At 60.3% G+C, this 56,262-nt stretch carries 52 protein-coding genes, 1 pseudogene and 1 riboswitch (1 of these 54 running past the window's edge); of the genes and pseudogenes, 23 read left to right on the forward strand and 30 right to left on the reverse strand.

What is annotated here, in order from left to right; all coding sequences use genetic code 11:
• Positions 1 to 132 precede the first annotated feature (132 nt).
• From AAF659_RS02895 to AAF659_RS02940, 10 genes and pseudogenes are all read right to left on the reverse strand, one after another.
• Positions 133 to 856 (reverse strand): annotated as a pseudogene (locus tag AAF659_RS02895) (DUF1989 domain-containing protein).
• On the reverse strand, positions 856 to 1,602 hold the full coding sequence (locus AAF659_RS02900; protein ID WP_349750191.1) for an urea amidolyase associated protein UAAP1: 747 nt from the start codon (positions 1,600 to 1,602) through the stop codon (positions 856 to 858). The pseudogene AAF659_RS02895 and the gene AAF659_RS02900 overlap by 1 nt, the downstream one beginning before the upstream one ends.
• On the reverse strand, positions 1,599 to 2,414 hold the full coding sequence (locus AAF659_RS02905) for an ABC transporter ATP-binding protein (RefSeq protein ID WP_349750192.1): 816 nt from the start codon (positions 2,412 to 2,414) through the stop codon (positions 1,599 to 1,601). Before AAF659_RS02905 ends, AAF659_RS02900 begins: the two co-directional genes overlap by 4 nt.
• Positions 2,415 to 2,425: 11 nt before the next feature.
• Positions 2,426 to 3,244, reverse strand: a complete 819-nt coding sequence (locus tag AAF659_RS02910) for an ABC transporter permease (protein WP_349750193.1) — start codon at positions 3,242 to 3,244, stop codon at positions 2,426 to 2,428.
• Between the two features lie 66 nt (positions 3,245 to 3,310).
• The gene (locus tag AAF659_RS02915) at positions 3,311 to 4,366 is read right to left on the reverse strand and encodes a putative urea ABC transporter substrate-binding protein (RefSeq protein WP_502949182.1); all 1,056 of its coding nucleotides are present in this window, start codon (positions 4,364 to 4,366) and stop codon (positions 3,311 to 3,313) included.
• 52 nt (positions 4,367 to 4,418) lie between these two features.
• Positions 4,419 to 4,517, reverse strand: a riboswitch (guanidine-I (ykkC/yxkD leader).
• A 207-nt stretch (positions 4,518 to 4,724) separates the two neighbouring features.
• Positions 4,725 to 5,438: a GntR family transcriptional regulator gene (locus AAF659_RS02920; protein WP_349750194.1), complete on the reverse strand. Its 714-nt coding sequence runs from the start codon at positions 5,436 to 5,438 to the stop codon at positions 4,725 to 4,727.
• 102 nt (positions 5,439 to 5,540) lie between these two features.
• Complete coding sequence (atzF, locus tag AAF659_RS02925) at positions 5,541 to 7,337, reverse strand: allophanate hydrolase (protein ID WP_349750195.1); 1,797 nt, start codon at positions 7,335 to 7,337, stop codon at positions 5,541 to 5,543.
• A gap of 272 nt (positions 7,338 to 7,609) precedes the next feature.
• A complete protein-coding gene (locus tag AAF659_RS02930; protein WP_349750196.1) occupies positions 7,610 to 8,632 on the reverse strand; it encodes a zinc-dependent alcohol dehydrogenase family protein in 1,023 nt (340 codons plus the stop codon).
• 68 nt (positions 8,633 to 8,700) lie between these two features.
• The gene (locus AAF659_RS02935) at positions 8,701 to 9,003 is read right to left on the reverse strand and encodes a DUF6522 family protein (RefSeq protein WP_349750197.1); all 303 of its coding nucleotides are present in this window, start codon (positions 9,001 to 9,003) and stop codon (positions 8,701 to 8,703) included.
• A 105-nt stretch (positions 9,004 to 9,108) separates the two neighbouring features.
• Positions 9,109 to 9,975: a LysR substrate-binding domain-containing protein gene (locus AAF659_RS02940; protein ID WP_349750198.1), complete on the reverse strand. Its 867-nt coding sequence runs from the start codon at positions 9,973 to 9,975 to the stop codon at positions 9,109 to 9,111.
• 113 nt (positions 9,976 to 10,088) lie between these two features.
• Here AAF659_RS02940 and AAF659_RS02945 point away from each other — a divergent pair, with 113 nt between their 5' ends.
• Complete coding sequence (locus AAF659_RS02945; RefSeq protein ID WP_349750199.1) at positions 10,089 to 10,973, forward strand: DMT family transporter; 885 nt, start codon at positions 10,089 to 10,091, stop codon at positions 10,971 to 10,973.
• Positions 10,974 to 10,995: 22 nt separating this feature from the next.
• Here AAF659_RS02945 and AAF659_RS02950 read toward each other — a convergent pair whose 3' ends face one another.
• From AAF659_RS02950 to galU, 8 genes are all read right to left on the reverse strand, one after another.
• Positions 10,996 to 11,193 carry a hypothetical protein gene (locus AAF659_RS02950; protein ID WP_349750200.1) on the reverse strand — a complete coding sequence of 66 codons (198 nt, stop codon included), beginning with the start codon at positions 11,191 to 11,193 and terminating at the stop codon, positions 10,996 to 10,998.
• Positions 11,190 to 12,338 (reverse strand): PepSY-associated TM helix domain-containing protein, encoded by a 1,149-nt coding sequence (locus tag AAF659_RS02955; protein ID WP_349750201.1) that lies wholly within the window; start codon positions 12,336 to 12,338, stop codon positions 11,190 to 11,192. The genes AAF659_RS02950 and AAF659_RS02955 overlap by 4 nt, the downstream gene beginning before the upstream one ends.
• Before the next feature lie 14 nt (positions 12,339 to 12,352).
• Positions 12,353 to 14,524 (reverse strand): TonB-dependent receptor, encoded by a 2,172-nt coding sequence (locus tag AAF659_RS02960; protein WP_349750202.1) that lies wholly within the window; start codon positions 14,522 to 14,524, stop codon positions 12,353 to 12,355.
• 116 nt (positions 14,525 to 14,640) lie between these two features.
• Positions 14,641 to 14,874: a hypothetical protein gene (locus AAF659_RS02965; RefSeq protein WP_349750203.1), complete on the reverse strand. Its 234-nt coding sequence runs from the start codon at positions 14,872 to 14,874 to the stop codon at positions 14,641 to 14,643.
• A 5-nt stretch (positions 14,875 to 14,879) separates the two neighbouring features.
• Positions 14,880 to 15,206: a hypothetical protein gene (locus AAF659_RS02970; RefSeq protein ID WP_349750204.1), complete on the reverse strand. Its 327-nt coding sequence runs from the start codon at positions 15,204 to 15,206 to the stop codon at positions 14,880 to 14,882.
• Positions 15,206 to 17,695, reverse strand: coding sequence for an efflux RND transporter permease subunit (locus AAF659_RS02975; RefSeq protein WP_349750205.1), 2,490 nt, complete (start codon positions 17,693 to 17,695; stop codon positions 15,206 to 15,208). Before AAF659_RS02975 ends, AAF659_RS02970 begins: the two co-directional genes overlap by 1 nt.
• Positions 17,688 to 18,713, reverse strand: a complete 1,026-nt coding sequence (locus tag AAF659_RS02980; protein WP_349750206.1) for a hypothetical protein — start codon at positions 18,711 to 18,713, stop codon at positions 17,688 to 17,690. The genes AAF659_RS02975 and AAF659_RS02980 overlap by 8 nt, the downstream gene beginning before the upstream one ends.
• A 20-nt stretch (positions 18,714 to 18,733) precedes the next feature.
• The gene (gene galU, locus AAF659_RS02985; protein ID WP_349750207.1) at positions 18,734 to 19,579 is read right to left on the reverse strand and encodes a UTP--glucose-1-phosphate uridylyltransferase GalU; all 846 of its coding nucleotides are present in this window, start codon (positions 19,577 to 19,579) and stop codon (positions 18,734 to 18,736) included.
• 145 nt (positions 19,580 to 19,724) lie between these two features.
• Between galU and zwf the strand changes: the two genes are divergently transcribed.
• The 4 genes from zwf to AAF659_RS03005 are packed head-to-tail and all read left to right on the forward strand — an operon-like array spanning position 19,725 to position 24,588.
• Positions 19,725 to 21,164, forward strand: coding sequence for a glucose-6-phosphate dehydrogenase (gene zwf, locus AAF659_RS02990; RefSeq protein WP_349750208.1), 1,440 nt, complete (start codon positions 19,725 to 19,727; stop codon positions 21,162 to 21,164).
• Positions 21,148 to 22,956 carry a phosphogluconate dehydratase gene (gene edd / locus AAF659_RS02995; protein ID WP_349750209.1) on the forward strand — a complete coding sequence of 603 codons (1,809 nt, stop codon included), beginning with the start codon at positions 21,148 to 21,150 and terminating at the stop codon, positions 22,954 to 22,956. The genes zwf and edd overlap by 17 nt, the downstream gene beginning before the upstream one ends.
• A gap of 10 nt (positions 22,957 to 22,966) precedes the next feature.
• Positions 22,967 to 23,458 carry a GNAT family N-acetyltransferase gene (locus tag AAF659_RS03000; RefSeq protein WP_349750210.1) on the forward strand — a complete coding sequence of 164 codons (492 nt, stop codon included), beginning with the start codon at positions 22,967 to 22,969 and terminating at the stop codon, positions 23,456 to 23,458.
• 23 nt (positions 23,459 to 23,481) lie between these two features.
• A complete protein-coding gene (locus AAF659_RS03005) occupies positions 23,482 to 24,588 on the forward strand; it encodes a glutathione S-transferase family protein (protein WP_349750211.1) in 1,107 nt (368 codons plus the stop codon).
• A 6-nt stretch (positions 24,589 to 24,594) separates the two neighbouring features.
• On the opposite strand, the gene AAF659_RS03010 is transcribed toward AAF659_RS03005, so the two are convergent.
• The gene (locus AAF659_RS03010; RefSeq protein ID WP_349750212.1) at positions 24,595 to 25,893 is read right to left on the reverse strand and encodes an NAD(P)/FAD-dependent oxidoreductase; all 1,299 of its coding nucleotides are present in this window, start codon (positions 25,891 to 25,893) and stop codon (positions 24,595 to 24,597) included.
• Between the two features lie 66 nt (positions 25,894 to 25,959).
• On the reverse strand, positions 25,960 to 26,910 hold the full coding sequence (locus tag AAF659_RS03015; protein ID WP_349750213.1) for a DegV family protein: 951 nt from the start codon (positions 26,908 to 26,910) through the stop codon (positions 25,960 to 25,962).
• Between the two features lie 296 nt (positions 26,911 to 27,206).
• On the opposite strand from AAF659_RS03015, the gene AAF659_RS03020 reads away from it, so the two are divergent.
• Positions 27,207 to 28,214 carry a zinc-dependent alcohol dehydrogenase family protein gene (locus tag AAF659_RS03020; protein WP_349750214.1) on the forward strand — a complete coding sequence of 336 codons (1,008 nt, stop codon included), beginning with the start codon at positions 27,207 to 27,209 and terminating at the stop codon, positions 28,212 to 28,214.
• A gap of 166 nt (positions 28,215 to 28,380) precedes the next feature.
• A complete protein-coding gene (locus tag AAF659_RS03025) occupies positions 28,381 to 28,632 on the forward strand; it encodes a TIGR03643 family protein (RefSeq protein ID WP_349750215.1) in 252 nt (83 codons plus the stop codon).
• Positions 28,633 to 28,663: 31 nt separating this feature from the next.
• On the opposite strand, the gene AAF659_RS03030 is transcribed toward AAF659_RS03025, so the two are convergent.
• On the reverse strand, positions 28,664 to 29,500 hold the full coding sequence (locus AAF659_RS03030; RefSeq protein WP_349750216.1) for a M90 family metallopeptidase: 837 nt from the start codon (positions 29,498 to 29,500) through the stop codon (positions 28,664 to 28,666).
• Positions 29,501 to 29,655: 155 nt separating this feature from the next.
• Here AAF659_RS03030 and AAF659_RS03035 point away from each other — a divergent pair, with 155 nt between their 5' ends.
• From AAF659_RS03035 to AAF659_RS03045, 3 genes are all read left to right on the forward strand, one after another.
• The gene (locus AAF659_RS03035) at positions 29,656 to 30,543 is read left to right on the forward strand and encodes a DMT family transporter (protein WP_349750217.1); all 888 of its coding nucleotides are present in this window, start codon (positions 29,656 to 29,658) and stop codon (positions 30,541 to 30,543) included.
• 298 nt (positions 30,544 to 30,841) lie between these two features.
• The gene (locus AAF659_RS03040; RefSeq protein WP_349750218.1) at positions 30,842 to 31,888 is read left to right on the forward strand and encodes a 3-deoxy-7-phosphoheptulonate synthase; all 1,047 of its coding nucleotides are present in this window, start codon (positions 30,842 to 30,844) and stop codon (positions 31,886 to 31,888) included.
• A 149-nt stretch (positions 31,889 to 32,037) separates the two neighbouring features.
• A complete protein-coding gene (locus tag AAF659_RS03045; protein ID WP_349750219.1) occupies positions 32,038 to 33,603 on the forward strand; it encodes a BCCT family transporter in 1,566 nt (521 codons plus the stop codon).
• A gap of 22 nt (positions 33,604 to 33,625) precedes the next feature.
• On the opposite strand, the gene AAF659_RS03050 is transcribed toward AAF659_RS03045, so the two are convergent.
• Positions 33,626 to 33,811 carry a DUF2897 family protein gene (locus AAF659_RS03050; protein ID WP_349750220.1) on the reverse strand — a complete coding sequence of 62 codons (186 nt, stop codon included), beginning with the start codon at positions 33,809 to 33,811 and terminating at the stop codon, positions 33,626 to 33,628.
• An 82-nt stretch (positions 33,812 to 33,893) separates the two neighbouring features.
• Between AAF659_RS03050 and AAF659_RS03055 the strand changes: the two genes are divergently transcribed.
• Complete coding sequence (locus AAF659_RS03055; RefSeq protein WP_349750221.1) at positions 33,894 to 34,208, forward strand: hypothetical protein; 315 nt, start codon at positions 33,894 to 33,896, stop codon at positions 34,206 to 34,208.
• A 23-nt stretch (positions 34,209 to 34,231) separates the two neighbouring features.
• Positions 34,232 to 34,408: a hypothetical protein gene (locus AAF659_RS03060; RefSeq protein ID WP_349750222.1), complete on the forward strand. Its 177-nt coding sequence runs from the start codon at positions 34,232 to 34,234 to the stop codon at positions 34,406 to 34,408.
• Here the strand turns inward: AAF659_RS03060 and AAF659_RS03065 are convergent.
• On the reverse strand, positions 34,405 to 34,668 hold the full coding sequence (locus AAF659_RS03065; RefSeq protein ID WP_349750223.1) for a hypothetical protein: 264 nt from the start codon (positions 34,666 to 34,668) through the stop codon (positions 34,405 to 34,407). The two genes, AAF659_RS03060 and AAF659_RS03065, sit on opposite strands and share 4 nt — an antisense overlap.
• Positions 34,669 to 34,672: 4 nt before the next feature.
• Positions 34,673 to 36,526: a DNA helicase RecQ gene (recQ, locus tag AAF659_RS03070; protein ID WP_349750224.1), complete on the reverse strand. Its 1,854-nt coding sequence runs from the start codon at positions 36,524 to 36,526 to the stop codon at positions 34,673 to 34,675.
• A 379-nt stretch (positions 36,527 to 36,905) separates the two neighbouring features.
• Between recQ and AAF659_RS03075 the strand changes: the two genes are divergently transcribed.
• From AAF659_RS03075 to AAF659_RS03085, 3 genes are read left to right on the forward strand one after another with little or no spacing between them, the layout of a single operon-like run.
• A complete protein-coding gene (locus AAF659_RS03075) occupies positions 36,906 to 38,024 on the forward strand; it encodes a type III polyketide synthase (RefSeq protein WP_349750225.1) in 1,119 nt (372 codons plus the stop codon).
• 4 nt (positions 38,025 to 38,028) lie between these two features.
• Positions 38,029 to 38,730, forward strand: coding sequence for a methyltransferase domain-containing protein (locus AAF659_RS03080; protein WP_349750226.1), 702 nt, complete (start codon positions 38,029 to 38,031; stop codon positions 38,728 to 38,730).
• A 5-nt stretch (positions 38,731 to 38,735) separates the two neighbouring features.
• Entirely contained in the window at positions 38,736 to 39,908 is a 1,173-nt protein-coding gene (locus tag AAF659_RS03085; RefSeq protein ID WP_349750227.1) for an NAD(P)/FAD-dependent oxidoreductase, read from the forward strand.
• A 40-nt stretch (positions 39,909 to 39,948) separates the two neighbouring features.
• Here the strand turns inward: AAF659_RS03085 and AAF659_RS03090 are convergent, their stop codons facing one another.
• On the reverse strand, positions 39,949 to 41,253 hold the full coding sequence (locus AAF659_RS03090) for a ferredoxin reductase family protein (RefSeq protein ID WP_349750228.1): 1,305 nt from the start codon (positions 41,251 to 41,253) through the stop codon (positions 39,949 to 39,951).
• 101 nt (positions 41,254 to 41,354) lie between these two features.
• On the opposite strand from AAF659_RS03090, the gene AAF659_RS03095 reads away from it, so the two are divergent.
• The 3 genes from AAF659_RS03095 to AAF659_RS03105 are packed head-to-tail and all read left to right on the forward strand — an operon-like array spanning position 41,355 to position 44,709.
• Positions 41,355 to 42,455: a GGDEF domain-containing protein gene (locus AAF659_RS03095; protein WP_349750229.1), complete on the forward strand. Its 1,101-nt coding sequence runs from the start codon at positions 41,355 to 41,357 to the stop codon at positions 42,453 to 42,455.
• A gap of 22 nt (positions 42,456 to 42,477) precedes the next feature.
• Positions 42,478 to 43,515, forward strand: coding sequence for a sodium:calcium antiporter (locus tag AAF659_RS03100; protein WP_349750230.1), 1,038 nt, complete (start codon positions 42,478 to 42,480; stop codon positions 43,513 to 43,515).
• A 48-nt stretch (positions 43,516 to 43,563) separates the two neighbouring features.
• Entirely contained in the window at positions 43,564 to 44,709 is a 1,146-nt protein-coding gene (locus AAF659_RS03105; protein WP_349750231.1) for a site-2 protease family protein, read from the forward strand.
• A 6-nt stretch (positions 44,710 to 44,715) separates the two neighbouring features.
• Here AAF659_RS03105 and AAF659_RS03110 read toward each other — a convergent pair whose 3' ends face one another.
• The 4 genes from AAF659_RS03110 to mltF all read right to left on the reverse strand — a co-directional run bounded on the left by AAF659_RS03110 (position 44,716) and on the right by mltF (position 51,873).
• The gene (locus tag AAF659_RS03110) at positions 44,716 to 47,835 is read right to left on the reverse strand and encodes an efflux RND transporter permease subunit (RefSeq protein WP_349750232.1); all 3,120 of its coding nucleotides are present in this window, start codon (positions 47,833 to 47,835) and stop codon (positions 44,716 to 44,718) included.
• Positions 47,832 to 49,052, reverse strand: coding sequence for an efflux RND transporter periplasmic adaptor subunit (locus AAF659_RS03115; protein WP_349750233.1), 1,221 nt, complete (start codon positions 49,050 to 49,052; stop codon positions 47,832 to 47,834). The genes AAF659_RS03110 and AAF659_RS03115 overlap by 4 nt, the downstream gene beginning before the upstream one ends.
• Complete coding sequence (locus AAF659_RS03120; protein WP_349750234.1) at positions 49,049 to 50,428, reverse strand: efflux transporter outer membrane subunit; 1,380 nt, start codon at positions 50,426 to 50,428, stop codon at positions 49,049 to 49,051. The genes AAF659_RS03115 and AAF659_RS03120 overlap by 4 nt, the downstream gene beginning before the upstream one ends.
• A gap of 92 nt (positions 50,429 to 50,520) precedes the next feature.
• Positions 50,521 to 51,873, reverse strand: a complete 1,353-nt coding sequence (gene mltF / locus AAF659_RS03125) for a membrane-bound lytic murein transglycosylase MltF (RefSeq protein WP_349750235.1) — start codon at positions 51,871 to 51,873, stop codon at positions 50,521 to 50,523.
• 165 nt (positions 51,874 to 52,038) lie between these two features.
• Here mltF and AAF659_RS03130 point away from each other — a divergent pair, with 165 nt between their 5' ends.
• The 4 genes from AAF659_RS03130 (at position 52,039) to AAF659_RS03145 (ending at position 55,230) form a co-directional block, all read left to right on the forward strand.
• Positions 52,039 to 52,545, forward strand: coding sequence for a DUF2244 domain-containing protein (locus AAF659_RS03130; protein WP_349750236.1), 507 nt, complete (start codon positions 52,039 to 52,041; stop codon positions 52,543 to 52,545).
• Between the two features lie 57 nt (positions 52,546 to 52,602).
• Positions 52,603 to 54,348: a 30S ribosomal protein S12 methylthiotransferase accessory factor YcaO gene (gene ycaO / locus AAF659_RS03135; RefSeq protein WP_349750237.1), complete on the forward strand. Its 1,746-nt coding sequence runs from the start codon at positions 52,603 to 52,605 to the stop codon at positions 54,346 to 54,348.
• Positions 54,349 to 54,399: 51 nt separating this feature from the next.
• Positions 54,400 to 54,558: a YqaE/Pmp3 family membrane protein gene (locus tag AAF659_RS03140; RefSeq protein ID WP_349750238.1), complete on the forward strand. Its 159-nt coding sequence runs from the start codon at positions 54,400 to 54,402 to the stop codon at positions 54,556 to 54,558.
• A gap of 99 nt (positions 54,559 to 54,657) precedes the next feature.
• Positions 54,658 to 55,230, forward strand: a complete 573-nt coding sequence (locus AAF659_RS03145) for an NnrU family protein (protein ID WP_349750239.1) — start codon at positions 54,658 to 54,660, stop codon at positions 55,228 to 55,230.
• Between the two features lie 16 nt (positions 55,231 to 55,246).
• On the opposite strand, the gene AAF659_RS03150 is transcribed toward AAF659_RS03145, so the two are convergent.
• Entirely contained in the window at positions 55,247 to 55,645 is a 399-nt protein-coding gene (locus tag AAF659_RS03150; RefSeq protein ID WP_349750240.1) for a glutaredoxin family protein, read from the reverse strand.
• Between the two features lie 128 nt (positions 55,646 to 55,773).
• On the opposite strand from AAF659_RS03150, the gene modA reads away from it, so the two are divergent.
• Positions 55,774 to 56,262 carry the 5' portion of a molybdate ABC transporter substrate-binding protein gene (gene modA, locus AAF659_RS03155; RefSeq protein WP_349750241.1) on the forward strand. It continues 267 nt past the right edge of the window, so only the first 489 of its 756 coding nucleotides appear in the window; the start codon lies at positions 55,774 to 55,776; its stop codon lies off the right edge, out of view.

The following is a 56,262-nucleotide window of genomic DNA, read 5'->3' on the forward strand; positions in this document are numbered from 1 at the left end:
TGTCGGGAGGGTTGAACGGGAATGTCTGGAGCCATGGATGGCGGAAGACAAGCGTACAGGGATGTATTTACAGCGTTTCCCGTTCAACCCTCCCGACACCTCTCCCTTGAACAACCCATCAGTCTCCCAACATCAACTGTCCCAGACAGCAATCTCCAGAGGCGTGGGATCAAAGCCACTGCAGGGGTTGTTGAGCTGCGGGCAGTTGGAGATCAGGACGATCACATCCATCAGTGCCTTCATCTCCACGTACTTGCCCGGCCCCGAAATCCCATCGGCAAAACTCAGGCCGCCTTCCGGCGTGATGGGCACGTTCATGAAGAAGTTGATGTTGTGCGCGATGTCGCGCTTGGTGACACCGAAGTGTTCGTTTTCCTGGATCGCGTTCATCCAGTTGTCTCGGCACGAGTGCATGCAGCGGCGGTCGTGGGCATAGCGCACGGTATTGCTCTCGGACGAGCAGGCACCGCCCACAGTTGTCTCGGCACGAGTGCATGCAGCGGCGGTCGTGGGCATAGCGCACGGTATTGCTCTCGGACGAGCAGGCACCGCCCAGGGTGTCGTGCCGGCCACAGGTATCGGCGATGATCTCGAGCATCGGGTTGTTGCGGTTGGAGCGCAGCACGCTGCCGGTGCCCAGGTAGACATTGCCCTGTTCACGCACGGTGTCATTGGCGCTGTAGCGTTCGGCCGGGTCCAGAGCGCTGTAGAAAAGGGTGTCGGCGGCTTCGTTGCCGTCCACGTCGGTAATACGGACGGTTGAGCCCGCCTTGACGGTGCGCATGAAGTAGTCGCCGGCACCGATTTTCTGGCTGTAACGGGCATCATGGGTCTGGCGGAAGCTTTCGGTCAGCATCAGGCACCTCCTGCGTCGGTCAGGCGGACGGGGTCGTCCAGGTAATAGAGTCGGGTGTTTTCCATGGCCCGGCGGCTGGTGTCGTGGGCGTTGACGCATTCGTCGTCGGGCGTGACCGGGTCTGTCTTCAGGAATTCCACCTGGATGGGCTTCTTCGGGTACTCGGTCGCCGGGGTCAGCGGGTGGGGGCTGGTCGCCGCAATCACGAGGGCATCCATGTCGAAGCGCAGGGTCACGCTGGCGCCGGGGCGGTTGTGGCTGTCCACGTAGTGCATGTTGCCGGCGTCATCGGTTTCCACCCGGCTGAACAGGTTGAGGTTAGCGTGCAGGTCGCGTTCGCCCAGACCGTATTTGGCTAGTTCGGTGAGGAAGCTTTCCTCGCCGCTCAAACACCATTCATTCATGTATTCCTGGAAGGACCAGCGGCCAAAGCGCTCGTAACAGGTGCCCCGCGTCAGCGTGCCGCAGGCGGAGTCGTGGCCGCCGAAGTCGTCCTCGACGATGGAGGCGATACAACGCCCCATGTCGGAATAGAGGCAGTGGCCCTGGGTCAGCCGGAAGGTTTCCTGGGCCTTCATGGTGTCGGGCGCGTTGTAGCGCTCCATGAGTATTTCCGGGTTGAAAATGAGCAGGGCCAGGTTGCCGCCGCCTTCCACGTCCGTCAGGCGCAGGCCGGTGTTGCGGCGCATGCGGAAGGACCAGTGGTGGCCTCCGGGCAGAGTGTAGTCGTAGAGGAGTCGACTCATGAGTGTTCTCCTGTCGGTTGCGGGTTTCGGGTGTCGATGGTCCGGGCGGTGGCATCCACGTCGGCGGTAATGGTGTCCAGTACGCCGGTGTCGTCGCGGCCCACGGCGAGGTCGTAGGTGATGCGGGCGCCGTAGGCTTCCGGCGCCTGCGGGTCGAGGCGTTCCTTGTCGAAGACCCAGAGGCGCGTGCCGAGCGCGAAGCCTTCCTCAATGTCGTGAGTGATCATGAAGACCGTGAGCTGCTGCTCGCGCCACAGGCGGCTGACCAGTTCGTGCATGTCCCGGCGGATGCCTGGGTCCAGGGCGCCGAAGGGCTCGTCCAGCAGCAGGATCCGGGGTTTCTTGATCAGGGCCTGGGCCAGGGCCAGGCGCTGCTGCATGCCGCCGGAGAGTTCGTGGGGGTACTTATCGAGGGCGTGTTCCAGGCCCACCTCTTTCAGCATAGCGATGGCGTAATTCCGGAGCCGGCGCCGGCTGGCCCCAAAGACACGCCCGAGCCAGCGGCTAGCTTCCAACTCGCCGGCGAGCATGACGTTGCCGGTGGCGTCCAGGTGGGGCATAACGGAGTAACGCTGGAAGACGATACCGCGTGTGGCGTCCGGTTCATCCGGAATGGGCGCGCCGTCCAGAAGAAGCTCGCCGCGCGTGGGCGTCTCGGTACCCAGCAGCATCTTGAGGAAGGTGGTCTTGCCGCAGCCGGACGCACCCACCACGGTGACGAACTCGCGGGCCTCGATGCTGGCGTTGAGCCGTTCCAGCACCACATCCTCACCGAATTCCTTCCACAGATTGCGGATTTCGATCATGGCCATGGTTGCGTTCCTTATTGGCCGGTTGCGTGGAACCAGGGATAGCGCCACCTGGACCAGCGGTTGAGCAGGAAGTCGATCACCAGAGCCAGCAGCGTGATCCAGAGGACATAGGGCAGGATCACGTCCATGGAAAGGTAGCGCCGCACCAGGAAGATGCGATAGCCCAGTCCCTCGGTAGCGGCAATGGCCTCGGCGGCGATCAGGAACAGCCAGGCGGTGCCCAGGGCCAGGCGCATGGTGGCCAGAAGCCGGGGCATGATCTGGGGCAGCATCAGGCGGGTGATGGTCTGCCAGGTGTTGGCGCCCAGGGTCTGCATCTTGATGATCTGCTCCTCGGGAATCTCGAGGGTCCGCTGCTGCATGTCCCGGATCATGAAGGGCGTCACGCCGATGATGATCAGCATGACCTTGGCCAGTTCCTCCAGTCCGAACACGATGAACAGAATCGGCAGGATGGCCATTGGCGGCACCAGGGAGATACCCACGACCAAAGGCGAGAGCGTGGCTCGCACATAGGGAATGGCGCCGTTGGCGATACCGAATATCAGGGCCAGCGCGGCGGAAAAACCAATGCCGATACCAAGCCTCTGAAGGCTCGCCAGGGTGTCCTGGAGCAGCAGGTAGTCGCCGGAGCGCTTGCTGGGTTCAAACGCCATGCGTTCGACCGCCTCAGCCATCTGGGTCAGCGAGGGCAGCAGGGGGTCATCCGGGTTCTCCGCCAGGCGCGCCGAGGAGGCGCCGATGTAGATGGCCAGAAGCAGCGCAAACGGCAGCAGGCCCAGAAACCAGCGGGCGTAGCGATTAGGTTGGCGGTTGATCAGTTTCTTCATGGGATCAGCCCGTCAGCGGGGAAACGGGCCGGCTCCGGGGAGCCGGCGTGCGCGTGAGGCGGTGGGTCAGAGCTCCCCGTCCGCGGCCTGCTGCATGTACTTGTCTGTAAAGCGCAGGTTCACATTGCCTTCGTTACCGTAGGTGCCTGAGGGGGTTTCGATACCCACGGCCTTCGCACTGGGGGCACCCTGGCCAAGCAGCCCATGGCGGAAGGAGAACTCGGCCACGCTCTGCATGGTTTCCAGCAGCTGGTCACTGCGTGTGAAATCCACCGCTTCGGAGGGATCATGGAACATGTTGGTCGCCTCCAGCTGGGCCTCGTAGCCCTCAAGATCGGTGCCCGCGGCATTCGCCATATGGGTACGGGCCTCAATGGCCGTTTCGTCATCGCCCTGCATGCGGGCCATGATCTCGTACCAGGCGCCGGTCAGGGCCTTGCCGAACTTGGGGTTCGCTTCCAGGGTTTCCGTGTTGACCACCATCAGGTCCATGATCTCGCCAGGGATCTGGGAGGAATCGAAGACCAGGTTGGCATTGGGCTGTTCCAGCACGGAGCTGAGCTGCGGGTTCCAGGTAACCACGGAACTGACGTCGGGCGTGGCGAAGGCTGAGACAATATCCGCGTCAGCAGTGTTGACGACTTCGATATCACGCTCGGACAGCCCTACGGACTCCAGGCCCCGCGCCAGCAGGTAGTGGGAGACGGACAGTTCGACCAGGTTGACGCGCTTGCCCTCGATCTCGGCCAGGTCATCCTCGTTCTTCATGACGATGCCATCGTTGCCATCGGAGAAGTCGCCCACCAGCAGCGCGGTGGAGTCCACGCCGCCGGATGCCGGGATGGTGAGCGCGTCCATGTTGGTCATGGTACAGCCGTCGAAACGCCCGGAGGTGTACTGGTTGATGGACTCGATGTAGTCGTTGATCTGCACGACGTCGATCTCGATGTCGTACTTGTCCGCCCACTTGTCGACGATGCCCTGGGCATCGCCGTAGTCCCAGGGCATCCAGCCCACGTAGATGGACCAGCAGACACTGAACTCGTCTTTCGCAAGGGCGGTGCCGGGCAGCATGCCGGCGGCGGCAATGAAGGGGAGTGCGGTAAGCAGCTTGGATCGCATGTCGAGCCTCCTGACGGTTTACTGGGAGGAATCAGATGGCTGTCAGCCTGTATCCTCCCGGGCTTTTGTCCCGCCGTGTAACCTTCAGAAGGTCGACCGCTCTCGGACCAGACGCCACGTCGGTGTGGCCGGAACCCTAGCTGTCCATTTCAGATTGTCTTGGAACGGACCGGGCAGCACAGCGCCGCTCAGTCATCTGATTCCTGTCTGTTAGACTGCAACCACAGTGCCACCTATTGAAAAACCTTTAATGACAGTAGCCTGGGGATCTGATGCTGCCGTGGTCGGGAATCGGGTGCGCCATCTTGGTGCAGCCTAGAGGGGTGTGCCCCGGTTGGGGGCAGATTGGGCCTGAAACCTAAGGGCAACCTGGTTCCCGGCGCCGATGCTGTTGCGAGACCTCCCGGATGCGTTCCAGTGAGATGCCCTTGACGGCCTCCTGGCTGGTACGGATATGGGCGGTCATTTTCTCCGCGGCCTCACCGGGATTGTTGGCGATCAGTGCCTGCAGGATCTCGGCGTGTTCCCGGTAAGTGGCATCGATCCGGTCGGGCCGGGTGAAATCAAGTCGGCGGACGATGCGCAATCGGTCCGTTATCCGCTGGTGGATCTGTGTCATTTCGTCGTTGCCGGCTGCCGCCACCAGCTCACAGTGAAAGCTTTCATCAAGGGCGCGCACCGTGCTGCCGAAAGCTCTTTCGGAGGGGGCATCCGGGTTCCAGATGTCGTTGAGCAGCCGCAGCGCGGGCGGCGGCTTATCCAGGCGGCAGATCTTGTGCATCGCGGCCCGCTCAAGGGTGATGCGCAGGTCGTAGAGATCCTCGATCTGCTTGAAATCCAGCTGCCGTATCTGCCAGCCACTGCGGAAGAGCACGTCCACATAGCCTTCGCGTTCCAGCCGGTACAGCGCCTCGCGAACTGGCGTGCGGCTGGCCGAAAGCCGCTGCGCGATGTCGGATTCACTGAATTTGTCACCGGGAATCAGGCGGAACTCAAAGATATCCTCCTTGAGCGCCTGATAGATCCGGTCGGCCATGCTTTCGCGCTGTGTGGGGGCGCCGGATTCCGCCATTGGGGTTAACACCAGCGGTCCGGGTGGGGGTGTATGATCCGCACCGCAATCTCGCCCCGGTTGACCACAAGAGCCTTTGAAAACATGGCGTTACTCCTTTCCTTATCCCTGTTGTTCCCGGAGGGACTGGATATAGGCGCGCCAGCCCCCCAGATGCGTGATGTCCGTGGCTCCCTCGAGCCCCGCTTCCTCACAGATGAAGCTCTTGGCCCAGGTGCCGTCCGCCAGTTCGACGGTGCCGATGCCCAGTGGGTGGGGAATCAATTCCACAAAGGATCCGAAGTGCTCCGTGGGCATTGCCCATACCTCGACGTCCAGGGCGCCGCCGGTGGGGTCCCGTCGCAGCCCGGGTTTGGGCGGGGTGGTGCCGGCCAGGGCATACAGCCGGTAACAGGGGGCGGTTGCTGTGCTTTGCAGCAGCCGTGCACCGCGCCCGGTCAGCTGGTCGTTCAGTGGCATGCCGCTGAGATGGGCGCCCACCACGGTTACCTGGACCGTGCCGCCATCGGGTTCTGGTGGCGTCTCCGGTGGCCGCTCCCGTCCGGTGGCGCCGAGTGGTGTCGGGGTGTGGTTGAGCCATTGCGCGCCCAGTTCCTGAAGATCCCGGTCACGCCAGGCGCCACTGATCAGGGTGATGCCGAAAGGCAGGCCGTCTCCGCGGAACCCGGCCGGTAACGCCAGCGCGCACAGGTCAGCCAGGTTGACGAAGTTGGTGTAGCGGCCAAGGCGGGCGTTCAGGTGCACAGGGTCGGCCTCGACCGCCCTGAGGGAAGGGGTTATGGGCGCGGTCGGCACCAGCAGGGCATCGATGGCCGCCAGCTCCTGGTCCAGGGCATGGCGCAGCTCATGCTGCTGGTAGAGGCCATTGAATGCATCGGTAGCCGTGAACCCCTCCGCCCGGCGGATGATGTTCAGGACTACCGGGTTCATGGCCGCCGCATTCGCCTCCATGAAGGTGCTGATTGCAGCGTGACGCTCCGCGATCCAGGGGCCTTCATACAGGAGTGCGGCCATGGCGTAGAGCGTTGTGAAGTCCCGCTCCACCACCTCAACGCCCAGGGACCGCCACTGGCCCAGGGCCTGCTCCCATGCATCGCGCTGCTGGTCGTCGCTGTACCATTCCGGATCCCTGGGAATGGCCAGGCGTCGTATCGGCCCCGGTGCCCTCAGTGCACAGACGGGGTTGGATCCGTATTCCAGGCGGGAGCAGCCAAAGGGGTCAGTGCTCTCGCCCGCTTCCAGGCAGCTCTGGATTACGCCGGCATCAGCCGTGGTCAGGGCGAAAACCGAGACACAGTCCAGGCTCCGGCATGCCGGTACCACGCCGCGGGTGCTGATGGCACCGCGGGTTGGCTTGAGCCCAACGATGTTGTTCAGTCCCGCCGGTACACGTCCGGACCCGGCAGTGTCCGTGCCCAGGGAAAAGGGGACGGTGCCGCGGGCCACAACTGCGGCGGAGCCTGAACTCGACCCTCCCGCTATGACGGTGTCATCGAAGCTGTTGGGGACGGCGCCCCAGGGAGAGCGTGTGCCGACAAGACCGGTAGCGAACTGGTCGAGGTTGGTCTTGCCGATGAGTACGGCGCCCGCTTCCTTCAATGCCTTGACCGCTTCCGCGTTGCACTCGGGCTGATAGCCGTATTCCGGACAGGCCGCGGTGGTCTCGAAACCGAACGCGTCAATGTTGTCCTTGATCGCAAACGGCACCCCGTAGAGTGGTTGCTCCGGGGAAAGGGTCGCGATCTGGGCGGCCAGCTGTTCCCGGCTCGTCAGGCTGATCCAGGCGGGGTCACGTGGGTCCTCGGCCTCCAGGAGCGCTTCCAGAAGCGCCTGGGGTGACTGGCCATTATGGTACGCCTCCTGCCAGTCCCTGATGGTCCATCCGGTTGTTGAAGCCATGATGAGTCTCTTGGTTGCCAGCTTGTATACAAGTTGGCGTAAGCAAACGGCGTGCCATTCCTTCTGAATCCCCGAAAAAATCCTTATAGCAAAGGCTTGGATTTAATGAGCAGGTCGAAAACACTGCCTAAGAACCAGACGGTGCCCCGATATGGTGAGTTGTGCGACAAGTCGGTGCAGTCACGGGATAGGGAAATAGGCGTCCCATGGATGAGCTCGGGGACGAGCTTGTGTCACAACACCTGACCGTATAGGTATGGCCGCTGAGCCTCCTATGGGGTCAGTACCGCCGCACCGGCGAACCGTCCCTCCCTCAGGTCCTCGAGGGCCTGGTTGGCTTCGCTGAGCGGGTAGGCGTGCACCTCGGTTCGCACCGGGACTCTGGGTGCGACCTCAAGGAAGGCGCGGCCATCCTCGCGGGTGAGGTTGGCGGTTGATTTCAGGCTGCGCTCTTCCCACAGAAGGCCATAGGGAAATGAGGGGATGTCGCTCATGTGGATGCCGCCGCTGACGACGCTGGCGCCGCGGTCTACATTCCTGAGCGCACTGACCATCAGTTCACCCACCGGGGCAAAGACAAGCGCTGCGTCCAGAACGTCCGGTGGATCCTCCGTGCTCGCGCCCGCCCAGACGGCACCAAGATCGCGCGCCAGCTTCTGCGCCTGTTCATCGCCGGGTCGGGTGAATGCGTACACGGACTGGCCGTACCAGCAGGCGATCTGGCACAGGATATGGGCGGCGGCGCCAAAGCCATAGATGCCGAGCCGCTGGATGTTCTCGCCGCCTGCTAGGCGCCATGTGCGGAAGCCGATCAAGCCGGCACAGAGCAGGGGCGCAATATCCAGCGCTTCGGCTTCCGGGGGTAGAGGGTAGCAGTAGGGCGCATAGGCACGGGCGTATTCCGCGTAGCCGCCATCCAGGGTGTAGCCTGTGAACCGGGCGTGTTCGCAGAGGTTTTCCTGGCCGCGGCAGCAGTAACGGCAGGTGCCGTCAGTGTGGCCAAGCCAAGGAACACCAACCCGGTCGCCGACCCGGAGATCGGTAACGTCATTACCGGCAGCAACCACCTTTCCCACAATCTGGTGGCCAGGAATCAGTGGCAGTGAAGGGTCCGTGAGTTCGCCGTCCAGGATGTGGAGATCCGTCCGGCAGACGCCACAGGCCTCCACCCGCAGAAGTACCTGGTCCGTCTCTTCAATCTCCGGAAGGGGCACCTGATGGTGCTGAAGTGCCTGGCCCTGCTGCGCCAGCACCATGGCATTCATGGTGCTCGGGAGGCGATTGTCATGAACCATGCCTTTTTCCTCATTCAGGATGCGTCATACCTATATCCAAAGAGTGCGCCTGGGTCGGTCAATCGCGCTCAGTCGTCCATAAGCTGCATCAGCGATGGTTTTACAGGGCGGTGGGAGTCCGGAGGGGGCGTCGCCGGCGTGAGACGGCCGTCCGCCTCCAGAATCATGCAGGCCTGTTGCTCACCGTAACGCGCGGTCAGCCGTATCCGCCCTGCGTCCTCTCCCTCGCCCTTCTCCACAAGCGTCCGCACAGCGCCGGACTCAATAGCCTGGGTCAGTGTCTCCAGATCGATGTTCAGCCATTCCGCGAGCGTGGCTGCATCAATGACAGCATCACCGTTATCGATGCTTATGGAAGCGGTCTCTTGCATGGCAGGTTCCTGTTCACCTCGGCTGGGTTCGTGACTCTGGTTCATTGCCATTGGAACACAGCCTCGCGCGCGAATGCAGGGTCTCAGGGCATTGAACGCGCATTTCTACGGTTTCTCTGACCTCATGTGCTGACGTATCAACTCCGCCAGCTGCCTGGCGGGTTCCGACGGACGGCCAGGGGCGCGGTGCAGTGCAATCTCCACGGAGGGAAGCGCTGGGAGTCCGCTTTTCTCGTCCAGGGCTCTGAGCTGAGGATTGAGCATGTCCCGGGTGATCAGCACCACCGCCAGACCCGCCACAACGATGGGCATCAACCCTGTCATGGACTGGCTGGAATAGGCCAGTCGCCAGTGCCGGCCGGCAGCGCTGAGGGCGTGCTCGGCCACCTCCCGGAAGACATCAGCGCCTGGGCTGTACAGCGCCAGCGGCAGTGGATCCACCAGTGACGGTTGCTGGTGGGCGCCTACCGCCCATACAAGTGGGTCCCGTCGGATTACCTCACCTCCCGGCGAATGGGTCTGACGGGTCACCACTGCCAGATCCAGTTCCGACGCCTGGACCTGGCGGACGAGGTCAATGCTGGCACCGCAGGTCACCTGCAACTGCATGGCCGGATACATCTGATGGAAATACGCCAGCGCCGCGGTCAGCAGGAAGGCGTAATCCTCCGGAATGCCAAGACTCAGGGAACCGGAAACCCTTCGGTCCCGGAGGTCGTTCAACGTCTCGTTATTCAGGGTCAGCAGACGCCGGGCATAGCCAAGAAGGCGTTCACCTTCGTTGGTGAAGCAGATCCCGCGCCCGCTCTTTTCATGCAGGGTCACGCCCAGCGTACTTTCAAGCCGGTGCAGCTGCATGCTGACGGTGGACTGGGTATAGGCGAGCCGTTCCGCCGCGCCGGTGACGGTACCAGTATCAGCCACCGCGAGCAGGGTCTGGAGGAGGTTCAGGTCAAGCACTGGGGTGCGCATAAAGATCACAGACTTTGATCGGTCGATTCATATAAAATCGTTTTTGTGATTATTGTTCAGACTCTAACCTGACGCTGTCATCTCGTAAACGAGACGTTACAGGAGACATGAGCGTGCAGGCACTGAGACTTGAGAATCCCCAGTTTCCTGTAGGCCCTATGGCAGGGCTGTTTGCCGTTGTGCTCTGGGCTTTGGCCCCCCTTTTGATTGATCTCGCAACTATGATTCCACCGCTGAGGCTGACAGCGATTACCCTCTTGGCTGGCTCAATGGCGGCTCTGCCGATGAGCCTTGGGAAAAACTTTAAGGTTGAAATACCGCCCGGATTCTCTATGGTCATCTACGGGCTGATTCCCCTGCTCGTGCTGGGGGCTGTGGGCTCCTATCTGGTAGGGCTTGGGATGGCCCCCACAGCGGAAGGCGCGCTTATTACCTACACTTGGCCGGTGCTTTTCGTTCTGATCAATCAGTGGTTTACGCACAGAACCCTTTCCGGGCCGGTTCTCGGTGGTGCCGCTATTGCCTTTGGGGGCGCGGTTCTTTTGCTTGCACCAGACGCTCTGAATAATGGACTTTCCGGTAACATGCTGGGCTATGCTTTTGCTTTGCTCGCTGGCTGCTGCTGGGCCCTCTATTCCTGGCTTTGCCAGAATACACCAGTAACGCTGACTCCGTTCATGCCCACTATTTTAATGATCGCGGCAATGGGAGCCGCGACCATGGGCGTGGTGCTTGAGCCGGAAAACGTGGCCTTTCCCTTCAGTAGCATTGCCGCAGGTGCGGCCCTGGGGCTGGGCCCCTATGGAATTGCAATGGTGGCGTGGGATGTGGCGATCCGCAACGGGCCAACAGGTCTGGTGGGCAGCCTGGCCTACGGCGTGCCCGTGCTGGCAGCGTTTTTTCTGGTGGTATCTGGTTTCGCCGCGCCGAGCTGGCAGCTGCCGGTGGCGGCCCTGATGGTGGTTCTGGGCTCATTGCTCGCACGCCGGGGGGGCTGAGTCGCGGGATGGGACGGGCGCTTCAGCCGGTTCGGTAAATCAGACCATAACCCAGGGCCACAATGGGAGTGCCCAAACCAAGCCACGCAACCGCATTCCATAGGCCGTCGCCCAGAAGCGCGGTGACAAGCCCAACCAGGCTTGCCAGTGCGATCCAGAAAGGCAGGGCAAAAGTGGACCGGGCGGAGCGGCGGTTACGGCTGTTATTGGATGCACTCATGAGCTTGTCGTAAGAGAGGGTGAATGTGTGGTCGTTGGCTCGCGGATCTCACTGGTCACCGGTCGCCGGCGCGAGGCCCACAGATAGAGCCCGCTGACGAGCACGATAATGGTAAGAAGATCCAGTATGGTCCAGAGTATCTTGAGCGGTAATCCGCCGTAATCCCCGAAGTGCAGAGGGCCTGAAAGCGCCAGGGATTTGACGTACCAGGGCGTCCCCCGGATATCTGAGAGCTCACCCGTGCGGGCATTGATCAGTGCCGGCGTGATCAGGTGCTGGGTCAGTGACGTCTTACCCTGGAGAAAGACGCCGTAATGGAAATCGGTGGAAAACTGCCCCCCCGGAAACGCAACGAATTGCAGGGTCTTATCCGGAGCGGCCTCAACCGCTTCCTTCACCGCAGCATCCAGCGACGCCATCTCTTCCGGCGTTGGCACACTCTGGTTCTCATAGCCTTCGATCAGATCCGCCAGTGAATGGGTTCGCCACAGATCAATGATAGGCGTCGCCAGGGTGTTAACGACCCCTGTCAGTGTCACAACGGAAAGCCAGGCGACCGTAATGACACCGAAGAAGTTATGCAGATCCAGCCACTTGATGCGACGGGTCTTGCCTGTGCGCACTGTTCCAAAGTTGAGTTTGCGCATGAAAGGGGCGTAAAGCACCACGCCGGAAACAATCGCCAGGAACAGCAACAACCCCATAGCCCCGAGAAACAGCATGCCTGGAAGCCCGAGGAACATGTTCATGTGCAGCTCCAGAATGAATGCCATGAAGCTACTTTCATGGTCAGGTACCGTCTCGCCGCTTGTTCGGTCGTAGGAGGCAAAGTGCATGGCGCCTTCTGATGCCTCCAGAGTGGGTGCAGTGGTCACATTGACCACTGGTCGGTCCTTATCAAAGCTCATGAAAATGGGCTTGTCGCCCGGCTGGTTATCCAGCGCCACTGACAGGATCCGGTCCAGCGAGAGCATGGGCCCACCAGGATTGGCGGGCTCCCAGTCGTGGGTATCCAGGGCTGCGTCAATCTCATCGTGGAAGATCAGCGGCAGCCCGGTGAGGCACAGCATCAGCATGAAGATCGTGCAGATCAGGCTGGTCCATTTATGGATGCCGGACCAGACACGGATGGTTCGCTGTTGCATGAGGGGCGGATCTCCTAGAAGTCGACTGTGGCGGATAGCTTCGCGGTACGGGGAGCGCCCACTGTCAGGTACCCTTCGCCGGGATAGCCGCCAGCGGAGGCCCAGTAATCGTGACCCGCTACGCTCTCAATACGGGCACGAAGCGTTAGGAGCCGGTCATCGCCCATGGGTACGAGGTAGCGGGCGCCGATATCCAGGCGAGTCCATGAGGGCACCTTCTGTTCATTGGCTGAATCCGCATACTGGGAGCTGGTGTAGATGAGGCGGCTGTCCAGGGCCAGATCGGGCAGGGCGGGCACATCGTATTTGAGGTTGAAATTGGCTTGAGTATCCGGGGAGCCGATGGCCTCGTCGCCGTTCACGTCCGCATCCAGAAAGCTGACACCACCAAGAACACTCAGATGGCGGGTGGCCTTGCCGTACGCATTCAGCTCAACCCCCCGATTACGCTGATAATCCGAGATACGGAAAACATTGTCGCTGTCGACCTCGGCACTGGGCTTACGGCTGTAGTAGAACGAGGCGCTGCCGCCGAGATCACCCTGTTCGAACTTGAACCCAACTTCGCTCTGTTCCGTTGTGAATGGTTCAAGGGTTTCCCCAGCGTTACTGACCGGCTGGCTGTTTGCGGTTGCAGGGGCCGTATCACCCTGCTGTAGGCCTTCGATGTAGTTGGCATAGGTAGAAAAAGAGGTTGTCAGCTGGTAAACGAGTCCAATAGAGGGCGTAATGTCGCTCTCGTCGTAGTTGGCAGTCCGGTCTCCGTTACTGTAATCGTAGCTCTCGGTCTCAATCCGTTGGTGTCGCGCGCCCAGGGTGATCTTGAGGCGATCTTCCAACAGTGACACCTGGTCCGCCACAGCGAGGCTTGAAAGTCGTGTCTTTTCGGTCAGACCCGGATTATCCAGGTTGCCACCGGTGTAGGTATAGGCTGGACGGGCTTCGTTGGTCGGATTGTAGATATTGCCACTTATACCACCGAATGTTCCTGCGTAGGCGTTATCGGATTCCAGTTTGTAGGCGGAGCCCGAAACGGTGACTTCATGTCTGACACTGCCGGTATCGAAGCTACCTCTTGCGCCAATTTCGCTGGTAGTCACGGTATCTTCTCGAGTGTTGTCGAATCGGTAAGCTGTGTAGTCACCATTCGGGCTGTTCACCGTCGGATTGGCGAAACTGGCTTGCTCTTCGCCCTGGCGCATGCCGAACGCCAGCCAGCCGGTCACCGCCTCGCTGAAATCGTACTCACCACGAACCGTCCCGAACACATCCTCGGATTCCGAGTAGGTCCAGGGCTGGGCTACGCTTTCGGAAGCGTCGGGCGCATCCGGGATAGCCACGCCCTCAGCAATCGTGATGTTCGGCTGGCTGGCATCCATCAGGTGGTCCTGATAGCCCAGGTCGGCGGACAAGCGCAGGTTCTCACCCCGGTAATCGAGCCCGATGTGGCTCATTGAAAGTTCGCGTGACTCACCGTCTACGGCGGTATCGCCGTCTCGGCGGGCGGCATTGACCCTTAGGCCATAGCGTCCGTCCTCGGAGCGGCGTGCCACATCCGCAGCGGCGTAGCCCTGGCCGCCGCTTTGCACGCCGGTGGTGACCTGGGTAAGCGGGTGGTTGGGGGCGCGTTTGGGGACAACGTTGACGGCGCCGCCGAGGCCGCTTCCGCCCGGTGCCGCGCCCTTGAGGAAAGTGTTGGCGCCGCGGAAGACCTGCACTCGCTGGATGAACTCGGAGGCGAGGTATTGCCGGGGCAGCATTCCGTAGAGGCCGTTGTAGGTCATGTCATCTGAAAAGACGGGCAGACCGCGCACCAGGTAGACCTGCTGGAAATTCCCGTATCCGCGGGCTACTCGAACAGCGGGATCATTGCGCAGCACATCGCCAACACTGGCCGCCTGCTGATCTTCGATCAGGAGCTCAGTGTAGTTGGTAAAGTTGTAGGGCGTCTCCATTTTGTCCTGCTTGCCGAGCAGACCAACGCGACCCCCTTCGGCCACCTGCCCGCCAGCGAAGGCGGGGGTCAGGCCCTCAGCTGAGGCGTCGGCGCTGGACTGCACCTCCAGGGTCTGGGCTGAGAAGGTTGTCGGTGCGTCCTGTTCGCTCTGTGCCTGTGTCAGGCAGGGGGCAAGCGACACCAGAAAGACCGCGAGCGGCGAGTAACGGAGAGGTGCATTTTGAGCCATGGAGTTTATCCCAATGAAAGTTTGGTAACGGGAAAGAACCCTAAACTAAATGATAGGTATTCGCAACGGTAAAGCCGAGTTGTTTGTGTTGAGATCAGCTGTAGCAGGACAGAAGGTTAGCGATTGCGCATGAAGTGCTCGATAATCCGCTTCGGTAGCGTTTCGAACGCTGGCACGACTGGTTCTTCGGAGTTGCTGTGGATCACCCGACCATGCTTGGGGCGGCGTTCATGGGCCGCGTATTGCTCAAGGCGCTGTATCAGCTGTTCCTGGCGATGAAGCTCCCAGGTTACGAGGCCGGCCAGTGTCAGCACAATCACACCGAGTAGAAGGTTCAGGATCGTCATCATAGCGCTTACCGGTACTCAACGCTGATTTCGGACTCGATCCCGCGCTCGGAGAGCGCCTCATCGAGCTCGGTGGTCAGCTGGCGGAACACAATGCGGCGCACGGTTTCCGGCATGTAGTCGCCGACAAGGCGTGCTGAAGTGGACTCCCGGCGTGCCACCTCAATCGGATTCAGAACACGTACCGTCATCAGCATTTCCGGCGGTGGAACATCGGGATCCGCCACCCGCGCCAGCGCATGCTCAATGCGACGACGCTGCTCGCGCACCCGATACAGGGACCACCCGCCTACCCCAATCAGAACGAGCAGCCCAATGGTTGTGACAATGGCCATTATCCGCTCTCCTTAACGGCCCCCTGGTCCGGCCCGAAGGGTCTGGCGATCATCAGCAGCCTGGGCAGTAGTGTCAGCGCCCCGAGCAGGGCAATCGCCATGGCCAGACCTGTAAAGACCCCGAAGTAGATGGTCGGGATGAAATTCGACAGCGCCAGGATCGAGAAACCAACAATGATGGTCAGTGAGGTATAGAGCATGGCACGGCCGATGGTCTGGTGGCTGCGGTGCATGGCGGCCTGGTAATTACGGTCACGCCGCACTTCCTCGCGGAAACGATAGATGTAGTGAATGGTGTCGTCCACGGCAATTCCCACGGTAATCGCAGCCACCGTTATGGTCATCATGTCCAGAGGAATCCCCATCAGCCCCATGATGCCAAGTACTGTGCCGGCGGCCAGAAGGTTGGGCACAATCGCCACCACGGCCACGCGCAGTGAGCGGAACAGCACCAGGAACATGGCCATGATGGCCAGGAAGACCGCGCCAAGGGTCTTGATCTGGGAGCTGAAGAGGCTCTGCAGCATATTATTGTAGAGCACTGCCATCCCTGTGAGATTGACCTGTTCGTCTTTAAGCCCGACTTCTCCGGTCAGGTGCGAACGGATGCGCTCGAACAGCGCTTCCCGGTTCAGATCCGGTGAGGATTCGATCAGGCGGATGCTGAAGCGCGCCTCAGCGGTTTCTTCATTAACGTAAGGATCCAGCAGCAGCCCCTGAAGATCCTCCGGGAAGGCCCGCCCCATGAGGCCCAACTGTAACGGGTTCAGCTGGCCCTGGTTAACGCGTTCCGCAAGCCGGATGGTGGTGGCCAGGGATATGACCTTACCGGTCTGGGGTTGCTTATCCAGGTAATCATGGATGGTTTTGACCAGCTTCGCGCCATCGGTGCTGAAGAAGCTGTCGATGCGCTTCTCCGGCTGGCAGTCCGGGTCCACGAAAGGATCACAGGGCTCAGCGGGCTCGCCATCGTCTTTCTCGAGGCTGACGACCACGTCCAGCGGTGTGGTTCCTCCAAGCTTCTGGTCGATGACCACCATCCCCTGATGGATCTCTGTATCCGACTTGAAGTAGTCAATGAATCGGTTCTCAACCGACAGCCAGGAGACGCCCACCGCGCAGATCACTGCCAGCGCCGCGCTTACGGCCAGTATGGCGCCACGGTTATTGTCGGTAATGCGGGCCAGGTATTCGGTGATCGGTGTGCGATGCAGGGCGCCGCCGGGCTGCGCCGCGCGCGGCAGCAGCATGACAACCGCGGGCAGGACCAGGAAGACCACGGCATAGCCGATCAGGATGCCCACGGTCATCATCAGTCCAAAGTCTATCACCGGCCTGATTTCACTGAAGATGAGGGAGCCGAATGCGACCACAGTGGTGACCACCATGTAGAAGCAGGGGCGGCCCATGGCGCTGACGGTTTCCGAAATCAGCTGGTAACGGTCGGCATCGGGGTCCAGCTGCTGGTATTCGCGGTGGCGCACGATCAGGTGGATCGTCAGCGACATGGTGATGATCAGCAGCAGCGAGACGAAGTTCGAGGAGATGACGGTTACCGGCCAGTGCGTCCAACCAAGGTAGCCCAGCGTGAACCACACGGTCAGACCGCAGCACAGAAGCGGCAGCAGGACCCAGCGGGGTTGGCGGAAGATGATGCCGAGCATCAGGATGATGAACGCCAGCACGCCCAGGCCGAAAGTGACCAGGTCGCTTTCCACAAAGGCCATCATGTCGGCAACGATCATGGGCACGCCACCGAGGTGAATCTGGGCTTTTTCACCGTAATCAGCCAGCACCTGACGCACATCGTGGATGATCCGGTCCTGCTGGGCGTTTAAGGATTCCTTGCGTTGGCGGTACTCGGACCGCACCTTAGAAAGCTTGGCTTCCTCAGCGGCGGAGAGACCTTCATTACGCGCTTTCTGCTCCAGCTCGTCGCGTCGGTCGCGCAGTTCGTAATAGCGCTTATCCGTGGGGAGCAGGAGTTGGATTGCAGTGGTGGAGCCGTCCTTGCTGACCAGCATGTTCTGGTAGTAGGGGTTCGCCATCAACGCTTTGCGGGCGGTATCCAGTGCCACATCGCCACCCTGGAGGGTCTTCATGTGCTCGCTCACCGTCATAAGCGTGATGTCCGGGCTGTGCAGCAGAGGCACGTCCAGAATGCTGTTGCTCTGGTTGATGCCTTTAACGGCCATCAGGTCGTCACGCAGTTCTGTGAGCCGGTTGATGGCGCTGTCGCTGAACAGTTTCTCTTCGGGCTGGTAACTGACGACCAGAAAGCCATCTGTGGTTTCAAACCGACGATAGGTTTGCTGGTAGTACTCGAACGACTCATCGCCTTCCATAACCAGGGTGTCCGGGGAGGCATCCAGCTGGAACTGGTCGACCCGCAGTCCGGCAATCACAGCTGCGGCCAGAACAATGAGCAGTGTGATCACCGGGTGGGCGAGCACGGTTCGGTCATAAAGGCGGAAAAGTCGACTACCCAAGACGGTACCTCTCAGTTGAGTTGAACGTTAGCGTTGCCAGCCGTTGCTGTTCATCCAGAGCCAGGCGGAGTTCGGTTGCTGGCGGTGAGTCCAGCAGACGCCGTGTAATGCGTTCGTAATGCGCCATGAATGTGTCGAAGGCGTCGCCTTCGTCCAGATGGGCACGGTAGCTGTCGCTACTGTTGCGGATCAGTTTCGCCTCCTGGAGCAGACGCCAGCGCTTTACGGCATTCCAGGAGGGCGCCTGCAGGAACAGCGACCGGTCGAAGCGCTGGAACAGGTGTTTGTAGCGCCCGGCGAGTTGTTCGTTGACGTAGCGGCGCCAGTGCCCCTCGGGGTCGTGCTCTGCCTCAAGCTGGTTGATTGGTAGCGCGAGTTCACCTTCCGAAACAGGCTGCGCGCCCAGGCACCAGCCCTCCAGGAAGATCACCCCGGGGCGCCCCTGGAAGGCAGTGCATTCCGAGGTGGGCGCGCGGTCGTCGCGGCTCTTGTCAAAGCGTGGCAGCAGAGTCTGGCTGTCGTGACTTGCGGCTTGCAGGGCATCCACGCACTCCAGCAGCGCTTCAATCTCATGGGTTCCCGGAACGCCACGGGTTGCCAGCAGGGGATGGACCGAGTTGGCCAGCTCAAGGCGTGAAGACCGGCTAAGGTAGAAATCGTCGAGGCTGAGAACACAGGCAGGGACCGCAAAACAGTGATGAAGAACCAGCCGCAGAGCCCGTGAGAACGTTGTCTTGCCGCTACCCTGGCTGCCACCAATGGCCATAACCAGAGGGCGCCCCAGTCGGCGTTGCTCGGACAGCAGCCACGCCGCCATCGGAATAACCAGGCGCGGGAATACGCTCATCCACCCCTGAGGCAGCTGTTCGTCGGCAACGAATCGCTGCAGGGCGACAACCGCGTGCTGGCGGGCTTCAATGATGCTCCCGCTCGGGAGAGGGCATGCCTCGGGCCAACCGCCTTCCGGGAGTATGACCGTCGCTGGCTGGGGTTCTGTGCCTGCCGTGTGTTCCGTCATGAGCCAGCCTGTGTTGCCGGTCAGAGGTTGCGTTCGCCGCGGCGATAGACGTTTTCGTAGACGTGGTTCGTGGCTTCTACAAAGCCATCTATGCTGCCGCAGTCAAAACGCTGGCCGCGGAACTGGTAGGCCAGAACGCAGCCGTTCTTAGCCTGTTCCAGCAGCGCATCCGTGATCTGAATTTCTCCGCCCTTACCGGGCTGCGTGCGCTCGAGGATGTCGAAAATATCCGGCGTCAGGATGTAGCGCCCGATGATAGCCAGGTTGGAAGGCGCCTGTTCCTTCGGGGGCTTTTCAACCATATCCGTGATCCGGTACAGCCCGTCTTTCATGGTCTCGCCTTCGATAACCCCGTATTTGTGAGTCTCATCTTCGGGAACTTCCTCAATGGCGACGATACTGCAGCGGAACTGGTTGTAGAGTTTGACCATCTGCGCCATCACGCTTTCGTCATCATCTCCGGCCACGCAGAAATCATCCGCCAGGATGACGGCGAAGGGATTATCGCCGATCAGATTGCGGCCGGTAAGAATGGCGTGCCCCAGCCCCTTCATCTCGTTCTGGCGGGTGAAGGCGAAGCGGTGGTTAACGATCAGCTCGCGGATACCTTTAAGGTTGTCTTCCTTGCCGGTGCCCGCGATCTGGTGCTCAAGCTCGTAGCTGATGTCGAAGTGGTCCTCGATGGCCCGCTTACCACGGCCTGTCACGAAGCCGATATCCTGGATGCCCGCCTCGGAGGCTTCCTCTACCGCGTACTGCACCAGCGGTTTGTTGACGATGGGCAGGATCTCCTTGGGCATGGCCTTGGTTGCCGGCAGAAAGCGGGTGCCGTAGCCGGCCACCGGAAAAAGACACTTGCTGATCATTGTTGGCATTCCCTGTTAGGTGGTCGCTGATCCGCGGATGATTCCAGAACCTGTCAGTGTAAACAATCCGTTGCGTAAAAAGGAGGGGGCGTTGGCGCGGGTTGTGTGATTTGCGCTGCAAGCCGGGATTGCTCATGCTGTCAGTATGACGCAGACCAATGCCATGCCCTTCACACTGGTCCTTTTCGGGGCCACCGGTGACCTTGCCCGACGGCGCTTGGTGCCGTCTTTGTATGCGCTCTGGTGCGACGGGGCTCTGCCCGCGGACTGGCAGCTGGTTGGCGTGAGCCGTAGCGCCCGAAGCAGTGACGAATGGCGGGCGGAGCTTGCCGAGATACTGGAAGACACCCCAGCTGAGGATTTCCTCGCGCATCTGAGTTACCTGACAGCGGATGCTACGGATGTTGCGGCACTGAATAAACTGCCTGACACCCTGGGCAGTCAGCGCTGCATTTTCTACCTCGCCACCCGCGCCGATCTGTATGCCGGTATAACCCGGGCACTGGGTGATGCCGGTCTGGTATCAGAGCAGTCACGAATTGTTCTGGAGAAGCCCATCGGGCTGGATTACGCCTCTGCGGCTGGCATAGAGGCTGGCGTTCGTGAGCGTTTTCAGGAACGCCAGATTTTCCGCATTGACCATTACCTCGGCAAGGAGACTGTCCAGAACCTGCTGGTCCTGCGCTTCGCCAATTCCCTGTTCGAGAATCAGTGGAATCACCGGTTTATTGATCACATCCAGATCACTATCGCGGAATCCGGCAGTGTTGCGGGGCGCGGCGTTTTCTATGAGGAGGTGGGAGCGCTGCGGGACATGGTCCAGAATCATCTGCTGCAGCTGCTTTGCATGACGGCCATGGAGCCCCCTTACGCGCTGGATGCGGACGCGGTCCGGGATGAGAAAGTGAAGGTGCTTAGAGCACTGAGACCCATGGATACCACCACAATCGCCGAACAAGTGGTACGTGGCCAATATACTGGCGGGGTGAACGGAGAGTCAGGTTACGCTGAGGACGCTGGTGTCCGGGAGAGTACCACCGAGACGTTCGTGGCCATGCGTGTGGCCATCGACAACTGGCGCTGGGCCGGGGTGCCGTTCTACCTGCGTACGGGCAAACGCCTGCCGGCGCGCACCTGCGAGATCGCAGTGCATTTCCGGCCTGTACCGCATTCCATATTTCCGCAGCAACGCGCCAGCATGGCCAATCGTCTGGTGTTCCGGCTGCAACCGGACGAGGGCATCCAGCTCGCGTTCAGCGAAAAGCGCCCGGGCGCCGCCATGGACATCCGCATGTCCGAGCTCAGCCTGAACCCGCAGACACTGAGGCGGGAGCGGGTACCCGATGCCTATGAACGGCTGCTTGCCGACGTAATCCACGACAATCAGACCCTGTTTGTGCGTCATGACGAACTCATGGCCGCCTGGTACTGGGTAGATCCGATCCTTAAAGAATGGCGTGAATCAGGCGCCCGCCCGGAGCCCTACAGGGCCGGGACCTGGGGGCCGTCGGCGGCGACCATGCTGCTGGCCCGGGACGGTCGACTCTGGGATGAAAGGGAGATAGACGATGCACCCGACGGTTGAGGCAGTGACACGGCGCATTCGCGAACGCAGCGCCACCAGCCGGGACCGTTATCTGGCCCTGATGGCCGGTGCCCGCCAAGACGGCCCGCAGCGTGAAACCATGAGCTGTACCAACCTGGCGCATGTGATGGCCGCAAAACCCGATTCGGATAAATTGATCCTGCGCCAGACCGAGCGCAGCGCCAACGTCGGCATCATTTCTGCGTACAATGAGATGCTTTCGGCCCATCAACCCTATGGCGACTTCCCGGATCAGATCCGGCGTAAGGTGGCGCAAGTCGGGCATGTAGCCCAGTTTGCCGCTGGCGTGCCCGCCATGTGCGACGGGATAACCCAGGGTCAACCGGGCATGGAACTGTCGCTGTTCTCACGTGACCTGATCGCCCAGGCCACCGCCATCGGGCTCAGCCACAACGTGTTCGACGGTGTGCTCTGCCTGGGCATCTGCGACAAGATTGTGCCCGGGTTGCTAACCGGTGCCCTGCGTTTTGGTCATCTTCCCGCGCTTTTTGTACCGGCGGGCCCCATGCCCTCGGGGATGGCCAACGCGGAGAAGTCACGCATCCGGGAGCAGCATGCCAGGGGTGAGATTGGTCGTGATGAACTGTTGCAGGCGGAGTGCCGCTCCTATCATTCGCCGGGCACCTGCACCTTTTACGGTACGGCAAACTCCAATCAGGTTCTGATGGAAGTGATGGGGCTGCAGTTGCCCGGCTCCTCATTCGTAAACCCGGGTACGCAGCTGCGGGAGGCCCTGACGCAGGCCGCCAGCCGCCATATTACCGAGGTCACCGATCTCAAAGATGATTACCGGCCCCTGTCACAGGTGGTTTCCGAAAAGACGCTGGTTAATGCCATGGTTGCGCTGTTGGCCACTGGGGGATCCACCAACCACAGCATTCACCTGGTGGCCATCGGGCGTGCGGCCGGCATCCGTGTCGACTGGGAAGACTTCGACGCGCTCTCTCGGGTGGTGCCGCTGCTGACCCGTCTTTACCCCAACGGTGAATCGGACATCAACGATTTTGATGAGGCAGGCGGGGTGCCCTTCCTGGTGCGGGAACTGTTGAGCGCCGGGCTGATGCATGAGGATGTGAATGTCATGTTCGGCGAGTCCATCCATGATTATATGAGGCCGGCCAGCCTGGATAACACCGGGCGACTGGTCTGGGACAAGCCTAGGGAAGCCTCCCATGATCCGCGTTGTCTGCGCTCCGCAACGGACCCCTTTCTGGCGGACAGCGGCTTCCACCGGCTGCAGGGGAATCTCGGCAGGGCTATCATCAAGACATCTTCGGTGCCCGAGGACCGGTGGTGCATCGAAGCGCCGGCGCGGGTTTTTGCGGACCAGCAGGCGTTGATGGATGCCTGGCAGACTGGATCGCTCAAACAGGACTTTGTAGCTGTTCTCCCGGGGCAAGGCCCGGCCGCGAACGGTATGCCGGAACTGCACAAGCTGATGCCAGTGCTTTCCAGCCTTCAGAGCGACGGTTTGCGGGTGGCGTTGCTCACTGACGGGCGGCTTTCCGGTGCCTCCGGTAAAATCCCCAGCGCGATCCATGTCTACCCGGAAGCCGTGCGCGGGGGAGCCATTGGGCGCATCCGTGACGGCGACCGGGTGCGCATTGACGCCGTTGCGGGTGCGCTACAATGGGAACCAGAGCGCGAGCAGGGCGAACCAGTGCACTGGGGCCGCGGCAATGAAGGACTTGGCCGTGAGCTTTTTGTTGGCTTCCGGGATCAGGTAAGCCATGCCGAGGCTGGCGCCACCATCTTCCGCTGGGGCGACTGAGGAGACTCGTATGCCCGAGATCCGACCTTTTCTGCCGGATGACTGGCCTGAACTCTGGGCTATGCTGGAACCGGTCTTCCGCGCCGGAAAAACCTACGCCGTTCGCATGGACATAAATGAGGATGACGCGTTCACGTTCTGGGTGGAAAAACCGGACTGCACTTACGTTGTGCTCAATGATGACGAGACGTATCTGGGCACCTATTTCCTGAAGACCAATGCGCCCGGGCCAGGCAGCCATGTCTGCAACTGCGGCTACATCGTCGCCGAGTATGCGCGTGGCCGTGCCCTGGCTGATGAGATGTGCCGCCATTCCATGGAAGAAGCGGCTCATATGGGCTACCGTGCCATGCAGTATAATCTGGTGGTGTCGACCAACCTGGCGGCGATCAAGGTCTGGGAGCGGAATGGCTTTGAAGTCACAGGTACTCTCCCGGGCGCTTTCGAGCATCCGGAATATGGGTTTGTGGACGCACACGTCATGTACCGCTGGCTGGGCTGACAGCCCAGCGAAAGGGAGCGCCAATGACCACGACCCACGCTTTTACTCACTACGGAGCGTATTTTTCGCTGTACAGTGGCAAGACTCGCTCCTATCTGCGTTACAAGGGCATTCCGTTTGAGGAGCGTTTGGCCACGCTCCGGGTTTACCGCCGGGTGCTGATCCCGAAGACGGGCGTGGCGATGATTCCGGTTCTGGAAACGCCTGAGCATGATTTTATTCAGGATACCGTTGAGATCATTGACACCCTGGAACAGCATTTTCCCGAACGCGGTATCTACCCGGCTTCGCCTAAGCAGCGGTTGGTATCGCTGCTGATGGAACTCTACGCTGATGAATGGCTGCTGATCCCGGCGATGCATTTCCGCTGGAATTTTCCGGAGGAAAACCGGCGTTTTGTTCACGGCGAATTTGGCAAGATCGTGTCACCTTGGCTCCCCGGGCCATTGCAGCGGATGGCGGGCAGCCGGCTGGCGAAGCGTTTCGCCGGTATGCTGCCGCTCCTTGGCATCACGGACAATACTGCCTCAGCCATCGAGAACTGGTATTACTCGGTGCTCGATACGCTCAACACCCATTTCGCCGAGCATTCGTACCTTCTGGGTGAACGCGCGAGCATCGGAGACTTTGGGCTGATGGCGCCGCTCTACGCTCATCTTTATCGGGATCCCGCGCCAGGGCACATCATGAGGCGCCGTGCCCCGAATGTCGTCAACTGGATCGAGCGCATGAACACCCGCAAGCCGCGTGTGGGCGACTGGCTGCCGGATGACTGGGTGCCTGAAACTCTGTATCCGCTGCTTCAGCACCAGTTCGAAAGTCAGTTCCCGGTATTGCGTGACACGGTAGAGGCCGTGGGGCAGTGGATAGACCAGCATCCCAGCCAGCGGTTGCCACGCAAAGTGGGTGAGCATCGTTTCCGCCTGAGTGGCGTTGAAGAAGAGCGGGCCTTGCTCAGCTTTCCCCAGTGGAAACTGCAGCGCCCACTGGATTGCTACCAGGGGCTGACGGCACCCCAGCGTGGGGCGGTGGATGCGCTACTGGATGAGGTCGGTGGCCGGGAGGCCATGAATATAAGCCTCCCCCACAGGCTCCGCCGCGACAATAACCGCCTGGTGCCTGAAAGCTGAGTTCCGTCAGTGGAGCTTCATCTTGGGCTTGAAAGCCCGGTGCAGCCGGTCTGTAAACGCCATCAGAAGGCCTCGGAACCAGCCGAAAACCGCGACCTGGTGCATCCGGTACAGTGAGATGTAAACTAGTCGCGCCAGCCGCCCTTCCACCCGCAGGCTGCCCTTGGATGTGCCACCCATGAGGGTACCAACGGCGGAATACTGGCTCAGGTTCACCAGTGACCCGTAGTCCTGGTACTGGAAGGCTTTGAGCTCGCGCCCGTCGAGGGCTCGGCGCAGGTTGCCCACCACGTGGTCGGCCATCTGGTGGGCGCTCTGGGCCCGCGGCGGGACAAAACCCTGCTCCTGGGGGCAGGCGGCGCAGTCACCCAGCGCGAAGATATGAGGGTCATCCACAGACTGCAGCGTGGCCGCTACCTTGAGCATACGGTTGGGTTGCAGGGTCAGACCATCCAGCTGTTCCATTAGCGCCGGGCCCTGCACACCTGCTGCCCAGACCATGATGTCGCCGTGGAATTCGTGCCCGTGCTGATCCACCAGGGCGTCTGCACTGGCTTCCGTGATGCGAGCTTCCAGTCGTACATCCACGCCCAGCTCCTTGAGTTCACGCAGGGTGTCCCGCGAGATGCGCTCGGGCAGGGCAGGCAGCAGGCGCGGGCCGGCTTCCAGCAGTGTAATGTGCAGCATGCTGCGATCAGCCTGCGAGAAGCCGTATTCATGCACGGTTTCCGCCGCATAGACCAGCTCGGCAGCCAGTTCCACGCCTGTGGCACCCCCACCGACAATGGGGATATGCGCACAGGCGTCAGGGTTCGTCCTGCGCTCGCTGTTGACCCGCATCAGCGTGTTCAGAAAGGTCTGATGAAAGTTCTGTGCCTCATCGGGGGAGTCCAGAAATTGGCAATGGCGACTGACGCCCGGGATACCGAAGTCATTGGTAATGCCGCCCAGAGCCAGCACCAGGTAGTCGTAGGAGAGCTGGCGCTCGGGCAGAATGGTCTGGCCGTTGTCATCAACAATGGCATTGAGTGTGATGGTCTGGGCCTCGCGGTCCAGCCCCGCGAATTCACCCAGCACAAAATGGAATCCGCGATGGCGGGCTACAGCCCGGTAGCTGATCTGGTCGACCGACGAATCCATCGCCCCGGAGGCCACCTCGTGCAGCAGGGGTTTCCAGATGTGGGTAGGGCTGCGATCAACCAGGGTGATGCGCGCTTCACCCCGGCGCCCCATGCGGCGTCCCAGTTTGGTGGCCAGCTCCAGCCCCCCGGCACCGCCGCCAACGATGACGATTTCCGCTGTCATATCGGCTCCGCTGTGTTCATTAGTGTGCAAAGCATAACACAGCGCCCCCTACAGCCGGGGACCGGTTTACTGGAAGTCGTTGAACTCGTGGGTTTCAGCCGCGAGCGCCAGGCACAGGCTCCCCGGCCCAATGTAGATGGTGCTGGTAATGCCCATCTGTGAAAGCAGTAGTTCCACTCCATGCGCCTTACAGGCGTCGCGCAGCCGCTGCAGCCCGGGCAGAGCCTCGATCTCATCCCATTCCATGCCGCAGGAGAGCGCGACGTAAGGTGTGAGCAGCCCGGCTTCCACTCGTGCCACGGCGTAGTTCATTACCCTCTCAACCGCTGGCTCAAAACCGCGTGTTTTGGTGGCCGGTTTGCCCTCCGCGCCCTTGCCGAAAATCACTGGAGTGATGTTCAGTGCCTTGCCGAGAAAGGCCACCAGCCCCGAGACGCTATTGTCGCCCCGGCGCCGGGCGCGTTCCCGGATGTAGTGCAGGTCTCTCGGGATCACTACACTGTAGATATTATCCGTGAAGGCCTCGACTTCGTGGCGCAGCGCGTTCTTGTCCAGATTCTGCTGCAGCAGGCGGGTCGTGTGGGCGGCCAGCAGCCCCTGACCGGCAAAGATCTGCTTGCTGTCGACCACCCGCATGGAGAAATTGCCTGTGTCCCCGGCTGCATCGCGTTGGCGGCGGTATTCCGCCAGAACCGTGTTCATGGCGACACTGGCGTTTTCGTAGATCTTACTGCGCGAACGGGTGACCGTCTCACAGATCGCCAGGTCATAGTTCTCCACGATCTGTTCCATGAACAGCTTATGAATCTGTTCCGCCGAGAAGGCTTCAGTCTCAGCGTGGTGACCCTTCTGGAGGAGTCCCTGATCGTAAAACTCCTGTGTCAGCTTGGGGTCGTGGGTATCAGTGTAGGTCTGGTCATCAATGTGAGCGGTAACCGGCAGAATGAAGAGCCCATGCTCTCTGCTGAACTCATGGGGGATGTCGCAGGCGGAATCGACAATAAGCCCTGTTTTCATGGTCAGCCTCCTCAGGTCCGCACTGCTTCATCGGGAAAGGTCTCGGATGCTTTCCGGTAGTTCCCGTCAGCGGACATCAATAATCCAGAATTAGGTGTAAGATAACAGACTGGTAAGTTTCCGTGGCGCAGTTCCCTTTTTCAAGAGAGTTCGAAACGCTAACCGGAATAGGGAAGGCAGTGGCCTGTGCGGTTAATCGCACCGTGGAATTTTAGGCGCCGCTTGACGCCAATAGAATGACGCTCAATGATGAGTCTCAAGATCCGCAACCCCGCAACTCAACAGGAGAAAACGCCATGAAAACGGTTACCGTCACCAGCCCCGGCGGGCTTGATAAACTCCAGGTCAGTGACCAGGCCGAACCCGGCCAACCCGGGCCCGGCGAGATCCGTGTGCGGGTGCATGCCAACTCTCTCAACTTCCATGACTACCTTGTGGCTAATGGCGGCATCCCCACCGAAGATGGCCGTATCCCCATGTCTGACGGTGCCGGTGAGGTGGAAGCCGTGGGCGAGGGTATTGAGGAATTCGCCGTGGGTGACAGCGTCGTCTCCACCTTCTTTCCGCCCTGGCTGGAAGGCGAGCCGCAGCAGGGCAATTTCACCACTGTGCCTGGTGATGGCGTGGACGGCTACGCCCGCGAACAGGTTGTGCGTGCGGCCAAGAGCTTCACTCACGCCCCGCAAGGTTACAGCCACGCCGAGGCCGCCACGCTCACCACCGCCGGTCTCACCGCTTGGCGTGCCCTGACTGTGGACAATCACATCAAAGCCGGCGATACCATCCTCATTCTGGGCACTGGTGGCGTTTCCATCTTTGCTCTTCAGTTTGCGCGCTCCATGGGCGTTAACGTCATCGCCACCTCTTCCTCTGATGAAAAGCTTGCTCGCTTGAAGAACATGGGCGCCCAGCACACCATCAACTATAAGGAGAACCCCAAGTGGGGTAAGACGGTGAAAGAGCTCACCAACGGCCAGGGCGTGGACCAGGTGATCGAGGTGGGCGGCCCTGGCACCGTGGCCCAGTCCATTGAGGCCATCCGCGTAGGCGGGCTTATTTCCCTGATCGGTGTGCTCACCGGCAGCGGCGGCGACGTGCCCACCGCCAAGCTCATGGCCAAACAGGCCAGGCTTCAGGGCCTGCTCGTCGGCAGCCGCCGACACCAGATCGATATGGTGAATGCCATCAACGCTACCGGCCTCAAGCCAGTGATTGACCGTAGCTTCAAGCTGGACGACATTGCGGATGCGTTCCGGCATGAGGAAACCGGCAAACACTTTGGAAAGATCTGTTTGGAATTCTGATCGGGCTACCACGCCTGCTGCGGCGTCGTGGCCAGAGCCATGGCGCCGGCAATCCCTCCTCTCGCCCTTGTCATTTCCTACCCAATACGGGCCCCAAAACATCACTATTGAACTCAGGGCCAGCGAGTCACGTAATTCACTGGAAGCCTACTTTAAGTGAGTACTGATGGAACTGGCCGAAGAAGACGAGTCAAGAATCATCGAAATGGCATGGGAGGATAGAACGCCGTTTGAGGCCATTGAATCGCAGTTTGGCCTTAAGGAGTCTGAGGTGATTCGGTTGATGCGTTGTCGTTTGAAGCGCCGCAGCTTCGAATTGTGGCGTTCAAGAGTGTCTGGTCGTTCAACAAAACATCGAAAGCTACGAAGTCCGAAAGTGGGCCGAGGTTATTGCCCAACTCAGTACAAACATCGTTAACTGCGCTCTGGTACGGGCGACAGGCGCGCGTCTAATCGCAGGTATTGTCTTCTGGGGCATCGAGATTGAGTGGGTCCAGCCGGTAAAAACCACAGAGCTCGTTATAGACATACGGCTGTTTCGCTTTGAGGTGACCGGGCTGCTGAAAAAAGGTCTCCGTCAACACGGCAAAAAATTCCGCTGGCTGGGTTGCGCCATAAGGATCAAGCCAGGATTTGCGATGATGACGCAGTGAGTGGCGCAGCTGTTCATAGGCATGGCTCATGGTTTCCTGCCAGTGCCGGGCCTGCTCGCCGCTGAGCGGTGGTGCGCCGTCGGCGGTGCCGTCCAGATAATCCAGTTGATGAGCAAATTCATGAAGGATCACGTTGTGGTGGCCGTGGGGATGAACTGCGCCTTTCTCGCAATCGGTCCAGGCCAGCACCACCTGGCCACGGTCTGAGGCTTCGCCGGCGCGGACCTGGTTGCTCACGCTGACCACCAGCCCATCACTTTCAACTCCTCTGGCGTAATACTCGCCTGGGTAGACAAGGATGCTGTTGATTTCATCGAAATCCGAGAAACTGCGCGCAACGATCAACAGGCAGGCGTGGCCAGCAATGGTGAGGCGCACGGTGTCGTCCACCTCAAATCCATCACAGCCGTAGAAGGGTTTTTCGGCCAGGAACAGCTGCACATGCTGCTCCAGCTGGAGCCTGAGCTGAGCAGGCAACTGGTGGTATAAAGGGAGCTGGTGTCGGAGCACTTCCCGCCAGTGGTTCGGGAATGGATGCTTGAGTTGCTTGTGTCGCCACAAGTGGCGATAGAAGAATAGGTAGAAGATGAGCGCGCCAATAGCGGCCAGCACACAGAGGGTGTAGATGAGCATTGGTAGGCTCCGGGGCCTTATGACAGTAACGAACGCCGATGCGCCGTACACAGAATGCAGGTGTTAAGGGTTTTCGGAAACCCGCAACTGGACGCAGCTGTTGTTCCTGCACTAGGCTTCTTACCCTTTATCCCACCCGGCAGTCAGGAGGTTTGATGGCAGGTGCAACGGCTTTGGTAATGCTGGCTTCCCTGTGCTGGGGGCTATCCGGCGGTATTGGCGGTATCCTCATGGCGGACGGCTGGGATGCGTTCGTGGTTTCGTTCTACCGTGGGGCGATCGGCCTGGTGTTTGTTCTGGGCTGGCTGGCGATTCGCCCGGGCAACAGCGGGCTGACCAACCGTAAGCTTTGGTTCTGGTCGGCAGTTGCCGGGCTAGGCGTGGCAGGTAACTTCTCGTTCTACTTTTTGAGCATTTCTGAAGGCAGTGTCGCGGTGGCAGCAACGCTGATGTATTGCGCGCCGGTGTTTGTCTACCTTCTCTCGTTTGCGCTCAAGCTGGAAAGCCCCACGCGCCTCAAATGGGCTGCTATCGTGATGGTAATGGTGGGCATCGTGCTGCTCACTCGTATCTATGACGTGAACGCGGGCGGTGTCACGGGGCTTGGCGTTGGCGCGGGGCTGCTCGCGGGCCTGTCGTATGCGATCTTTATATTCGGCTTCAAGTATGCGGCACCCCACGGCAGCCCTCAGGCAATTCTCACGATTGCCTTCACGGCGCTGGTCATCATTCTCGGAGTTTTCGGGGATTCCAGCGAAATTGCCATTGCGCTTAGCACTCCGGATTGGCCTCTGTTTGTCACATTGGGAATTCTGGGGGCGGGGCTATCGTTCATTTTCTACATCATTGGCCTGAACCATACGGCGCCGGCCGTGGCCTCGATTGTGGCAATGGTTGAGCCGGTTACAGCCTCGCTGTTCGGTGTTGCGGTCCTGGACGAAAGCTTGGTGATGCTCCAGATCCTGGGGATGGTGCTGATTCTGAGCACAGTCACGGCGTTGAGTGTGTTCACGGGCCCAAAACGTACGCTCCCCGAAGACTGACCGGGTTGTTGCAACCCTGTTTGTTTGCGTTATAGTTCCGACTATGACGATCTTCAATGCAGCACCTATGCCATTAGATGCAGAGCCTACCGGAAACTCGGCAGGTAACGTTGGTGCTGTGTATCACCAGTGGTTTGGTTACGGCTTTTTCTTTTTCAGTCGCACACCGGGCCACGCCTGACGATACCTCACACCCCAGGGGCGGCCCGGCAGAAAGCAGGGCTGCCAACGGATCAAAACCCCGACTGGCAGCCGGCCGTCGGGGTTTTTTTATGGGAGCAAATGAATGGTTATGCCAATGACTGAGTCAGAAACAACAATCGAGAAAACCGGGCAAACGGGTGATGCCGCTGCCGTCCAGGATCTGCCAACGCCTGCGGAGCTGAGACGCCAGTTGCCCTGTCCCGAGGAGTTGGCGGCCCAGGTGGAAGGGCAGCGGGAGGCGGTTCGGGCTATTCTCAGGGGTGAGGATGACCGGCTGCTCGTGGTTGTGGGGCCCTGTTCGGTGCATGATGAAGTGGCTGCGCTCGAGTACGGTGAGCGGCTGGCGGAGTTGGCGGCAACCCTCCAGGACCGCTGCCTCATCGTGATGCGCGCCTACCTTGAAAAGCCCCGCACCACGGTAGGGTGGAAAGGGCTGTTGTATGATCCGGAGCGCACTGGTGAAGGTGATCTGGCGCAGGGACTGGTTCGCAGCCGGCGTCTGCTTTTGAATCTGGCCCAGCTGGGTCTGGCGCTGGCCACCGAGGCGCTCAACCCCATGGCGGTGGATTATCTGTCCGATCTTGTGAGCTGGACGGCTGTTGGCGCGCGGACCACGGAGTCGCAACTCCACAGGGAAATGGCAAGTCAGTTGCCCATGCCGGTGGGTTTCAAAAACGGCACCGATGGCAGTCATGGTATGGCCCTGAATGCTATGCAGTCCGCTGCTTCGCCGCATTATCGGCTGGGGACCGACCTTCACGGGCGCCCCGCCATGATCCAGACACCGGGCAATCCTGACACCCATCTGGTGCTGCGCGGTGGTCGAGGGATTACCAATTACGATGAGGCCAGCGTTACGGCCGCCCAGCAGCAGCTTCGCGAGAGCGGACTGAATCCCTCAGTAATGGTGGACTGCAGCCATGATAATGCGTGCAAGGAGCATGGACGCCAGCCCGATATTGCGCGTGAGCTGCTGCGGCAACGCAATGCGGGTAACCGGCGTATTATCGGCATCATGCTTGAAAGCTTCCTGGTTGATGGTAAGCAGAAAGACCATGGCGAGCTGACTCACGGGCAGTCCATTACGGATCCGTGTCTGGGGTGGGACGACACTGTGCGTCTCCTGCAACGGATGGCTTGAGACGCGCTAAGGCTCTATCATAAGCCGGTCATCATCGCCGGTTATGGTATCCAATACCGGCTGAACGTCATCAGCATTTTTCAAGGATTCAGAACATGGGCGGACTCAGAGCAGGGCTTGCACATGGGTGGCATCGGTTCACTGAGAGAATGTCCCCGCCGGTATTCATCGGCTCGGCGCTGTGTGTCATTGCGTTCTGTGTTTTTGGTGGTCTTTTTACCGCGACGGCGAGTGATGCGTTTGCCACCGCTCAGCAGACCATCTCCCAGACATTTGGCTGGTACTACGCTCTGATCGTCACTGTGTTCGTGGTCTTTGCCTTTTGGCTGATGGTCAGCCCCTATGGCCGGCTGCGGTTGGGGCCGCCGGATTCACGGCCGGAATTTCGCTATCGGGCCTGGTTTGCCATGCTGTTCAGTGCCGGCATGGGCACGGGCCTTGTGTTCTGGGCTGTGGCCGAGCCGCTTTACCATCACGCCAATCCGCTGTTTGCGCAGGGCGGCACGCCGGAATCTGCCAAGGAAGCCATGCGCTACACCTTCTTTCACTGGGGACTGCATCCCTGGGCTATCTATATTCTGTTCGGCGCCTCCATTGCCTATTTCCATTTCCGTCATGATCTTCCGCTTGCCCCGCGATCCATTCTTCACCCGTTGATCGGGCGTCACATTGAAGGGCCAATCGGACATGGTGTGGACATTCTCTGCACGGTGGGCACCCTCCTGGGTGTTTCCACGTCTCTGGGGCTGGGCGCCATGCAGATCAACAGTGGTCTTTCCCAGTACATGGACATTCCGCTCCAGACGAATGTGCAGGTGGGGATCATCGCCCTGATCACATTGGTTGCCACCATTTCGGTGGTTTCCGGGATCAAGTCAGGCATCCGGCGGTTGAGCCTGATCAATCTGTCGCTGGCCTTCGGCTTGATGATGTTCGTCCTCCTGGCAGGCCAAACCGTCTACATTCTGGACACGCTGGTGGGGACGCTGGGGATCTACATCCAGAAGCTGCCTGAGATGAGCCTGTGGGTGGAGTACACCCGCAACACTGACTGGCAAGCAACCTGGACTATGTTCTACTGGGGCTGGTGGATCTCCTGGTCGCCCTTTGTGGGCGTTTTTGTGGCCCGCATTTCCCGTGGGCGCACCCTGCGCGAGTTTGTGTTTTCAGTGATGCTGGTTCCGACGCTGGTCACCTTTGTCTGGCTGTCGGTCTTTGGTGGTTCGGCGCTTCACATCGAGCTTTTCGGCGATGGGGGGTTGAATCAGATTGTTCAGGACGATGTGTCGCTGTCGCTGCATGCGTTGCTCGGTGCGTTGCCGTTGGCGAGCGTAACTATGATGTGGGCGACGGTGGTCATCGTGATTTTCTTCATTACGTCTTCGGATTCGGGGTCGCTGGTGGACGACATGGTCACCTCGGGCGGTCACCCCAATCCGCCGCGTGCGCAGCGCGTTTTCTGGGCCGTTTCTGAGGGGTCTGTTGCTGCGATTCTGCTGATTGTGGGCGGGTTGCGCGCGATTCAGGATGCTTCCATCTCCCTTGGTTTCCTGATGTCCTTTCTATTGATTGCGATCTGCCTGGGCCTTTACAGAGCGCTGCGCTCGGAACGCCATATGACACAGGGCGGTAAAGGCGACTTCCTGATCATGCCCTGGAGCAGGCACGCGCGGGTGCCGGAGAAGGCCAGCCCGGAGCTTTGGGAAAGCGATTGAGAGGCTGTTTATGACACAGCGTTTACAGCTCTTTGTTGTTTTCTTCGTCGCGTTTTTCCTGTTCTTCCAGCTCCGTCTTGCGCTTGCGGATCCGTTCCATCTGGTCTTTTGAAACACTCAGGCCGTGAGCCCGGTTTTTCAGCATGAAGACCCCGCCAAGCAGCGAGCCGAGGACAGCGATGAGGATGATCCATTCGGTGGCAGACATGGTGCTCTCTCCCTGGATTGATCGCAGAAGCGGTATTGTTTGCCAAGAGTATCATTGTACCCTTATCCCCTTGGCCGCCCCCTTGAATGGTGGCCATCGTCGGCTCAGTAACCTCAGGCAGCGCGCAAGGGCCTGGAGGGCCCGAAATGCTCGAAGTGGCGCCGGTTTCGCTCACGCCCAGAGCATCCAGGGCGGCATCAACCGTCTGCATGAAGGCTTCCGGACCGACGAAGTAGCAGCGTGCGGCCGGGGCAGGCAGGTGCTGCGCGATCAGATTGTGGTCTACCATTCCGATGGCGTCCGCGCCGTCGGTTTCCCCGCCTTTTTCATAGATTACGACCGGATTGAAGTGATCCGGGTACTGATCCCTGGAGACGATGGCCGTGTGGATCGATGATCATTTTCAGGATCCGGAGATGCGTGGCTGCAGTAGTAGGTCCCACGGCTTTCAGAGTGGCTGAAAAGCAAACGCTGATCCAGCAGCGGTTGGGCGTCTGGATGGAGGTGGTGGGAGCGACAACTGCCGTGCTGCTGGTGGTGGTTTGGGTTGCATGGCAGCTGAATGAGCGGCGTAACGCTGGCGAAACGTCCGGCTAGAGGCGTTGCAGCCGCTCATACCCTTCGCGGGTGAGCAACACCAGGTGGCGTGATGACGGGTAGACCCTGCCCTCGGCCTGCAGGGTGGCGATCCACTCACTGTGCTCCGGCGAGGGCAGGTAGAAAAAATCCCGCCCTTGCTCGAGGGCATCACCGGAGTGCTTGAATAGCCGGAAGGTTGTGCCCTTGGTGAACCCGTTCATCTCATCAACCTGACGGAAGCTCAGGGTGGGCGTACCGTTGTAGTCAATCGGTTCCATTGAGTCAGGCTTCCTCGGCCATATCCTCAAGAGCCTTGAGCACGTTCAGGAACTGCTCGCCGTAGCGCTCCAGCTTCGCCTGCCCGACGCCTGGTACTGAGGCCATGTCACCCAGCGTCTTCGGTTTGGCGTGGAGCATTTCCTTAAGAGTGGCGTCCTTGAAGATGATATAGGGCGGGACCCCCTCGGCGTCTGCGAGTTCCTTGCGGAACTGGCGTAGCCGCTCCCACTGCGGGCCATCGGGTACATCCGGCGGTGCCTTGCGGCCCGAGCCGGCGGCTTTGCGTTTGCTCGCTGAGGGCAGCATGTCCTCGCGCAGTTCGACAGATGCCTCGCCGCGCAGCAGTTCGCGGCAGCGCGTGGCGAGCTGAAGGCCGCCGTGACCCTCGGGGTCGCTCTGCAGGTGCCCGTGGGCCAGGAGCTGGCGGAGGATCGAGTGCCAGGCCTGTTTGGAAAGGTCCGTGCCGATGCCAAAGGTACTGAGCTGGTCGTGACCCAGGCGGTTTAGACGGTCGTTGGTCTTGCCCATAAGGACGTCCGTCACATGGGCCGCCCCAAAGCGCTGGCCCGTGCGGTAGACGCAGGAGAGTGCCTTGCGGGCGGGGTCGGTGGCATTCCAGGTTTTCGGGGGCTGCAGGCAGTTGTCGCAGTTCCCGCAGCTACCCTCGTGGGGTTCGCCAAAGTACTGCAGCAGCACCTGCCGGCGGCAGCCGGTGGCCTCGCAGAAAGAGAGCAGAGCCTCCAGCCGTTCGCGCTCCGCCTTCTGCTGGAGCTCGCCGGCGCTTGAGTCCGCCAGCATCTGGCGCACCTGGTAGACGTCCTGCAGGCCGTAAACCATCCAGGCCTCGGCTTGCTCCCCGTCACGCCCGGCGCGGCCCGTCTCCTGGTAGTACGCCTCGATGCTCTTGGGTAGGTCCAGGTGCGCCACGAAGCGCACGTCCGGCTTGTCGATGCCCATGCCGAAGGCCACGGTCGCGACCACCACCAGTCCCTCCTCGTGCAGGAACCGCTCCTGGTGATGCTGGCGGGTCTCACTGGCCAGCCCCGCGTGATAGGCCACCGCCGGCACGCCCTGGCTGCTCAGGTACTCGGCGGTGGACTCGGTGCGCTTGCGGCTCATGCAGTAGACAATGCCGGAATGCCCCGCATGGCGTTTCTGGATAAAGGTCAGAAGCTGCTGGCGGGCGTTACCCTTGAGGCCGACGCGGTAATGGATGTTGGACCGGTCGAAGCTGGCCACGTAAGTCTCGCCGCCGTCCGGCAGCAACTGGCGGCCGATCTCCTCGCGCGTGCGCTGGTCCGCTGTGGCGGTGAGGGCAATGCGTGGCACCTGAGGGAAGCGCTGGCGCAACACATCCAGTTTCATGTATTCCGGCCGGAAGTCATGCCCCCACTGGGAGACACAGTGCGCTTCGTCGATGGCAAACAGGCCGATCTCCGCGCGCTCCAGAAGCCCCAGCATGCCCTCGGTGAGCAGCCGCTCCGGCGCCACGTACAGCAGGTCCAGCTCGCCGTCCAGTGCGGACTGCTCAATATCCCGCTGCATGACCGGGTCCAGACTGGAATTCAGGCAGGCCGCCCGCACCCCGTTGTGCTGCAAAGCCTCCACCTGGTCCCGCATCAGCGCAATCAAAGGAGAGATCACGACGGCCAGCCCTCGCTGCATGAGGGCGGGAATCTGGTAACAAAGCGATTTTCCGCCGCCGGTGGGCATCAGCACCAGCGCGTTGCGGCCTTCCACCAGTGAGCGGATGATCTCGAGCTGGCGGCCACGGAAGTTCTCGTAACCGAAGACATCCTGCAGAGTACGATGCGCAGCCTGTTCAAAATCCATTTTGGGGGAATCTGAATCGTTCATGAGTAAACCTTTTTCATTACCTCAAGCATCTGGTTCGTGCTGGAACTCAGCCGGTGCAGCCAGGTTTGCAACCCCCAGCTTAGTCGGTTTCGTGGAACGTTCAGCCTCCCAGGCGTGACTCGCCTTACCATCGTGATCTCCGGGAGGGCTATGCCAGATCCTGTTACAGTCAGCCCTGCGGCACAGCTTACCAGCGCGAAGCAGAACAGCGGCATCAGCCGGGAACCTATTTCGGGGATGAACCAAGCGTAGGCCCTCACTGGCGCATCTGCTCCTGCAGAGCATGCGCATCGTGTGTCTCTAATCGCACATAAGGCTTTTAGATTTTAGGATATTCTCATATTATCTGGACATTAGCAGCGTAACGCTGAGCTGTTGGTTGCGATCAATCTGCGAGAACGGTATGGCAACAGCCCACATTAACGGGATCGGTACAGCAATACCTGAGCATGATGTTCATCAGCCTATTAATGCAGTGTTGCGCTCCATGCTACTCGACCAGCGTACACGTCGGGTATTCGACCGCATGGCTGACCATTCCGGCATTGGCCATCGTTATTCCTTCATGCGTGCAGACGGACGAGCCAATGAACACGAGGTGGATGCGGGTGGCTTCTATCCACGTGGCAACTTTCCCAGCACCAGTGCCCGCATGGCGCTCTACGAAGCGCAAGCTCCGCATCTGGCGAAACGCGCCGTGGCAGCCCTGGAACGTGAAATCCCAAAGGGGATATTGGATGACATCACTCACCTGGTGGTTGCGTCATGTACGGGCTTTACAGCACCGGGGCTGGACCTGCAACTGGTGACAGAGTTGGGTCTGCGCCCCGACGTACAACGCACGCTGGTTGGCTTTATGGGCTGTTCTGCGGCCGTGCCCGCCCTGCGAGTGGCTTACCAGGCGGTACAGTCGGATCCAGCCGCCCGTGTTCTGGTCGTCAATCTGGAGTTATGTTCACTGCATCTGCAAGAGACCTCAGACCTGAACGCCTTGTTACCACAGACACTGTTTGCTGACGGTGCCAGTGCCGCGTTGGTAACGGCACAGCCGACAGGCATTGCCTTGCTTGATTTCCTTGCGACGATTATTCCCAACAGCAGCGATCTCATGACCTGGCGTATCGGCGATCAAGGCTTTGATATGCACCTCTCGGGCGAGGTTCCGCAACGGATCAAGCAGACCCTGCGCGAGGACATGGAACAAGCCGGAGCCAATCAGATATTGCGCGGAGAGCAGGTCAAAGATTTTGACTTATGGGCTGTACATCCCGGCGGGCGTTCGGTGCTTGACGCTGTTGAGACTGGACTGGACCTTACTTCCTCTGACCTGAGTAGTTCACGTCGCATAATGCACAACTATGGCAATATGTCGTCGGCGACAATCATGTTTGTGTTGCAGGACATGCTGGACCAACGTCACCAAGAGGCGCGGGGTATGGCGATGGCCTTTGGCCCGGGCATGGTAGCTGAAACGTTCCGCTTCAAGATGGCAGGCTAATACCATGAAATGGCTCAAAGAACGCAGTATCGAGCCCGAGTTGATGGATAATGACGACGTCAGCACCGCCGACTACAATCAATGCCTGGCTGATCTGGCATCGGTCAATCGTATCACCCGGACGCATCAGCCAACATTGCGCTGGCTGGATCAAGCGATACGCGCTTTACCGGCGAACACACCCATTACGATTCTCGACGTCGCCTGTGGCCAGGGTGATTTACTGCGGATGATTCATCGCTTTGGCGCTCAGCGTAATCTCAATATCACCTTACAGGGCCTCGACCTGAATCCGAACAGCGCCATAGCCGCCCGCGAGGCCACCCCATCAGATATGGATATTACCTATTACACGGGGGATGTCTTTACGTTTGCGCCTGCACCGCCTCCCGATTTCATCGTGAGTTCGCAGCTAACCCACCACCTCAGCGATACTGAGGTCGTGCGTTTCCTGCAATGGATGGAGCAGTATGCACGGCATGGATGGTTTATTGCCGACCTACAGCGTCATCCACTGGCCTACTATGGCTATTCACTATTGGCAAGGTTGGCACGCTGGCACCCTATCGTGCGTCATGACGGGGCAGTCTCCGTTGCCCGTAGTTTTCGTCGTGCTGATTGGCAGGCTCTTTTGGCGCAAGCGGGCATCCCGGCGGATATTCGCTGGCATATGCCGTTCCGTCTGTGTGTCGGACGGCTGAAATAACCGCTATGCAAACCGCTGAGTCGACAAAACAGGTCCCCACGTCAGCCGAAGTGGCAGTGGTGGGTGGTGGCCTGGCTGGAGCCGGTGCGGCCTGTGTATTGGCGAAGGCAGGTCGAGAGGTGCTGCTGGTGGAGCGTGAAGCCTCTGCCACGCACAAAATCTGCGGCGAATTTCTGAGTACGGAGACACAAGGCTATCTTAGGCAACTAGGTCTGGATCTGGATGGACTCGGTGGTCACGTTGTCTCGCACCTGCGTCTCGTCCGTGAGAACAAAATCGTGGCAACAGCCTTGCCGTTTAATGGCCTGGGTCTTTCGCGCTATCGTCTGGATGAGGCTTTGCTGAATCATGCTTGCGAGTGTGGCGCGCAACTCTGGCGTGGCCAGCGTGCCAGTGTTTCTGAGATCAGTGGGTCTATTGATCTCGACGTTCAGAACGCCGGAACTGTCAGAGCCGACACGTTATTTCTGGCCACCGGCAAGCATGATCTGCGCGAATTGCGACGTAATCCCGATACCCCTCCCGAAGACCTGGTCGGCTTCAAGATGCATTTCGACGTTGAAAGCTCGCAGCGTGAAGCTCTCGCCAACCATGTCGAGCTGGTCTTATTTGATCATGGCTATGCAGGGCTGCAGCGCGTGGAGGATGGCCGGGTCAACCTTTGTCTATTGGCTGACGGTGGCTGGTTGAAAGCCTGTGGCGGTACCTGGGAAGGCTTACTGGAAGAACTGTTGCGCATCTGTCCACACCTGCAGCGACGCCTGTCCAATGCGACGCCCCTGTTATCACAGCCGCTGACTATTTACCGCGTGCCTTATGGCTTTGTCTATGACCCGCCTGCCGATAGTGCGGATAACATCTATCGGTTAGGCGATCAGGTTGGCGTGATTTCCTCGTTTTCCGGTGATGGGATGGGTATTGCGCTCCACAGCGGCGTATCGGCTGCGACCCATTATCTCGATGGGTCAGGCGCCGGCCGTTATCACCGCCAGATCCGTCACGATATTGGCAGCCAAATCTGGCGGACTGGCCTCCTCTATCGCGCAAGCCGCTGGGCGCCCAGCCAGCGCGTGTTCATGGGCTGGGCAGGTTTGATGCCTCGCAGCCTTAGTCTCGCCGCCAGCCTGACGCGAGTACCGCCTTCTGCCGTGACCCAGGCCATGCGGCGCATGCTCTAATTGCCTTACCTGAAAAAAGAGCGTTAAACCGCGTCCGGGGTCAGCGCATTTTGAACAGTTCCTGATGGAAGTCCCGTTTTCTTAGCCCATGAGCGACAAGGTCGCGCTTAAGGCTTTGGCCGAATCCCGGAGGGCCGCAGAACCAGATGCTTGCCTCCCGCCACCGGAGCACTGTAGCCCGGATTCTGTCCCCTGTGAGCAGGCCATCCTTCGGGGTGTGGTAGAGATGCAGCTGGACAGCGGCGGCGTTGGCATCCGCCATGAGTTTGTCGGCTGCTTCCTGGTCGTATTCCTCGGTGCATAAGAAGAGGTCAATCCGTCTGTGTTCGCCTGGGATATGGGCCAGGTATTTCATCCGGGCTACAAAGGGAGTAATGCCGATGCCGCCGGCAACCCAGATCTGGCGGCTGTGGCTGTCCTCAAAATCGAAGCAGCCGTAGGGGCCCTCAACGGTGACCGGCATGCCTTCTTTCAGCACTGCCGGCATTTCGCGGGTGTGGTCACCGAGTTCTTTCACAAAGAACGTCAGGCGGTGCTCTTCCGGTACCCAGTCGGAGGCGATGGTGTAGGGGTGAGCGCCCTCCCGCTTCTCATCCTTGATGAAAGCAAACTGGCCAGGGTTGTGACCGGGCCACCCGTCTTCCAGATTCACCGTGCCCTCAAGAACCTGAAGGCGGGAATAGAAAGCGAGGGATTCAACAGTGCCTTTCACCTTGCGGCTATGGCCGATACGGCCGGTGAGCACAATGATCGTGGCGATCAGACCCGCGAGCATCAGGGCAGCCGTCACCCACCCAATGGGTTGGCTCCAGTAGTCGAAGCGCATCAGCACCAGGCTGTGGTAGACGATGAACACATAGGCTACAGCCAGAAGTCTGTGACTCTTCTGGAACAGGTGGTAAGGGAACCAGCGCACAAGCGCCAGGATTAACAGTGTCACAATGGCATAGAAGCTCCATTCACCAACGGCTTCGGCAATGCCTTCCTGTTTTTGGAGCCAGCTGTGTAACCCTTCTGCCGGCTCTTCCGCCCATGCCCTGCGGCGTCGCAGCTGCTCGCCTGAGGACACCCACCAGTGAACGAGCAGGAACCCCAGGCCCGTGATGCCGAGCCATCGGTGCAGGCGGTACATCCGGTCGAGCCCGTTCAGGGGGCGCTCGAGCCATTTCGGGCGTGTAGCCAGAACCATGGCTAGACTCATAAGGGCGAGAGCCATGGTGCCTGTGTACTGAGTTATCATGGGTTGAAGGGTTTGGCCTGCGGTGGGCGTACCTGTTCCGGCGGCCAACCACAGGGCTGTGAGGGCGAACACGAAAGTGGCAAGGGTGATTCTGACGGCGATCATCGTTAAACCTGACTTGTAGCGAGCACTGCAGTGTAGGTATACGGTGTTGAAAGCACGATGATTAATATCAGTTTGATTCTGATTGGATGTGGGATTGTTGAGTGCGTTTCAGGTATCTTTCCATACTTCCTGAGTGGCAGGAAGATTTCCACGAGTACCAGCGGCTTCTGGCGCGGCGCTTTGCCGTTGTCTGCGCCGTCATGGGGCTGATTATCCTTCCCTTCTTTCAGGCGGCGGACCTGTGGGCTGGACTGGGGCTGGCGGAGTACAGGTGGGATCATCTGGAGTGGCGGATCCTGCCAATGGTGACGGCCGTGGGCATTCTGATATTGCGCTGGCGTATCCCGGATGGCGCTTGGCCGCGGCTGATGCTGATGCTTTACGCGCTGTCGGCCATGGTCATGATGACGGGCATGGTTGCAGAGCATATGGTTGAGCCCAACGGGCATGAAGCTTTCATGACCAAAGGGCTCGTGGTTATCGTTGCTTTGGCCGCTGTGCTGGCAACGGCCGGGGCGCGGGATCTGCTTCTGGTCTATGGTCTTCCGCTGGTGGCGCTGGCATTTGTTGTTGTGCGGGCGCCTGTCACGCTGCTTGAGATTTTTCGGCTGCTCATCCATCCGCTGATCATGACGGTAATGGGGGTTGTGATTTCGGAGGTCTTATATCGGATCCGTCTGGAAGCTTTTATTGCCCGACAGACACTGGCGCAGAGCGCCAGCACCGACGTTCTGACCGGCCTGAGAAATCGGCGTGCGTTCGATTCTCTACTGGAGACTGAGCATTCCCGTTGCCTGAGACACGGCGCATCCTACGCCCTGATCATGGCAGACCTGGATCATTTCAAGCAGGTTAACGATACCCATGGCCATGATGTTGGCGACGAGGTGCTCAGAGAGCTGGCCCAACGGCTTCAGGCAACGCTGCGTACTGAGGATGAACTGGGGCGCTGGGGCGGTGAGGAGTTCATGGTGCTGCTGCGTGATTCCCACCAACGCGAAGCCGGGTCGGTTGCTGAGAAACTACGCCGTACCGTTGCGGATGTGGCATTCCAAACCACCGCTGGCTCCCTTCCCATAACCACTAGCCTGGGTGTTGCTGTTTTTGATGGCGAGGAAAGGGCCAGTATGGTGGTAAGGCGTGTGGATCTTGCCCTTTATGCAGCCAAGGATAATGGCCGCAATCGGTATGAATCGGCGTAGGTAATGCAATTGGAGGAGGCCGGTGCCGTTCCTCAACCCTGAAAGCTGGAGCCTTCTCCAGAGCCTTCTGGTGTTCAGTCTCTGCGCGCTTGTGATTGCCAGTGCGGGCACGCGTATTACCCGGGTTGTGGATCAGCTTGCCGACCGGACCGGGCTGGGTGAGGCCACGGCCGGCGCGGTTCTGCTCGGCGCGGCGACCTCGTTGGCCGGCTCGGTGCTCTCGGTGACGGCTGCGTACCGCGGGCATCCCGAACTGGCTGTGAGCAACGCCCTTGGCGGTATTGCGGTACAGACCTTTTTCCTGGCCATCGCGGACATGGTCTACCGCCGTGCGAACCTGGAGCACGCGGCGGCTTCTGCCCCGAACATGATGCAGAATGGGCTGCTGATCGGGCTTTTGGCGTTGATTCTTCTGGCGCCGACTCTGCCAGATGTTACGTTCTGGCAGATCCATCCCATCACCCCGATACTGATCGGCTTTTATCTCTATGGCACCCGCCTGATCCAGGGTGCCTGGGAATCGCCCATGTGGCGCCCCTCCATCACACGGGATACGCGGGAGGACAACCCCGAGGCCATGGAGCAGCTGCCGCCGCTGGCCCGCCTCTGGGTGGAGTTCCTGCTGCTGATGGCAATGCTCGGAGTCGCTGGCCTGGTATTGGAACCGGCAGCTACGACCATCAGTGTTGAAGCGGGGCTGAGTCAGACCATTGTGGGCGTCCTGTTGACCGCGGTGAGTACCTCCATTCCGGAGCTGGTCACCTCGGTGGCCGCAGTGAGGCGTGGCGCATTGACCCTGGCCGTGGGTGGTATCATTGGCGGCAACGCCTTTGACACGCTGTTCATGGCCGCCTCAGACATGGCCTATCGGCACGGGTCCATCTATCACACCATGACTGCGGATACGCAACGCTGGGTCACTCTGACCCTGCTGATGGCCGCTATCCTGATCATGGGATTGATCCGGAGGGAACGCTATGGTCTGGGCCGAATCGGCGCGGAGAGCCTGGCGATCATGGTGCTTTACTTACTGGGCGTTGGCTTGATGTTCAGTGGCTGAGCGCCCCACCTGACTGAAGCACAACGATTACTGATGAAGAGAGGGCGTATGGATCATTCACAGCACGAGCGACGGGGGATGTTCCGATCCGTCATGGCCCTGGGACACATCCAGGGTATCCGGATCGAGATTCATGCGAGTTGGCTGATCATTTTTGCTTTATTGATGATCACGATGACCACCGGACTGCGGAATGAGTATGCCGCCTGGTCGTTCAACCAGGCGTTTCTGACGGCGCTGTTGACGTCAGTGGCCTTCTTCGCCTCCATCGTGGCGCACGAGCTGGGCCACAGCCTCGTCGCGATCCGGCGTGGTGTACCGGTGAATGCGATCACCCTGTTCATCTTCGGCGGGGTCGCCCAGCTGGATAAGGACAGTGAGAGCGCGGTGGACGAGTTCTGGATCGCCATTGCCGGACCGGCGGTCAGTTTTGGGCTGGCGATCGGATTTGCGCTGCTTTCGGGGCTGGCGGTTTACGAGCCCCTGACCGTTGGGTTGGGTTGGCTGTCGGTGATCAATCTGATGGTGGCGGTATTCAACCTGATTCCCGGTTTCCCGCTGGACGGTGGTCGGGTGTTCCGGGCGCTGGTGTGGAAGGCCACAGGGGATGCCGCCAAGGGTAACCGGGCGGCCGTTGCGGGTGGCCGCGTGGTTGCCTATGGCCTGTTTGCGCTGGGGCTCTGGCGGCTGTTGGTGGAAGGCAACATGGTTGGCGGAATCTGGATCATGCTGCTGGCCTGGTTCCTGCTCAACCTGGCTGAAGGCCATGACAGAACCTTCAATCTGCAGCATCAGCTCAGCGGTATCCGCGCGCGCGATCTGGCCGATCACCCGATTCCCCATGTGGCGCCGTCCATGACCGTCGATGACTGGGTCCATAACCGGGTGCTGCCGGAAAGTCAGCGCGCCTATATGGTCTGTGACGGCGATCGGACACTGGGGCTGGTCAGCCTGAGCGACACAACCGCGGTTGATCGGGAGCGCTGGCCTGACTTTCAGGTAGCAGACCTGATGACGCCCATTGAGAAAGTGGTGCGCGTTACGCCCGAGAGCGAGGCCACGGAGGTACTGGCCACAATGACCGAGAACAATCTGAACCAGATTCCGGTCATGGAGGCCGAGCGCGTCGTCGGCTGGATTGACCGGGAGCGGTTGCTCCGAACGGTCAACCTGCACATGGAGCTCAAGGCCTGACGGGGATCATGCTCTCCCGGTGGTTCGGCGGATAGCGCTCATCAGATCCTCCAGCACCAGATAGAAGCAGGGTACCAGGAACAGGATCAGGGCGGTGGCGAAGACAATGCCAAAGCCCAGGGAGACCGCCATGGGAATCAGGTAGGTGGCCTGCAGGGAGGTTTCCAGGATGATGGGCGTGAGGCCGCCGAAGGTGGTCATGGTGGTGAGCAGGATCGGGCGGAAACGGCGCAAACCCGCCTCATAGATGGCCTCGAAGGCGCTGCGGTCAGCGCGCCGGCGGTTGGCGTAGTCCACCATGATCAGCGAATCGTTCACCACCACGCCGGAAAGCGCCACGATGCCCATTATGCTGACCAGCGAGATATCCAGACCCAGAATCACATGGCCAATAATCGCCCCGACGGCGCCGAAGGGAATGGCCAGCATCACGATGAGGGGCTGGACGTAGCTGCGGAAGGCGACCGCAAGCAAGGCATAGATCACGCCCATGGCCAGCAGGAAGGCGCCGTAGAGGGTGCCTGTGGATTCACGCAGGTCCGCCTGGCTGCCTTCAAAGGTCCAGGTAATGCCCGGGAAGTCCGCTTGCAGCTGGGGCAGAACGTCGGAGCGGATAGCGGTCAGTACCCGGGAGATGTCGCTTTTGGGCTCAACGTCCATTCCCACAGTGATCACGCGCCGGCCATCACGCCGATCGATGGAGCGGAAAGCCTCGCTCATGGTTGTGTCCGCCACATCCATCAGCGAAACTTCGCCGCCTTCCGGGATCTGAACGACGAATTCCTGCAGATGACGCAGATCCTCGCGCTGATGCTCTGGCAGACGCACGCGGATCTCGTTCTCATTGGTGCCCCGGAGCTGGCGCAGTGCCACCGCGCCGAAAAAGGCATCCCGTACCTGATCCCCGACCTCTGCGGGGCTGAGCCCCAATGCGCGACCCTGAGCGTTGAGCGTTAGGTTCAGCTGAGGCTTGCCGGACTGATAGTTATCGGACACATCACGGGTTGCGCTGAACTCTTTCATGCGCGTGACGAACGCCTTGCTGGCGCGCGCTAACGTGTCGATGTCGGAGTGGCTGAGATCCACGGCGATGTCGTCACGCCAGGAGCCGGGGCCCTGCTCGGCCTCAAAACTGATTTCATCAATGCCGCGGAAATCGCCGATCTCGTTGCGCCACAGGTCTACGATCGCTTGCACCGTCATGTCGCGTTCATGTTCGGGATGCAAGACGAGTTCGACATCAATGGTGCGTTCTCCCCAGACATTGGTTTTGATGCCCTCGGCCTGTTCATCGAGCTCATGCTCGTCAAACAAGCGCTGGGTAGCCTGTGTGATCTGCATGGCGAGCTCGCCCGCTCTATGGGTGGTGGTGCCAACCGGGAGGCTTACGGTGGCGCCAATTTCGTCGGCGGGCACCTCTGGCATCATGATCATACCCATGTGATTGCTGATGGCGTAGGAGCCCACCACTGCCATCACCACGACGGCGAGGCTCAGTGTCGCGTAACGGAAACGCAGGCTGAGGTTGAGTAGAGGTCGATAGAACCGGTTGATCACGGCCTCGAAGCCCCGTGAGAACACGCGCTGGATAGCGTGCAGCCAGTGGCCGTAAACCGTGACCGTCCCGCCGCCACTGTGCCCGAGGTGCGCAGGCAGAATGAACAACGCCTCGAAAAGCGAAATGGCGAGTACCACGATCACCACAGCGCCCATGGGGAACCAGAAGCTGCCCATGACGCCGGGAATGAACAGCAGTGGCAGGAAGGCGACGATATTGGTGAGAATACTGAATGTGACCGGTCCGGCGATGTCCCGAGTGCCCTGAATGGCGGCACTCATGAAGTCCATGCCCTGTTCCCGGTACTCGTAGATGTTCTCGCCCACCACGATGGCGTCATCCACCACGATACCCAGAACCACCAGGAAGCCGAACATCGAGACCATGTTGATACTCACGCCGATGACCGGCAGGAACAGCATGCCGCCGACGAACGAGATGGTCATGCCCATCATGATCCAGAACGCGAGGCGATACTCCAGGAACAGGCTGAGGATGACCAGCACGATGACCATGGCCAGCACGCCGTTCTCGAGGAGCATGGTCATGCGATCCTCGAAGTGCTGCGCCCGGTTGTTGTCAATCCGCAGATTAACGCGATCCGGCAGACTTGCGTCGAGTTCGCTCATGACCTCCTTGCCAGCAGCGGCGACCGTCAGTGGCGATTGGGTGCCTGTTCGAAAGATTTCGATTTCAACAGAGGGCGTGCCGTTGAACTGCGAGTGAAAGCCCGCGTCGTCAAAACCGTCGCGAACCTGAGCAATGTCCCCCAGGGTTACGGTGCCTCCGGAATCACCGCTGGTGACTACAATATTTTTATAGGCGTCCGCCCAAAGGCGGCGCTCTTCCATGCGCAGGAGGATGTCACCGCTGTCGGTCGCCATCGAGCCGGCGGGGATATCCTTGGCGGACGCCTCGATCCGCTGCGCGATCTGCTGTAGCGTGAGGTCGTATTCGCGGAGCCGGTCCCGGGGGACTTGCACTGCCGTCAGGTAGTCCGGCACATCGCTGATGGTGGCCTGTGTGATGCCATCTTCTGCGAGCAGGCGGTCACGAACCTGTTCGCCCAGCTGGCGCAGAGTCCAGATATCCACATCGCCATACAGTACCAACTCCATGACGTCATGGGCACGGCCCTGCAGGCGAACACGGGGCTCTTCGGCCTCATCTGGGAAGGTGCGGATGCGGTCGACTTCCTGTTCAATATCCTGAAGGGCTTTCATGCGCTCGGCCCCGTTGATCAGCTCCAGCGTGATGGTGCCGGAGCCCTCGCGAGCCGTGGAGGACATCTCCTTGATGTCTTCAAGTCCCTGCACCGCCTCTTCGACGGGCAGCAGAATGCCTTGCTCCACTTCCTCGGGAGCTGCCCCGGGGTAGGTGACCGAGACCTGGACAACGTCCGGTTCAAACTGTGGGAAAACTTCTTTCTGGACTTCGAAGGCCATCCAGGCGCCACCGGCCAACAGGAGTACCATCAGAAGGTTGGCGGCAATGGAGTTGCGTGCCATCCAGGCAATGGGGCCGGTCCAGCCTTGGTTATTGCGGCTCTGGTCGTTGCTGGCGCTCATTCGTTGCCCTCTTCAGTGCGCAGATCGGCGCCATCGACCACACTGGCCAGGTTACTGGTGACCACCGTTTCACCGTCCTTGACGCCATCGCTGATGTAGGCGTAGTTGGCGTCGCGGAAGTCGATTGTGACATCACGTATGGATAGCTGACCGTTTTCCATAACCCAGACGGTATCGTCGCGTCGGATATAGTCACGATCGATACGGACTACATTCTGGATTTTTCGCCCCTCGATCGCTGTGTTGAGAAAGGCGCCGATCAGCAACGGCGGTTGCTCACCAGCATCAGCGTTCAGCGCCAGGGGGTCTTTAACCGTGATGAGCACCCGGGCCAGCCTTGTGCTCTCGTTCAGCTCTCCCACCAAGCGCTGCAGGCGCCCCTTGCGATGCCGGCCCTCCGGCCAGGCAGCTTCGTTGCGTATGGTGGCTGGTGCCCCAGCGTCGCCGCCGCGGCTCGCGAAGCGCAGCCACGGGAGCTGGCTCTGGGGCACTGTGGCTTCCACCCAGTATTCGTTCACGCCCACCAGCCGCCCCATTGCCTCGCCGGCGCTGACCTGGGTGCCCACGCTGATGTCGCGACTGAGTACCCGGGCGTCAAAGGGCGCGGTAACACTTGTGCGGTCCAGATCGAGTTGGGCCTGGCGAAGCGCAGCCTCGGCGGATTCAACTTCGGCGCGCGCCTGGTCCAGCTGCGGCTGGCGCAGTACGAGAGCTTTATTGGTGTTTGCAAGTTCCTCGTTCAGAAGCTCGAATTCCTGCTCAGCTACGTTCTGGCGACCCTGCTCCAGGTCAAGGTCCGCGCGGGCTTGACGCAGGTCACTGCGTCGCTGCTGGAGGGTGGCCTCGTAGTCGGCCGGGTCAATCCGCACCAGCGTTTCGCCCTTCTCCACCATGCCCCCTGGCGTAAATGCTGGTGCGCGCTCTATGATCTGGCCCCCAACACGGGGCTTGAGTGTCAGCTCGCGGGTGGCGCGCACCTGGCCCATGGCATTGATCGTTGGGCGGTAGTCGTTCTTTTCAGCCGTCATAACGTCCACCAGCATCGCTGTTTCCCGGGCGCTATCCGGGCCGCGTGTGGCGGTGGGTTCGGTGCTGAATACCAGCCATATCAGGGCAGCCCCCAGTGCCAGTATCAGCAGGGAGATGAACGCCGTCTTGAGCCGGCCGGCGTGGCCGGTTTCAGGGCGTGCTGCGCTGTCGTCGATGGGATCGTTCATTCTGTCTCGCTCGCAGAGTTTTTGCGGGGATCAAAACCGCCGGCCAATGCCCGATACAGGGCGATCCGGTATTCCAGAAGCTGGCGTCGGGCGCTGATAAGGCTGCGCTCCAGGTCCTGACGGTCGGTTAGGGCGTTCAGTACATCGATGTAGCCCACCTGACCGTTGAAATACTGCTGCCGGAGTTGTTCGTAGGTGGCATCAGCAAGCGCCAGCTGGCGCTTGATGCGCTCAATGGCCTGGCGCTGGTTGCGCTCCTGGACCAGCGCATCCTCCACCTCCTGGAATGCCGTAAGAACGGTTTGGCCGTAGTCGTAGAGGCGCTGACGACGTACCGCACGGGCCTGGCTGACCTGGGCATCGCGTTGGCCGGCATCGATCAACGGCGCCACCAGGTTGGCTGCCAGTGTGGTGGCCCAGTTGTCGAACAGATCCTCAACGCTGTTTTCGCGGGTTGACGCGGAGGCGGAGAGGGTCAGGCGCGGAAACTGGTTGCTGATGGCGGCGGCCAGGTCGGCGTCGGCAGCCTGCAGTTGATTGAAAGCCTGGCGTACGTCCGGGCGGCGCTGAACCAGATCAGCCGGAACTCCGGTGTCCGGGAGAGGCGGCAGCTGGGAAGGCAGGCCGCGCCCTGATGGCAGTTCCGTATTGCGGGGCGCCCGGCCCAGTAGAACAGCCAGCTGATTCTCCAGAACCCGGAGTTGCGATTCCGTGCTCAGCCGCTGTTCCTCGGTGGATTCGAGCAGTTGGCGCTGTCGCAGCACATCCGCGCTGCTAGCCTGGCCACTGCCGAACTGGGCCTCCAACAGCTTCATAACGCTGCGATTGGTCTCGATCTGGGACTCCGCCAGAGCCAGCTGGGCCCGCTGGGCGCGCAGCTGATACCAGGTGCGGGCGACTTCCGCGCTGAGGGTGAGTGCGGTCGTCTGATAGTCCGCCCTGGTTGCACGGGCGCGGAACTGCTCTGCTTCCGCCTGGGAGCTGATCCGGCCCCAGAGATCCACCTCATAGTCGGAACTCAGGCCCAGGCGCAGGCTTTGCGTCGTGTCACTGGTGTCACTGTTGCTGACTTCGCCATCAGCAGTGGCGTCCAGATCCGGGTAGAAATCCGCAGACTGCTGCGCCACTGCTGCCCGGGCTTCGTGCAGGCGCTGCCAGGCGGTGCGCACATCCAGATTGGCGTCGAGGCCGTCCTGAACCAGCTGGTTCAGTTGGGCGTCGTTTAAGTCCCGCCACCATTGATCAGGGGGGGAAGTGTCCCCGGAGGCAGAGAAGCTTTCGGGGATCCTAACGGGAGGCTCGGGCTCCTGCGCCGGTTGTGATGCGCAACCGGCCAGAAGGCCAGCCAATAGCAGTGCCATCAGGCGTTCAGGCATGGTTTACCACGTTGGTTTCTGGCACCTGTCAGTGTCCCGGAAAGGCTATCAGCCTGCCAGGGGTGTAACCATTACATCGCTGACTATCGGTGTCATTCAAATTCCTTACTGATGACGTCCCGATAATTACGGATCCGTTGAACATAGTGGACGGGCTCATAGCCTCTGGCATAGCCATAGCGGGTACTGGGGTAATAGCGTTTATCAGCCTTGAGCGGCAGCACCTGGCGCATGTGTTCCCAGGAATCGGGGTTCTTGTTCAGGTTTCTTGCCAGCTGACGCGCATCCAGCAGGTGCCCGCGGCCGATGTTGTAACTGGCGAGGGCCAGGAAGGTCCTGTCCGGCTCGGGAATCGTTTCCGGCAGGCGGGCATGGCGGTCCGCGAGGTAGCGGGCGCCGCCGTCGATGGCCTGTTCCGGGTCAAGCCGGTTCTTAACTCCCAGTGATCCGGCCGTGCGCCGTGTCAGCATCATGATGCCGCGCACCCCAGTGGGGGACACAGCGCTGGGATCCCAGTGCGATTCCTGGTAGGCGAGGGCGGCAAGCAGGTCGGCCGGCATGCCGGTTTTCTTTTCCGCTCTCACAAAGTGCTTGCGGAACTCCGGGAGGCGCTCATCAATGCGCCGGTTCAGAGCTCGCAGATCAACAAAATCGAATTCCCCGATGTAGGAATAGTACTTGTTTTCCATGGCCGTAATGGCTTCGTCGCCAGCGCGACTGTTCATCCACTCGCGCGCAATCCCTGCCAGTTCATCGGCACCCGTGGGGAGATACCACCCGAGGTTCTGCCCCTGGGTCAGGTTCATGGCAACCTCCAGGTGGGGCCAGTGCCGGCGGGTAACCTGAACGATGTTCGCATCCGCAACGGTGCAGTCGAACTGTTGTTCGGCAACCTGCGACAACAGAACTTCCGTGGTTAGCTTGCTGTTGCTGAAGGTGATGCCCTCGTGCTCCACCGCCAGTTCGTTGAGCGTTTCCACATAGCTGGAGCTGTCAGTCACTCGGATATCCATGCCCGTCATATCTTCCGGCAGGCGGGGTAGGGGGCGGCCTTCGCGGTGACATACGAGCTGTTCCGTTACCTCGCTGTGGGCCGGGCCCCGGGTAAAGCGTTCGTTGCGCGAGGCGCGATGGGTGAGCCCTGCCGCCGCCAGGTGGGTAGTGCCTTTCTCAAGCGCTTCGATGACGTCGGCTGTAGAGTTGTGCATGGTCCACTCCACATCCCAGCCCTGAGCTTCAGCGAATTCGTTGACAAGGTCGTACTCTGGCCCCATCGGCTGTTTGTGGCGGTTCAGATAATAGGTGGTAGCGCCATTCCGGGTGGCTACCTTGAGGACTCCTTCCTCCGCTACGGACTCCATCGAGACAGGCGCCTGGGAACTGCCTCCACAGGCGGTTAGCAGGGTGGCAGCTAGGAGCAGCACCAGTGTGGAATGCAAGCGCATCCGGGACTCCGTTATCATTAATTCAGCCTTATCATGGATGAGAATAGTGTACGAACCAATGGTGATCCCGGATTGCAGCCGGTGATCTGGACTTCTGTGGAGTGGTAGCCCCGAACAGCTTCTGTCGTTAGATTGGTGAGCAGTACTGAGTAATTCGGTGACATTATGGTGGAGTATCTGGATTACGATGAAGGCAGGGCTCTGCGCCTGACGCCCAATCGTTCCCTGAGCTGGCAGGGCAACGTGATCTTTTTCGGGCTGATTGCTCTGGTAACGCTGATGGTGGCCATCGGCTGGTCCCTGGCAGGAGCCTGGATGGTCCTGCCATTCGCAGGGGTGGAGTTGGCCGTGGTCGCCTATGGGCTCTATTACACCTCGCGCCAGTGTCACCGCCAGGAGGTGGTGGTGCTTACCGCGGACACGGTGCGGCTGGAGAAGGGGGTCAACCGCAAAGAGTCGGAATGGACCCTACCCCGGCACTGGGCTCGCATCATCATGGAAATGCCGCGCCACGGGTTCGCCGTCCCCAGGTTGATGCTGGCGTATCACGACACTCGCGTCCCCCTGGCTGATTGTCTCAATCCGGCGGACCTGGAAGAGTTTCTGGGCGTAATGGAAGACGCCGGAGTTCGTGTTGAGCGCCATTACCCTGCCGGCGGCCGGTGGTTCTAGGGCAGTGGCGCGTGCGATAATCGGTGTTTTCCCGAAACGACCATCTGAGCCCCTTCCATGAGCAAAACCTATATCCCCGGCAAGGACCGAGCACTGGAGGATTCCATCCAGCGTATCGGCGATGCCGTCGCCAGTCTCGGCTTCAACATCGAACAGGCACGCTGGTTGAACCCGGCACCCTACATCTGGTCCGTACATATCCGGGACCGTGACTGCCCGCAGGTATTCGCCAACGGCAAGGGCGCTAACCGTGAGGCGGCACTTGCAAGCGCTTATGGCGAGTTGATCGAGCGTCTGTCGACCCGCTATCTCTGGGCGGATTTCATGCTGGATGCGGCAGGGCCGGAATATGGGTTTGTCCATCAGGCGGAAGAGCGTTGGTTCCCTGCTGAGGAATCGCAGCAGTGGCCACAAGGCCTCCTGGATGAGACCTGGCTGGAACGCTACATCCATCCACAGGCCATTACCCCGGCGCAGATCCAGGATATGAACGGTGGCGGCACCGGGTGGGGCCTTTGTGCGCTGCCCTACACACGTCAGAGCGATGGCGAAACAATTTATGTGCCGGTGAACATGATTGCCAACCTGTTTGTCTCCAACGGCATGAGTGCCGGCAACAACCGGGATGAAGCCATCGTGCAGGGGCTGTCTGAGCTGTTTGAGCGTGGCATTAAAGAGCGCATCATCAGTGAGGCGATAACACTGCCTGAGGTGCCTTCAGAGGTGATTGATCGCTACCCTCACATTCGTGAAGGCATGGAGGCGCTGCGCAACGAGGGCTTTGGTATCCGCGCACTGGACGGCTCGCTGGGTGGCAAGTACCCGGTGATGTGTGTGCTCCTGAAACACCCGGACGGCGGGGTCTATGCGTCATTCGGGGCCCATCCGACTTTCCAGGTGGCGCTGGAGCGCTCCCTGACCGAGCTTCTTCAGGGCCGGGCAGTGGACGAGCTGGGCGGCTTCCCCGCGCCCACCGCGGATATGGAACTGGTGAACGAGCCCCATAATCTCGAGCTTCATTTCATCGACTCCAGCGGTTACGTGTCCTGGGCCATGGTGGGAGACGAACCGGACGTGGCCTTCTATGACTGGGATGCCAATAGCCCCTGGGCCCGTGAAAATGCGACGGCGCACGCTCAGATGCTGCAGCAGTTGGCGGATGAGGGGTATGAGGTCTACATCTCTGAGCATACCCAGCTGGGCGCCTATGCCTGCCGCATTCTGGTGCCCGGATTCTCGGATATCTACCTGCCGGACGAGCTGTTGCTGCAGAACAACAACGCCTGTCTCCCCATACGGCCACTGCTCTTTGATCTGGAGGCGGCAGGTGAGGACGGCTGGCGCCGGATCCTTGAGGTGATTGATGATCAGCACGTCAACGATCAGATCCGGGTCTTCGAGTGGGCCGGCATTGTCGGCAAGACTGGCCCCTGGGGGCGGCTGCGCATGGGCGAGTTCCGGGTCTGGCTGCTGCTGGCACTGGGCGAGCGCGAGGAAGCGCTGGAAGCCCTGCCTTCGATCCTCGCCTCGGGCGATCTCAGCGACCAGGAGCGGGCCGCCTTTGAGGCGCTGTATCAGGTTCTGGAGCTGGATCTGTGCACGGATGATGCCACGCCCTATGAGCGGGCTCTTCACTTCTATCATGGTAATGAGCTGGTCAGTCAGGCGCGACGCTGGGCCCGGGGAGAGGAACGGTTTCCAGGACTTGAGCGGTTGGCGCCGGAAGCGCCGACGGAGGGGCATCGACGTTTGATGGAAGCGTATCGCAAAGTGTTGGATGGGCAGCAGGCCGCCATGGCATAGAAGAGTGGGACGGGGTCCCGCTTCAGTGATTGTTTACAGGAGTGATTACGCATGGACATTGTACGTCTCATTCTTTCCATACTGCTGCCACCACTGGGCGTGTTCTTCCAGGTCGGGCTCGGGCTTCAGTTCTGGATCAATATCGTGCTGACCCTTTTCGGTTACCTTCCGGGGGTCATCCACGCGGTCTATATCATCGCGCGGCGGTAGCATCCACAGGCGCAACCGTGCATCAGGGGGTTGCGGATGCTGTGTTTGAGGGTAGGGTGTTTACTGCCAACCAATTGAACAGCAACAAGGAATGGATTCATGGCGCTACTTCTGCTCGGCCTGGTACTCTTTCTGGGCATTCACTCACTGTCGATAGTGGCTCCGGCTCAACGCGACGCCATGGCGCGAAGTCTCGGAGAATGGCCCTTCAAGGGCATTTACTCGGTCATAGCGATCATCGGCCTTGTGCTCATCGTCAAAGGCTATGGCACCGCGCGCATGGACCCGGTGGTGCTTTACACAACGCCGGCCTGGACGTCCCACATCACCATGCTGCTGATGCTGGTCGCGTTTCCCATGTTCATCGCAACCTATTTTCCCGGCAAGATCAGCAGCACGCTGAAGCATCCCATGCTGGTGGCGGTGAAAGCCTGGGCGCTCGGTCACCTTCTGGCCAACGGCACGCTGGCGGATGTGCTTCTGTTCGGCGGCTTCCTGGCGTGGGCCGTGGTTGACCGCATATCGCTCAAACGCCGTACGCCACGGCCCATCCCCCGCCTGCCGGCATCGCGCTTCAACGATGCGATCGTGATCGTGCTGGGCCTGACGATCTATGTGGTCTTCACAATCTGGCTGCATCCAGCGTGGATCGGGGTGGCCGTCGTCGGCTGATGCGCCACCAGGGCCATCAGCTTGATGCAGGTTCGAACTGTTCCCGCAGCCAGGCATTGATATCATCGGATTCGTAAAGCCACTGCTGTTCGCCATTGTCGTGCTCAATCAACAGGCAGGGCACCTTGACCCAGCCACCGCCGGCTTCAAGGGCGGCCCTGTGGTCCGGGTCGTTCTGGGCATCCCGGGTTTCAACAGGCAGCCCCAGGCGTGACATTTCCTTGCGCACTTTGATACAGAAGGGGCAGGCGTTGAACTGGTAAAGTGCCAGGTTGCTGGCGGCGCGTTCGACGCGCGCCTGCTCTTCGGCGCTACGGGAGACCGCCTTGGGGGTAGTCAGCTTCTCACTGATCAGTACGGCCGGGGTAAGGATCAGGCGGAGTGTACGGAAGAAATAGCGGATAATGACGCGCATAAAAAGCCTTGTTGGTTGAGAAGTAATCGCCTCCGGAATGGGCGACAGCGTACCATTTCTGACACGGTGCGTGAGAGTCGCGTCTGGTAGACTTAACTCAGCAGTCCGCATTACTAGGAGAAGTAGCATTGCCTCGTCCTGATCGAGTGCTGATGTGGTTGAGTATCGTGTTGCTTGTCGGCGGGTCAGTCCCGCTTGGAGCGGACGAGATCCGGGTTGCTGTGGCCAGTAACGTTGCGAAGGCGGCCAAAGTCCTGGCGCAGCGTTTCGAGGCAGCTACCGAGCACACCGTCGTCCTGGCATCAGGCTCAACCGGCAAGCACTACGCGCAGATCCGCAATGGCGCCCCTTTCCAGGCCTTTCTGGCGGCGGATGTGGAAAGACCCCGGCAGCTGGAAGAAAAGGGCATTGCTGTTGCGGGCAGCCGATTCACGTACGCGCGGGGTACGCTTGCTCTCTGGAGTCCAGAGTCTGGGTACGTGGATGCGCAGGGGCAGGTTCTCCAGACTGGCGATTACCGCTACCTGGCGCTTGCCAACCCCAGACTTGCGCCCTATGGACAGGCTGCGCGGCAGGTGCTTGAAACGCGCGGTCTCTGGGCATCTACGCAAGGGCGT

The sequence above is a fragment of the Salicola sp. Rm-C-2C1-2 genome (assembly GCF_040196175.1).
Lineage (GTDB): Bacteria > Pseudomonadota > Gammaproteobacteria > Pseudomonadales > Oleiphilaceae > Halospina.

Bases quoted from the DNA above. Each gene is read 5' to 3' on its own strand.
- AAF659_RS02900 (WP_349750191.1), bottom strand. From the start codon at position 1,602: ATGAGTCGACTCCTCTACGACTACACTCTGCCCGGAGGCCACCACTGG.
- AAF659_RS02905 (WP_349750192.1), bottom strand. From the start codon at position 2,414: ATGGCCATGATCGAAATCCGCAATCTGTGGAAGGAATTCGGTGAGGAT.
- AAF659_RS02910 (WP_349750193.1), bottom strand. From the start codon at position 3,244: ATGAAGAAACTGATCAACCGCCAACCTAATCGCTACGCCCGCTGGTTT.
- AAF659_RS02915 (WP_502949182.1), bottom strand. From the start codon at position 4,366: ATGCGATCCAAGCTGCTTACCGCACTCCCCTTCATTGCCGCCGCCGGC.
- AAF659_RS02920 (WP_349750194.1), bottom strand. From the start codon at position 5,438: ATGGCGGAATCCGGCGCCCCCACACAGCGCGAAAGCATGGCCGACCGG.
- atzF (WP_349750195.1), bottom strand. From the start codon at position 7,337: ATGGCTTCAACAACCGGATGGACCATCAGGGACTGGCAGGAGGCGTAC.
- AAF659_RS02930 (WP_349750196.1), bottom strand. From the start codon at position 8,632: ATGGTTCATGACAATCGCCTCCCGAGCACCATGAATGCCATGGTGCTG.
- AAF659_RS02935 (WP_349750197.1), bottom strand. From the start codon at position 9,003: ATGCAAGAGACCGCTTCCATAAGCATCGATAACGGTGATGCTGTCATT.
- AAF659_RS02940 (WP_349750198.1), bottom strand. From the start codon at position 9,975: ATGCGCACCCCAGTGCTTGACCTGAACCTCCTCCAGACCCTGCTCGCG.
- AAF659_RS02950 (WP_349750200.1), bottom strand. From the start codon at position 11,193: ATGAGTGCATCCAATAACAGCCGTAACCGCCGCTCCGCCCGGTCCACT.
- AAF659_RS02955 (WP_349750201.1), bottom strand. From the start codon at position 12,338: ATGCAACAGCGAACCATCCGTGTCTGGTCCGGCATCCATAAATGGACC.
- AAF659_RS02960 (WP_349750202.1), bottom strand. From the start codon at position 14,524: ATGGCTCAAAATGCACCTCTCCGTTACTCGCCGCTCGCGGTCTTTCTG.
- AAF659_RS02965 (WP_349750203.1), bottom strand. From the start codon at position 14,874: ATGATGACGATCCTGAACCTTCTACTCGGTGTGATTGTGCTGACACTG.
- AAF659_RS02970 (WP_349750204.1), bottom strand. From the start codon at position 15,206: ATGGCCATTGTCACAACCATTGGGCTGCTCGTTCTGATTGGGGTAGGC.
- AAF659_RS02980 (WP_349750206.1), bottom strand. From the start codon at position 18,713: ATGACGGAACACACGGCAGGCACAGAACCCCAGCCAGCGACGGTCATA.
- galU (WP_349750207.1), bottom strand. From the start codon at position 19,579: ATGATCAGCAAGTGTCTTTTTCCGGTGGCCGGCTACGGCACCCGCTTT.
- zwf (WP_349750208.1), top strand. From the start codon at position 19,725: ATGACGCAGACCAATGCCATGCCCTTCACACTGGTCCTTTTCGGGGCC.
- edd (WP_349750209.1), top strand. From the start codon at position 21,148: ATGCACCCGACGGTTGAGGCAGTGACACGGCGCATTCGCGAACGCAGC.
- AAF659_RS03000 (WP_349750210.1), top strand. From the start codon at position 22,967: ATGCCCGAGATCCGACCTTTTCTGCCGGATGACTGGCCTGAACTCTGG.
- AAF659_RS03005 (WP_349750211.1), top strand. From the start codon at position 23,482: ATGACCACGACCCACGCTTTTACTCACTACGGAGCGTATTTTTCGCTG.
- AAF659_RS03010 (WP_349750212.1), bottom strand. From the start codon at position 25,893: ATGACAGCGGAAATCGTCATCGTTGGCGGCGGTGCCGGGGGGCTGGAG.
- AAF659_RS03015 (WP_349750213.1), bottom strand. From the start codon at position 26,910: ATGAAAACAGGGCTTATTGTCGATTCCGCCTGCGACATCCCCCATGAG.
- AAF659_RS03020 (WP_349750214.1), top strand. From the start codon at position 27,207: ATGAAAACGGTTACCGTCACCAGCCCCGGCGGGCTTGATAAACTCCAG.
- AAF659_RS03025 (WP_349750215.1), top strand. From the start codon at position 28,381: ATGGAACTGGCCGAAGAAGACGAGTCAAGAATCATCGAAATGGCATGG.
- AAF659_RS03030 (WP_349750216.1), bottom strand. From the start codon at position 29,500: ATGCTCATCTACACCCTCTGTGTGCTGGCCGCTATTGGCGCGCTCATC.
- AAF659_RS03035 (WP_349750217.1), top strand. From the start codon at position 29,656: ATGGCAGGTGCAACGGCTTTGGTAATGCTGGCTTCCCTGTGCTGGGGG.
- AAF659_RS03040 (WP_349750218.1), top strand. From the start codon at position 30,842: ATGACTGAGTCAGAAACAACAATCGAGAAAACCGGGCAAACGGGTGAT.
- AAF659_RS03045 (WP_349750219.1), top strand. From the start codon at position 32,038: ATGTCCCCGCCGGTATTCATCGGCTCGGCGCTGTGTGTCATTGCGTTC.
- AAF659_RS03050 (WP_349750220.1), bottom strand. From the start codon at position 33,811: ATGTCTGCCACCGAATGGATCATCCTCATCGCTGTCCTCGGCTCGCTG.
- AAF659_RS03065 (WP_349750223.1), bottom strand. From the start codon at position 34,668: ATGGAACCGATTGACTACAACGGTACGCCCACCCTGAGCTTCCGTCAG.
- recQ (WP_349750224.1), bottom strand. From the start codon at position 36,526: ATGAACGATTCAGATTCCCCCAAAATGGATTTTGAACAGGCTGCGCAT.
- AAF659_RS03080 (WP_349750226.1), top strand. From the start codon at position 38,029: ATGAAATGGCTCAAAGAACGCAGTATCGAGCCCGAGTTGATGGATAAT.
- AAF659_RS03085 (WP_349750227.1), top strand. From the start codon at position 38,736: ATGCAAACCGCTGAGTCGACAAAACAGGTCCCCACGTCAGCCGAAGTG.
- AAF659_RS03090 (WP_349750228.1), bottom strand. From the start codon at position 41,253: ATGATCGCCGTCAGAATCACCCTTGCCACTTTCGTGTTCGCCCTCACA.
- AAF659_RS03105 (WP_349750231.1), top strand. From the start codon at position 43,564: ATGGATCATTCACAGCACGAGCGACGGGGGATGTTCCGATCCGTCATG.
- AAF659_RS03110 (WP_349750232.1), bottom strand. From the start codon at position 47,835: ATGAGCGCCAGCAACGACCAGAGCCGCAATAACCAAGGCTGGACCGGC.
- AAF659_RS03115 (WP_349750233.1), bottom strand. From the start codon at position 49,052: ATGAACGATCCCATCGACGACAGCGCAGCACGCCCTGAAACCGGCCAC.
- AAF659_RS03120 (WP_349750234.1), bottom strand. From the start codon at position 50,428: ATGCCTGAACGCCTGATGGCACTGCTATTGGCTGGCCTTCTGGCCGGT.
- mltF (WP_349750235.1), bottom strand. From the start codon at position 51,873: ATGCGCTTGCATTCCACACTGGTGCTGCTCCTAGCTGCCACCCTGCTA.
- AAF659_RS03130 (WP_349750236.1), top strand. From the start codon at position 52,039: ATGGTGGAGTATCTGGATTACGATGAAGGCAGGGCTCTGCGCCTGACG.
- ycaO (WP_349750237.1), top strand. From the start codon at position 52,603: ATGAGCAAAACCTATATCCCCGGCAAGGACCGAGCACTGGAGGATTCC.
- AAF659_RS03140 (WP_349750238.1), top strand. From the start codon at position 54,400: ATGGACATTGTACGTCTCATTCTTTCCATACTGCTGCCACCACTGGGC.
- AAF659_RS03145 (WP_349750239.1), top strand. From the start codon at position 54,658: ATGGCGCTACTTCTGCTCGGCCTGGTACTCTTTCTGGGCATTCACTCA.
- AAF659_RS03150 (WP_349750240.1), bottom strand. From the start codon at position 55,645: ATGCGCGTCATTATCCGCTATTTCTTCCGTACACTCCGCCTGATCCTT.